This is a genomic window from Escherichia marmotae, assembly GCF_002900365.1.
Classification (GTDB): Bacteria; Pseudomonadota; Gammaproteobacteria; order Enterobacterales; family Enterobacteriaceae; genus Escherichia; species Escherichia marmotae.
Genome location: NZ_CP025979.1, coordinates 686,488 through 742,740, shown reverse-complemented (window position 1 = coordinate 742,740; position 56,253 = coordinate 686,488). Strand labels below are relative to the sequence as shown.

The following is a 56,253-nucleotide window of genomic DNA, read 5'->3' as shown; positions in this document are numbered from 1 at the left end:
GTCAAAACCATTATTGCGACGCCTGCCGTTTAGCAGGCATTTTTTATTTTATCACCAGACGACCGGGAGTCTTTATGTCATCTGAAAAACTGTATTCCCCACTGAAAGTGGGCGCAATCACGGCGGCAAACCGTATCTTTATGGCTCCTCTGACGCGCCTGCGTAGCATTGAACCGGGTGATATCCCTACTCCGTTGATGGCGGAATATTATCGCCAACGCGCCAGTGCAGGTTTGATCATTAGCGAAGCCACCCAGGTTTCCGCCCAGGCAAAAGGGTATGCGGGCGCGCCAGGCATTCATAGTCCGGAGCAAATCGCCGCGTGGAAAAAAATTACCGCCGGTGTTCATGCTGAAAATGGTCATATCGCCGTGCAACTTTGGCACACGGGGCGCATTTCTCACGCCAGCCTGCAACCTGGTGGCCAGGCACCGGTAGCGCCTTCTGCACTTAGTGCGGGTACACGAACTTCTCTGCGCGATGAAAATGGTCAGGCGATCCGCGTCGAAACCACCATGCCGCGTGCGCTGGAGCTGGAAGAAATCCCGGGTATTGTCAACGATTTCCGCCAGGCTATCGCCAACGCCCGTGAAGCCGGTTTTGATCTGGTGGAACTCCACTCCGCTCACGGTTATTTACTGCATCAGTTCCTCTCTCCATCCTCCAACCATCGTACCGATCAGTACGGCGGCAGCGTGGAAAATCGCGCTCGTCTGGTGCTGGAAGTTGTTGATGCCGGGATTAAAGAATGGGGTGCCGATCGCATTGGTATTCGCGTTTCGCCAATTGGTACTTTCCAGAACACCGATAACGGCCCGAATGAAGAAGCCGATGCGCTGTATCTGATTGAACAACTGGGTAAACGCGGCATTGCTTATCTGCATATGTCCGAACCAGACTGGGCAGGCGGCAAACCATATACCGAGGCGTTCCGCGAAAAAGTACGCGCCCGTTTCCACGGCCCGATTATCGGGGCTGGTGCATATACGGTAGAAAAAGCAGAAACGCTGATCGGCAAAGGGTTAATTGATGCGGTGGCGTTTGGTCGTGACTGGATTGCAAACCCGGATCTGGTCGCTCGATTGCAGCGCAAAGCTGAGCTTAACCCACAGCGTGCCGAAAGTTTTTACGGCGGCGGTGCGGAAGGTTATACCGACTACCCTACGCTGTAATCCAACATTGCGAGCGGCGCAAAACCGCCGCTATACTAAAACAACATTTTGAATCTGTTAGCCATTTTGAGGATATAAAGATGCGTCTTCTTCACACCATGCTGCGCGTTGGCGATCTGCAACGCTCCATCGATTTTTATACCAACGTGCTGGGCATGAAACTGCTGCGTACCAGCGAAAATCCGGAATACAAATACTCGCTGGCGTTTGTTGGCTACGGCCCGGAAACAGAAGAAGCGGTAATTGAACTGACCTATAACTGGGGCGTGGATAAATACGAACTTGGCACCGCTTATGGTCACATCGCCCTTAGCGTCGATAACGCCGCAGAAGCTTGCGAAAAAATCCGTCAGAACGGCGGTAACGTTACCCGTGAAGCGGGTCCGGTAAAAGGCGGTACTACGGTTATCGCTTTTGTGGAAGATCCAGACGGTTACAAAATTGAATTGATTGAAGAGAAAGACGCCGGTCGCGGTCTGGGCAACTAATCTCCTGCCGGGCGTGAACTCATCGCGCCCGCATCTTTACTGCATCAGCGGGTAATATTTGTCATAATGCACGCTGCAATTTTTCCGTATTAAGAGAATCAGATGTCCGATAACGCTCAACTTACCGGTCTGTGCGACCGTTTTCGTGGTTTTTATCCTGTTGTGATCGATGTCGAAACCGCCGGATTTAACGCCAAAACCGATGCACTGCTTGAGATCGCCGCCATCACCCTGAAAATGGATGAACAAGGCTGGCTGATGCCGGACACCACATTACATTTTCACGTCGAGCCGTTTGTCGGCGCTAATTTGCAACCAGAAGCCCTCGCCTTCAATGGTATTGACCCGAACGATCCCGATCGCGGTGCAGTCAGCGAATATGAGGCGTTGCATGAGATTTTCAAAGTTGTCCGTAAAGGCATTAAAGCGAGCGGCTGTAACCGCGCCATTATGGTGGCGCACAATGCCAATTTCGACCACAGTTTTATGATGGCTGCCGCAGAACGCGCCTCACTGAAACGTAACCCGTTCCACCCTTTTGTCACTTTCGACACCGCGGCACTGGCCGGGCTGGCTCTCGGACAAACCGTATTATCAAAAGCCTGCCAGACCGCTGGCATGGATTTTGACAGCACCCAGGCGCATTCCGCGCTGTACGACACTGAACGCACCGCCGTGCTGTTTTGTGAAATCGTCAACCGCTGGAAACGACTGGGCGGCTGGCCGCTCCCTGCCGCTGAAGAGGTGTAATCGAATCGATGCCTGATGACATGTAATGACTCAGGCATCTATAGTGAGGCTATTCCACGAATCATGCATGATATTCACGGGGAATAGCGTTAATTGTTGTTCCGGGAAGTCGCCACCTGGTTCTCGAACGCTGTCACGATGAAATTGGCGACTGGCGTATTATTTTACACTCCCCTTATGGGCGACGAGTGCATGAACCGTGGGCGGGGGCGCTGGTAGTCATTGCTGGCGGAAAATTGTTGCTCTACCTGGCACAAGGCGGCAAGAAGATGCTGGTATGGCAAGAAAAAGATGAACTGCTCCCCCCAGAAGTATTCCACGCACTGGCAACCGCACTACGCCGCGAACCACGGCTACGCTTTACATTGACAGAAGTGAATGATCAACCGGAACGGCAAACGCCGATGTTTACGCTGCTGCGTGAGGCGGAATTTTCCAGTTCGCCACAAGGGCTGGATTGGGGATAAAAAACACTGACGGATGCCCGTTAGCCTCCGTCAGTATTGCGGGACGGATTATTCCGCGTCCGGCTCTTCAGACTTGTATTTAGCGGCGGTTTCTTTGATTAGCTGCTGCAGTTCGCCACGCTGATACATTTCGATCACGATATCACAGCCACCTACCAGCTCGCCGTCCACCCACAACTGTGGGAAAGTCGGCCAGTTAGCGTATTTCGGCAGTTCCGCGCGAATGTCCGGATTCTGCAGGATATCAACGTAGGCAAAACGTTCGCCACATGCGGCAAGCGCCTGAACTGCCTGGGCAGAAAAACCGCAGCTTGGCAGTTTCGGTGAACCTTTCATGTACAGCAGGATCGGATTTTCAGCAATCTGGCGTTGGATTTTTTCGATAGTGGTGCTCATTGTCTTGCTTCCTCAAACTTCTTTACGGCAGTAATCTGACATTGTAGCGGGTCAGTGCGGCAACGGAAAATAACATTTTCATCACGCTTTTGCTATTTTATCCCTTTGCTCTATTTGTTGCATTTCAAATATTCGTTTCTTCGCTGTTGCGCTGCAAACTGGCGTATTTATGACCATTTCCAGCTTTCACTGCTGCATTTTTTTACGCTCACCGACGAAATATATTTTTTAACAATAAAAGCTATTAACTTTCTCTTCTTCTATGCATTAGAATCATCAAGTTTTGTAAATCAGACGCAGGCATGATAGACCTGCCTTAACAGAGGGACGCTCAGTGGCGCGGATAAACCGTATTTCGATCACGCTCTGTGCTTTACTTTTTACCACCCTGCCTTTAACGCCTATGGCCCATGCTTCAAAGCAAGCCAGGGAGAGTTCTGCTACTACTCACATCACCAAAAAAGCAGATAAAAAGAAAAGCACGGCAACCACCAAAAAGACCAATAAAGCCAGCCAGAAAACAGCGAAAAAAGCCGCCAGTAAAAGTACCACTAAAAGTAGAACTGCTTCTTCCGTAAAAAAATCCTCCATTACCGCTTCTAAAAACGCCAAAAACCGCAGCAAACAAGTTGTGAATAAAACAGCGGCAGCCAGCTTTACGGAAAAGTGCACTAAACGTAAGGGTTATAAAACACATTGCGTGAAAGTTAAAAATGCCGCACCAGGAACCCTCGCTGACGCACATAAAGCCAAAGTACAGAAAGCCACTACCGTGGCAATGAATAAACTGATGCAACAAATTGGCAAGCCATATCGCTGGGGCGGCAGCTCACCGCGTACCGGTTTCGATTGTAGCGGGCTGGTTTATTACGCCTATAAAGATCTGGTGAAGATCCGTATTCCACGTACAGCTAACGAAATGTATCACCTGCGTGACGCCGCACCGATCGATCGCAGTGAATTGAAAAATGGCGACCTGGTCTTCTTCCGCACTCAGGGTCGCGGAACCGCCGATCACGTTGGCGTGTATGTTGGCAACGGCAAATTTATTCAGTCTCCGCGCAGTGGACAGGAAATTAAAATCACTTCTTTAAGCGAAGATTACTGGCAGCGCCACTATGTAGGTGCTCGTCGGGTAATGACCCCAAAAACACTTCGCTAAAACTTTACCCTGTTGTTACAGCAACAGGGTAAGTTCATCTTTTGTCTCACCTTTTATTTTGCTACCCTATCCTCACGCACAATAAGGCTATTGTACGTATGCCAATTAATAATAAAGGAGAGTAGCAATGTCATTTGAATTACCTGCACTACCATATGCTAAAGATGCTCTGGCACCGCACATTTCTGCGGAAACTATCGAGTATCACTACGGCAAACATCATCAAACTTATGTCACTAACCTGAACAACCTGATCAAAGGTACTGCGTTTGAAGGTAAATCACTGGAAGAGATTATTCGTAGCTCTGAAGGTGGCGTATTCAACAACGCTGCTCAGGTCTGGAACCATACTTTCTACTGGAACTGCCTGGCACCGAACGCCGGTGGCGAACCGACTGGTGAACTGGCTGACGCTATCGCCGCTTCTTTTGGTAGCTTTGCCGATTTTAAAGCGCAGTTTACTGATGCTGCGATCAAAAACTTTGGTTCTGGCTGGACCTGGCTGGTGAAAAACAGCGATGGCAAACTGGCTATCGTTTCTACTTCTAATGCCGGTACTCCGCTGACCACCGATGCGACCCCGCTGCTGACCGTTGATGTCTGGGAACACGCTTACTACATCGACTATCGCAATGCGCGTCCTGGCTACCTGGAACACTTCTGGGCGCTGGTGAACTGGGAGTTCGTGGCGAAAAATCTCGCTGCATAATAACTGATGGCAAATGCAACATTGCCTGATGCGTTACGCTTATCAGACCTACGCGGATGAGGCGTTAACACCACATCTGGCAAGATAAATCGCACTTTGCCTGCAAACTGTAACGCAGAAGGTTATCCTTCTGCGTTTTTGTTTTATTAGCTGTTGGCAACGCAAACTGCTTCAGGTTGTTTTCTGGCTGACATAAACACCAACAATAATGCCAGTCCCGCGACAATCGCCCCCATCACCGGCACAAAACTGTACCCCAGACCACCGGAAATCACCGCACCACCAGCAGCCGCTCCCAATGCATTTCCAAGGTTAAAGGCACCAATATTCACCGATGATGACAGACCCGGTGCTTCGCTGGCGACTCGCATCACTCGCATCTGCAAGGGCGGTACGACCGCAAAGGTTGCCGCGCCCCACACTACCATGCTGATTGCCGCACCGAACTCATTACGGGCCAGGAACGGGATTGCCAGCATAATCACCATCAGCAGCAACAAAAATCCCTTCAGCGTGCCGTTGACCGAACGATCTGCCAGTTTACCGCCGAGATAGTTACCGATAGAGAATCCGACACCAATCAGCACCAGCATGGCTGTAACAAACACCGGCGTCGCGTGGGTGATACTTTGCAGCACCGGAGAAATATAAGTGTAGAGCGTAAACATTGCGCCAGCCCCCAACACCGTCGTCAGTAAAGCCGATAACACCTGCGGACGCAGCAGCACCGCCAGCTCTTTTTTCACTTCTGGTCGCGCCCCTGCGCCACCTTTCGGTAAAGAGAAGTACAGGCTAATCATCGAAATCACGCCCAACCCCGCCGTTGCCAGGAACGACATTCGCCAGCCAATAGTTTCACCCAACCAGGTCGCCGCCGGAACACCGCCGATATTCGCCAAAGTTAAGCCCATAAACATGGTCGCAACTGCGCTGGCCTGTTTATGTTTTGGCACAACGCTTGCGGCCACAACTGACCCCAGGCCAAAAAATGCACCGTGATTCAGACTGGTCAAAATACGTGAAAGCAGCAGTGTCATGTAATCCGGGGCAATGGCAGAAAGTACATTACCAAGGGTAAAAATCGCCATCAGGAAAATCAGCGCGCTGCGGCGGGCACGATGAGAAAGTAATAATGTCATCAGCGGCGCGCCAACCATCACACCAACCGCATAGGCACTGATTAACATTCCGGCAGCAGGGATCGAGACATCCACACCGCGCGCAATGACGGGCAACAGGCCCATTGGCGAGAACTCCGTTGTCCCGATACCAAACGCGCCAATCGCCAGCGCCAGCAACGGATAGTTAATTTTCATGCCTAATCTCCACCTCTTCGCGTCATCACGCGATGTTCATCAAAGTGGCGAAAGCATGACATCAATCACAAAAGAATGAAAATAACAAAAAGAGAAAACACTTTTGCCATTTTGCTAACAAAGAGGAGAGAGATGCGAGGGAGAACGCGCTCCCTCGAGGGGAAATCAGTGCAGCGCGGCAGTCAAACCCACTGCCACGATCAAACCAAGAACGATAATGGTTGTTACCAATGAAAATTTAAGGTCGATGCTCATCAAGTTTTCTCCTTTTTTATTACCACACAAAAAATGATATTACTCATTTTTACACAGTGTGATGAAAAAATCTCCCGGCATTTATAATGATAAGTGTTTTTACTACTTCCCCTTTTCATCAAGATCGGCCAAAATTCCACGCTTACACTATTTGCGTACTGGCCATTGACCCCTTCCTGACGCTCCGTGTCATTTTTCCGGCGTACCGCAACACTTTCGTTGTGCGTAAGGTGTGTAAAGGCAAACGTTTACCTTGCGATTTTGCAGGAGCTGAAGTTAGGGTCTGGAGTGAAATGGAATGGCAACAATAAAAGATGTAGCGAAACGAGCAAACGTTTCCACTACAACTGTGTCACACGTTATAAACAAAACGCGTTTTGTCGCGGAAGAGACTCGTAACGCTGTGTGGGCAGCGATTAAAGAATTACACTACTCTCCTAGCGCGGTGGCGCGTAGCCTGAAGGTTAACCACACCAAGTCTATCGGTTTGCTGGCGACCAGCAGCGAAGCGGCCTATTTTGCCGAGATCATTGAAGCGGTAGAAAAAAATTGCTTCCAGAAAGGCTACACACTGATTCTGGGCAATGCGTGGAACAATCTTGAGAAACAGCGGGCCTATCTGTCGATGATGGCGCAAAAACGCGTCGATGGCCTGCTGGTCATGTGTTCTGAGTATCCGGAACCATTGCTGGCGATGCTGGAAGAGTATCGCCATATCCCGATGGTGGTGATGGACTGGGGCGAAGCAAAAGCGGACTTTACCGATGCAGTTATCGATAACGCTTTTGAAGGCGGCTACATGGCCGGGCGCTATCTGATTGAACGCGGTCATCGCGAAATTGGCGTTATTCCTGGTCCGCTGGAGCGCAACACCGGCGCTGGCCGTCTGGCGGGTTTTATGAAAGCGATGGAAGAAGCCATGATCAAGGTGCCGGAAAACTGGATTGTGCAGGGTGACTTTGAGCCTGAATCGGGTTATCGCGCCATGCAGCAAATCCTGTCGCAACCGCACCGCCCTACTGCTGTCTTCTGTGGCGGCGATATCATGGCTATGGGCGCACTTTGCGCCGCTGATGAAATGGGTCTGCGCGTACCGCAAGATATTTCGCTGATCGGTTATGATAACGTGCGCAACGCCCGTTATTTTACTCCGGCGCTGACGACTATCCATCAGCCAAAAGATTCGCTGGGCGAAACGGCGTTCAACATGCTGTTGGATCGTATCGTCAACAAACGCGAAGAACCGCAGTCAATTGAAGTTCATCCGCGGCTTATTGAACGCCGCTCCGTGGCTGACGGTCCGTTCCGCGACTATCGTCGTTAATCATCCGTTGCGGGAGTCTCTTCCGGCTCCCGCAGCCATTCCTTATTCAGCGTCTCGCTATCACCGAGATACTCCAGCAGCCAGGTTAACGCAGGCGACATATCATTCTGCTGCCAGGTCAGACAACATGCCGAATCAGGGAATGGATTTTCCAGTTCTAATGCTACCCACTTCCCCTCGTTCAGCCACGGTTTAGCGAAATGGGTCGGCACCATGCCAATGCATAACCCGGCCGAGATACAGGTTGCCGATGATTCCCAGTCCGGGACAACCAGGCGCTTTTGGTTATCGAGCAGCCAGGTAATACGTTTGGGCAGCGTCCGTGACGTGTCTTCGCGCACCAGTGACGGCCAGTTGCGCAACGTATCATCGCTGAACGGCCCATTCATCGACGCAAGCGGATGGTGGCGGGCAACAACACAACTCCAGCTCAACATTCCCATATCACGGAAGGCGTAACGCCCACCTACCGGAATCGCCCGTGTCGCACCAATCGCCAGTTCCACACGTCCGTCGGAAAGCGCATCCCAGACACCGTTAAACACCTCCTGAAAAACCAGAAGTTCGACGTCATCAAAATGGCGATAGAAATCAACAATCATCTGCCGCGTGCGTTCTGGCCTGACAATATTATCTACCGCGATGGCTAACTGACCGCGCCAACCGTTCGCTATCTGCTGACATTGCTGGCGAGTGATCTGCATTTTTTTGACAACAGAACGCCCTTCTTTGAGAAACCACGCCCCGGCAGCGGTCAGTTCCACGTCACGATGACGCCTTTCAAAAAGCGGCACTGCCAGCCACTCTTCCAACTGACGAACGGTATAGCTGACCGCAGAAGGAACGCGATGCAACTCCTGGGCCGCGGCGCTAAAACTACCATTACGCGCCACCGCATCAACCACTTCGAGAGAATACTCAGACCACATAGTTTGCCTGCAAAATTTTTGAAACCAGTCATCAAATATTACCGTTTCACAACACGAATTTCACTCCCTACACTTTGCGACGGTGTTTAATTGAGAGATTTAGAGAATATACATGCAACCTGGGAAAAGATTTTTAGTCTGGCTGGCGGGTTTGAGCGTACTCGGTTTTCTGGCAACCGATATGTATCTGCCTGCTTTCGCCGCCATTCAGGCCGATCTGCAAACGCCTGCGTCTGCTGTCAGTGCCAGCCTTAGTCTGTTCCTTGCCGGTTTTGCCGCAGCCCAGCTCTTGTGGGGGCCGCTCTCCGACCGATATGGTCGTAAACCGGTGTTATTGATCGGCCTGACAATTTTTGCTCTGGGTAGTCTGGGGATGTTATGGGTGGAAAACGCCGTCACTCTGCTGGTATTGCGGTTCGTGCAAGCTGTGGGGGTCTGCGCCGCGGCAGTTATCTGGCAGGCGTTGGTGACGGACTACTACCCTTCACAAAAAGTGAATCGTATTTTCGCCACTATCATGCCGTTAGTGGGGCTGTCTCCGGCGCTTGCTCCTCTTTTAGGTAGCTGGCTGCTGGTCCATTTTTCCTGGCAGGCGATTTTCGCCACCCTGTTTGCCATTACCGTAGTACTGATTCTGCCCATTTTCTGGCTTAAACCCACGACTAAAACACGTAATGATAGCCAGGATGGTCTGACCTTTACCGATCTGCTGCGTTCAAAAATCTATCGCGGAAACGTACTGATTTATGCTGCCTGTTCAGCCAGTTTCTTTGCCTGGCTGACCGGTTCTCCGTTCATCCTTAGCGAAATGGGTTACAGCCCGGCCGTCATTGGTTTAAGTTATGTCCCGCAAACTATTGCGTTTCTGATTGGTGGTTATGGCTGTCGCGCCGCGTTGCAGAAATGGCAAGGTAAGCAGTTGTTGCCGTGGCTACTGATGCTGTTTGCTATCAGCGTCGTGGCAACCTGGGCGGCAGGATTCATTAGCCATGTTTCACTGGTCGAAATTCTGGTCCCATTCTGTGTGATGGCGATTGCCAACGGCGCAATCTACCCGATTGTTGTCGCACAGGCGTTGCGGCCCTTCCCACATGCAACCGGACGCGCCGCAGCCTTGCAGAACACTCTGCAACTGGGACTGTGCTTCCTCGCAAGCCTGGTGGTTTCCTGGCTTATCAGCGTTAGCACACCTCTGTTCACCACCACTAGCGTGATGTTATCAACTGTGGTGCTGGCCGCTCTGGGTTACATGATGCAACGTTGTAAAGAACGAGACTGCCAGAATCAAAGCAATGCCGAAGTCGCTCATAGTGAATCGCATTGATATATATCGATATCTTTATACTTAGGCCGCTAACAAAATTTTGTTGTATGATTGAAATTAGCGGCCTATACTAATTTTCAGTTGTTAAGATTACGATAAATATTATGTTTCTACGGGGACAGGAGTGTTCCCGGTTTACTATGGATGGTCATTTCGGCAAGGGTTCCTCCTTTCCCTCTGTTCTACGTCGGATTATAGACTCGCGGTTTTTTCTGCGAGATTTCTCACAAAGCCCAAAAAGCGTCTACGCTGTTTTAAGGTTCTGATCACCGACCAGTGATGGAGAAACTATGAGTTCATCGTGTATAGAAGAAGTCAGTGTACCGGATGACAACTGGTATCGTATCGCCAACGAATTACTTAGCCGTGCTGGCATTGCTATTAATGGCCCTGCTCCGGCAGATATTCGTGTTAAAAACCCCGATTTTTTTAAACGCGTCCTGCAAGAAGGATCGTTAGGGTTAGGCGAAAGTTATATGGATGGTTGGTGGGAATGTGACCGACTGGATATGTTTTTTAGCAAGGTCTTGCGCGCAGGTCTCGAAAACCAACTCCCCCATCATTTCAAAGACACACTGCGCATTGCTGGTGCACGCCTTTTCAATCTACAAAGTAAAAAACGTGCCTGGATAGTTGGCAAAGAGCATTACGATCTCGGTAATGACTTGTTTAGCCGCATGCTTGATCCCTTCATGCAATACTCCTGCGCTTACTGGAAAGATGCCGATAATCTGGAATCAGCCCAGCAAGCGAAGCTCAAAATGATCTGTGAAAAATTGCAGTTAAAACCGGGTATGCGCGTACTGGATATTGGCTGTGGTTGGGGCGGTCTGGCACATTACATGGCGTCTAATTATGACGTAAGTGTGGTGGGTGTCACGATTTCTGCCGAACAGCAAAAAATGGCTCAGGAGCGCTGCGCAGGTCTGGATGTCACCATCTTGCTGCAAGATTACCGGGACCTGAACGACCAGTTTGACCGTATTGTTTCGGTTGGAATGTTCGAACATGTCGGGCCGAAAAATTACGATACCTATTTCGAAGTGGTGGATCGTAATCTGAAACCGGAAGGTATTTTCCTGTTGCATACTATCGGCTCGAAAAAAACCGACCTGAATGTTGACCCGTGGATAAATAAATATATTTTTCCGAACGGTTGTCTGCCCTCTGTTCGGCAAATTGCTCGCTCCAGCGAACCACATTTCGTGATGGAAGACTGGCATAACTTTGGTGCCGATTACGACACCACGTTAATGGCCTGGTATGAGCGATTCCTCGCCGCATGGCCAGAAATTGCTGATAACTACAGTGAGCGCTTTAAACGGATGTTTACCTATTATCTGAATGCTTGCGCTGGTGCTTTCCGCGCCCGCGATATTCAGCTCTGGCAAGTGGTGTTCTCACGTGGGATCGAAAGCGGTCTTCGGGTTGCACGCTAAATGTCATTCTATCGCCCCCGTTTTGGGGGCGATGTCATTTCAAATCAGGCTTCAGTATCTTATTGATTCAAGGCCTGCTCACGCATTGCCAGCACACGTTCTACTGTATCTACCACTGCCTGAGTTTGTGGATCGATTTCGATATTGACACGCGCGCCGAGTTTTTTCTTACCGAGGGTGGTACGTTCCAGCGTTTCCGGAATTAAATGCACACAGAAACGGGTCGACGTTACTTCGCCTACGGTCAGGCTAATACCGTCGATTCCGATAAATCCTTTATACAGGATATATTTCATCAACTGACTATCCTGCACTTTAAACCAGATCTGGCGATTATTTTCAGAGGTTAATATTTTCGCGACTTCGGCGGTGGTCATAATATGACCCGACATTAAATGCCCACCAATTTCATCACTGAATTTCGCCGCACGTTCTACATTTACCCAATCCCCAACCTGTAAATCGCCAAGATTGGTAATGCGTAACGTCTCTTTCATCAGGTCAAAACTGATATGGTTACCGTTGATTTCCGTCACGGTCAGGCAACAACCGTTGTGTGCTACAGACGCACCGGTCTCCAGACCATCAAGCATGTAGTCAGGTAACTCAACCACATGAGTACGAAAATTTGGTTTCTCGTCAATCGACACCAGTTTTGCAGTGCCCTGCACTATCCCCGTAAACATACTTACAACTCCTGAAATCAGTTAAGGCATTCTGTTCAGCACAATAGCAGGTGGGAAACACCCTTGCCAGTAAAGGGGGCTGAATGGTTATTTTTTCACTGGAGAATTAATAAATCCTCGCTACAATAGACTGAATTTCCCCTGCTTCTTCTTTTTGCTGCCCATTCAGGCGGCTTTTTAGTCTCTCATATAACAACAATATAAAAGGTGTTCACGTGCAGAAGTATATCAGTGAAGCGCGTCTGTTATTAGCATTAGCAATCCCGGTGATTCTCGCGCAAATCGCCCAAACCGCAATGGGTTTTGTCGATACCGTGATGGCGGGCGGCTATAGTGCCACCGACATGGCGGCGGTGGCTATCGGTACGTCAATCTGGCTTCCGGCCATCCTCTTTGGCCACGGACTGCTACTGGCATTAACGCCGGTTATCGCGCAATTAAATGGTTCTGGTCGCCGTGAGCGCATTGCGCACCAGGTGCGACAAGGTTTCTGGCTTGCCGGTTTCGTTTCAGTGCTCATTATGGTGGTACTGTGGAATGCGGGTTATATCATCCGCTCCATGCAAAATATCGATCCGGCGCTCGCTGATAAAGCGGTAGGTTATCTGCGAGCACTGTTGTGGGGCGCACCGGGCTATCTATTCTTCCAGGTCGCACGTAACCAGTGTGAAGGTCTGGCAAAAACCAAACCTGGGATGGTGATGGGTTTTATTGGCCTGTTGGTGAACATTCCAGTGAACTATATCTTTATTTATGGTCATTTTGGGATGCCAGAACTCGGTGGCGTCGGCTGTGGTGTGGCGACTGCGGCTGTGTATTGGGTGATGTTCCTCGCTATGGTTTCTTATATTAAACGTGCCCGCTCCATGCGCGATATCCGCAACGAAAAAGGCACCGCTAAACCGGATCCAGCCGCCATGAAACGCCTGGTGCAACTTGGTCTTCCTATCGCGCTGGCGCTGTTCTTTGAAGTGACGCTGTTTGCTGTGGTGGCGCTGTTGGTATCCCCACTCGGTATTGTCGATGTGGCAGGCCACCAGATTGCACTGAACTTCAGTTCGTTGATGTTCGTTCTTCCAATGTCACTGGCTGCAGCGGTAACCATCCGCGTAGGTTATCGTCTGGGCCAGGGTTCGACGCTGGATGCACAAACAGCCGCACGGACAGGGCTTATGGTTGGCGTTTGTATGGCGACTCTGACCGCAATTTTCACGATTTCACTGCGGGAGCAAATCGCCCTGTTGTATAACGATAACCCAGAGGTTGTGACGCTGGCGGCTCACTTGATGTTACTGGCAGCGGTGTATCAGATTTCTGACTCCATACAGGTGATCGGCAGTGGGATTTTGCGTGGTTATAAAGATACGCGTTCCATTTTCTATATCACCTTTACGGCTTACTGGGTGCTGGGTTTGCCGAGCGGCTACATTCTGGCTCTGACCGATCTGGTGGTTGAACCAATGGGGCCAGCAGGCTTCTGGATCGGTTTTATTATCGGCCTGACTTCTGCTGCCATTATGATGATGCTGCGTATGCGTTTTCTGCAACGTTTACCGTCAGCCATTATTCTGCAACGAGCCGCTCGTTAATAAAGACAAGGCGCAACCTTCGCGGGTTGCGCCTTTGTTTTCATGCAGGCCGGAGCGTTGCGCCAATCCCGTCTTCGTCTGGCTGAAGTTTAAGCGCGCTACAGACAGGTTGCCGACTGGCATCCGTTATCTCAACGTGAATATCACCGCTAACTTCCCCTTTCACACTGATAGAGTCAGGCGAAATCTCTTTCGCACTGGTTTGCAGGCAGATCGTTCCTTCTCCGCGCAGGCTTTTCGCTTTCAGTTGTACATGCGTTGCTGCCGCCGTGATCAGCCACACTTTTCCACCGTCAAGCTTTAACTCTCCAATACGAAAAGTGACACCGTCACCTTTCACCGTGCTACCATCGAGGATTAACACGCCCCCCTGCTGTACCGTAACCGTTGACTGCTGTAAATCGGCACCATAACCAATAATCAAAGAGCTACTTTCTTGTACGGCGACGTTACCCATCAGTTCAACTGGCGCACAATCCTCTTCCACTACAAATTTATCGTCCGCGCTGGTGGGAGACATGACAATCATCGTGCCACCTTTCACCACCACATTTTCCACCGTCCCCGCATGAATTTCAGCCCGTCCTCCCGTATTCACCGCCAAATCTTTAGCCTTACCGGAACTGTAGAGCTGTAGACCGTCCGTCCCCAGGCGATAAACGGCGCTATTCTCAACCAGGGTGTGGATGTCTTCTCCACCAAGATTATTCATGGCACCGCCCACAAGTGTCGTATCGCTGGCTTTCCCCGCCAGCATAAAGACACCGCCCTGGTTAATCATACTGTTGGAAGCTTCTCCACCTGGGTAAACCAACAATTCACCGCCTTCATCCACTATTGCAGATGAAGTTGTTCCGTTAACCAACAAACCACCAGCCTGATCGAGAATGATTTTTTCTGCCCGATGACCTTCCAGTACGCGCAAGTTACCGCCGTTCTCCAGCAACAAACCGCAGGCATAGCCCTGATCAACGCTAAATTCACCTTCAGGATGGCGGCCATTAACAGTGGCGAGCGTTGAAAGGCTAATTGCTCCACCGTCGGACTGAACAATATCTGTGGCAATGGCCCCGTCACTGACTGATAACGTGCCATTGTTGCCGTACTGTGCCCCCCTGGCGATCCCGCCTGCTTCCACTTTCAGCCAGCCCGCACCAGTCACTATGGTGTTTTCTGCCCTTCCGCCAGCCTCAATAATCAACTCACCGTCCGTAAGTTGAGTCGCACCGACGACCTCGCCTGTCTTAACAATTTGCACGTTCCCGTCGCTCATCAAATTTTTTTCATCAGATCCCATGATTTATTCCTTTGCTGCATCTGTGTGCCCTTATCACCACCTAAGTGTAAAGGCTACGAAGGATTTATCCACGCCAGAATTGATATGGAGGCAAACGGCACGGTTTACATCCTGATGCGCGAGGCCATTGACTGTGTCAGATGTAAATATGACTCTGAACAAAAACCGCCCTTTAAAATCAACAAAATATAGACAATTTGCTTAAAAGCTCTGCAAACGGTCGAAATGGTGCAGAAAATTACGTTTTACCTCTTGCCACCTTTCCACTCTGCCGCTAATATTCGTCCCCGTTGTCACCTACAACGTTGCGTTCATAGCTCAGTTGGTTAGAGCACCACCTTGACATGGTGGGGGTCGTTGGTTCGAGTCCAATTGAACGCACCATCCTGCGTCCGTAGCTCAGTTGGTTAGAGCACCACCTTGACATGGTGGGGGTCGGTGGTTCGAGTCCACTCGGACGCACCAGATTTTCTTAGTCTGGTCTCCTCATTTTTATTCCCTTATTTATTCTCTGTATCCAATACGTTAAAAGATTTACACTATTTTCGTATGTGTTATCAGAAGGAGAATAACGATGGCGACTTTGTTACAGCTTCACTTTTCATTTAATGGTCCCTTTGGCAATGAAATGGCCGAACAGCTTAAACCGCTTGCCGAGTCGATTAATCAGGAACCCGGTTTTCTGTGGAAGGTGTGGACGGAAAGTGAAAAGAACCACGAAGCCGGTGGCATCTATCTCTTTGCTGATGAAAAAAGCGCTCTTGCCTATCTGGACAAACATACAGCTCGCCTGAAAAATCTCGGTGTCGATGAAGTTATTGCCAAAGTTTTCGATGTCAATGAGCCACTGAGTCACATCAATCAGGCAAAACTCGCCTGACAGATCTTAATGAAGGGCGGTTAGCGCCCTTTTCATCCCTGTCTGAAATTTCTCATTTTATATAGATTTCAACCAAACTTATCTGATAACGCTAAATTCGAAAGAATGCACACAGGTAAGTAACAATGAAAAAAATCGCCATTGTGGGTGCCGGACCAACAGGGATTTATACTTTCTTCTCACTTTTACAACAACAAACGCCGCTTTCTATTTCCATCTTCGAGCAGGCCGACGAAGCCGGTGTCGGTATGCCGTACAGCGATGAAGAAAATTCTAAAATTATGCTGGCAAATATTGCCAGTATTGAAATACCACCGATTTATTGTACTTATCTGGAATGGTTACAAAGGCAAGAGGCCAGTCACCTGCAACGTTACGGCGTTAAAAAAGATACCTTGCACGATCGCCAGTTTTTACCGCGTATTCTGCTGGGTGAGTATTTTCGCAATTGCTTTTTACAATTAGTTGAACAAGCCCGACAGTTGAATTTTGAGATAAACGTGTATGAATCATGTCAGGTGACCGATCTGCAGGTCACAGACTCCGGTGTCATTCTTGCCACAAATCAGGAGCTACTCACAGAGACGTTTGATTTAGCGCTGATAGCTACCGGTCACGTCTGGCCTGATGAAGAAGAAGTCACCCGAACGTATTTCCCCACCCCGTGGTCAGGATTACTGGAAGCGAAAATTGATGCCTGTAACGTCGGCATTATAGGCACATCCTTGAGCGGACTGGATGCAGCAATGGCGGTTACCATTCAGCACGGTTCGTTTATTGAAGAAGATAATCAACACGTTCGCTTTCAACGCGATAGTAACAGTGAAAATCTGCATATTACGTTGATGTCCCGTACAGGTATTTTGCCGGAAGCCGATTTCTATTGCCCTATCCCCTACAAACCATTACACATCGTCACAGAACAGGCTTTAAATAGAGAAATAGAAAAAGGTGCAGACGGTCTGTTGGATCGAGTATTCAAATTGATACAACAAGAAATTAGTTCTGCCGATCCTGACTGGAGTCAACGTATAGCGTTAGAGAGCCTCAATGTAGATACCTTTGCTCAAGCCTGGTTTGCCGAGCGTAAACAACATGATCCTTTCGGCTGGGCGGAAGAGAACTTAGCCGAAGTCGAGCAAAATAAACGGGAAAAACATACTGTCCCCTGGCGTTATGCCATTCTGCGTTTGCATGAAGCCGTACAGGAAATTGTGCCGCATCTGAATGAACACGACCATAAACGATTCAGTAAAGGACTTGCCAGAGTCTTTATCGATAATTATGCGGCAATCCCTTCAGAATCTATTCGTCGCCTGCTGGCCTTGCGCGAGGCGGGGATCATTCATATTCTCGCCCTTGGTGAGGACTACGAGATGGAAACCAACGAAACGCACACCGTTCTGAAAACAGCAGACAACAGCTACTCGTTTGATGTTTTTATTGATGCCCGGGGTCAACGTCCACTCAAAATACAAGATATTCCTTTCCCTGGGCTGCGCGAACAGTTGCAGAAAACAGGCGAGGAAATCCCTGATGTTGGTGAAGATTATTCGTTACAGCAGCCTGAAGAATTACGGGGGCGCGTGGCATTCGGCGCGTTACCCTGGCTGATGCACGACCAGCCTTTCGTTCAGGGGCTTACGGCTTGTGCAGAAATTGGCAAGGCTATGGCACAGGCCATCGCAAAGCCTGCTTCCCGTTCACGCCGGCGTCTTACGTTTGATTAAAGGTAAAGTTATCAGCACTCAACAAACTGATGTTGCTCATTGAGACGATAGCGAACTCCGGCACAAATATTATTTTCGCCTTCAACGGCGACGGCAAAGCGCACTCTTTCGCCGTCATGATATGCCAGCACGGCGCTGCAACCTGGACCGAGAATATTAGCCATGATTTTTCCTTTGCAAGACTCACACAGTAATATCTTTCCACTCGGTTATTTTTTACTTTTGGTATTTACGGTGGCCATCATCCACGGACATGCCGTAGTACAGGCACTACAGCCAATACGCTATAAATTAAAATACATATCGAAATTATGATAATTCCCTTTTATACCTTTCTTAAAACAAATCCTCATAGAGCAATAAAATAATAGAGGATGAAGTATTGCACTCCATCCCCGAACAATTATTTCACCAGTGCGTTAATAACTGTTTCCATCGCTTGCTTTTCCAATTCGCTACGCTGAATACGTTTATTTGCTAATGCTGTACGCAACACACCAGCGATGACTATGTGCTTTGGCTCCTGACCCAAATCGCGCATCTCCAGAACCACCTTCCCTACCACTCTGCACATTTCGCGGTACAGCTCGTCATCTTTTGTCCGGTTGCCCATTATTCATACCCATTTATCATGCCAGTCATCAGCATATATCAATCTCATCAATTAAACAAAAAACAAACAAAATCAAACAAATAACCCGATAAATTATTTTAATTGTATCAGTTGAATGGTATGACTTTGCGCCAGCAGACCTTCTCTCTCCAGCTATCGTTTTCACGTTGCGCAAACAGTGATGTTTTTGCGTAATCTCTTTCTGAGGACGTTAAATCTTTGATAACAATTTATTGTGAATATGGATGATTGTTTTTTGAAACGCTGTTTTTGTTTTCCTTTTGGATTAAATTCAGCGTATAATGCGCGCCAATTGACTCTTGAATGGTTTCAGCACTTTGGACTGTAGAACTCAACGACTCAAAAACAGGCACTCACGTTGGGCTGAGACACAAGCACACATTCCTCTGCACGCTTTTTCGATGTCACCTATCCTTAGAGCGAGGCATCATCACTTTCGTAATACCGGATTCGCTTTCCTGCAGTGCGCCCAGAAAGCAAGTTTCTCCTATCCTTCTCAACTTAAAGACTAAGACTGTCATGAAAAAGACCAAAATTGTTTGCACCATCGGACCAAAAACCGAATCTGAAGAGATGTTAGCTAAAATGCTGGACGCAGGCATGAACGTCATGCGTCTGAACTTCTCTCATGGTGACTATGCAGAACACGGTCAGCGCATTCAGAATCTGCGCAACGTGATGAGCAAAACCGGCAAAACTGCCGCTATCCTGCTCGATACCAAAGGTCCGGAAATCCGCACCATGAAACTGGAAGGCGGTAATGACGTTTCTCTGAAAGCAGGCCAGACCTTTACTTTCACCACTGACAAATCTGTTATCGGCAACAGCGAAATGGTTGCGGTAACTTATGAAGGTTTCACTACCGACCTGTCCGTCGGCAACACCGTGCTGGTTGACGATGGTCTGATCGGTATGGAAGTTACCGCTATCGAAGGTAACAAAGTTATCTGTAAAGTACTGAACAACGGTGACCTGGGCGAAAACAAAGGTGTGAACCTGCCGGGCGTTTCTATTGCCCTGCCGGCACTGGCTGAAAAAGACAAACAGGATCTGATCTTCGGTTGCGAACAAGGTGTAGACTTTGTTGCAGCTTCCTTTATCCGTAAGCGTTCTGACGTTATCGAAATCCGTGAACATCTGAAAGCGCACGGTGGCGAAAACATCCAAATCATCTCCAAAATCGAAAACCAGGAAGGCCTCAACAACTTCGACGAAATTCTCGAAGCCTCTGACGGCATCATGGTTGCACGTGGTGACCTGGGCGTAGAAATCCCGGTTGAAGAAGTTATCTTCGCCCAGAAGATGATGATCGAAAAATGTATCCGTGCACGTAAAGTCGTTATTACTGCGACCCAGATGCTGGATTCTATGATCAAAAACCCGCGTCCTACCCGTGCAGAAGCCGGTGACGTCGCGAACGCCATCCTTGACGGTACTGACGCAGTCATGCTGTCTGGTGAATCCGCAAAAGGTAAATACCCGCTGGAAGCTGTTTCTATCATGGCAACCATTTGCGAACGTACTGACCGCGTGATGAACAGCCGTCTCGAGTTCAACAACGATAACCGTAAACTACGCATTACCGAAGCAGTTTGCCGTGGCGCGGTTGAAACGGCTGAAAAACTGGATGCTCCGCTGATCGTCGTCGCAACCCAGGGCGGTAAATCTGCTCGTGCAGTGCGTAAATACTTCCCGGATGCAACTATCCTGGCCCTGACCACTAATGAAAAAACTGCACATCAATTAGTGTTGAGCAAAGGCGTTGTACCGCAACTGGTTAAAGAAATCACCTCTACTGATGATTTCTATCGTCTGGGTAAAGAACTGGCTCTGCAGAGCGGTCTGGCGCACAAAGGCGACGTTGTAGTAATGGTTTCTGGCGCACTTGTCCCGAGCGGCACTACCAACACTGCATCTGTTCACGTCCTGTAATATTGCTTTTGTGAATTAATTTGTATATCGAAGCGCCCTGATGGGCGCTTTTTTTATTTAATCGATAATCAGAAACAATAAAAAATCAAATCGGATTTCACTATATAATCTCACTTTATCTAAGATGAATTCGATGGAAGCATCCTGTTTTCTCTCAATTTTTTTATCTAAAACCCAGCGTTCGATGCTTCTTTGAGCGAACGATCAAAAATAAGTGCCTTCCCATCAAAAAAATATTCTCAACATAAAAAAGTTTGTGTAATACTTGTAACGCTACATGGAGATTAACTCAATCTAGAGGGTATTAATAATGAAAGCTACTAAACTGGTACTGGGCGCGGTAATCCTGGGTTCTACTCTGCTGGCAGGTTGCTCCAGCAACGCTAAAATCGATCAGCTGTCTTCTGACGTTCAGACTCTGAACGCTAAAGTTGACCAGCTGAGCAACGACGTGAACGCAATGCGTTCCGACGTTCAGGCTGCTAAAGATGACGCAGCTCGTGCTAACCAGCGTCTGGACAACATGGCTACTAAATACCGCAAGTAATAGTACCTGTGAAGTGAAAAATGGCGCACATTGTGCGCCATTTTTTTTTGCCTGCTAATGACTGCTATTGCGTCGCGCGTAACATATTTCCCTGCTCAGGCTCGCCATTCTGCGCTGACTCAACTGCAGACGCATTGCTGGCTGCGGGCGTCGCTCCGTTGCTCACCGCAACCGGATACCCTGCCCGACGATATAATGCTTTATCAACTAGCGTCTGATCTACCGCCTTATTATCTTTGAATTGTGTAAAACCAACGGGCAGTTTATACGGCATCGTCTGAACGTTCTGCTGTTCCTCTGCCGATAGCGGTCGATGCACTTCCACATAACGCATTCCGTTCGGTTCTACGGAGTATTTCACCGGCTCATTGATCACTTTAACCGGCGTTCCCGTTCTCACGCTGGAGAACAACGCTTTAATATCCGGCGCATTCATACGAATACAGCCCGAACTGACGCGCAAACCAACGCTGTCCGGCGCGCTGGTGCCATGAATGAGATACTCGCCATTACCATGCGCCAGGCGCAGTGCGTAGCGTCCTAGTGGGTTATTTGGCCCGGCGGGTACAACTGGCGGTAATTTGATGCCTCGCTCCAGTGAGCGTTGACGAATACCTGCAGTTGGCGTCCAGGTAGGATTCGGGATTTTTTGCCCTACCCGTGTTTCCATCACCGGCGTTTCCAGTCCCTGCAAACCAATTCCTATCGGGTAGACCTGTACGATATTCTCTCCCGGCGGATAATAATAAAGTCGCAGCTCAGCAAGGTTAACAATAATTCCCTGACGCGGCGCATCAGGTAATAACAATTGCGAAGGGATGGTTATCATCGTGCCAGGTTTTGGTACTGGTGCAATGGTGTTATTGGCTTCAAGGATCAACATTGCCGCAGTATCAAAACGTCGTGCGATAGCCTGAAGGTTTTTATCCCCCTCTTGAACCGTATAGGTTTGATTCTGCCCAACCAGTCGGCTTCCGGTTGGTGGAAGCGGATAATCTACCGCCCAGGCCGCGTGGATTGCGCTAAAAGCACCGATAAGAGTCAGTGTAAGCAGAGACGCGCGTTTCATTGTAAACCTCCTGTATTTGCCGGAGACTCACGCTGAGACGTCGGATGGTGCTTTTGCTTACCTGAAGCCAAAACACTCCTGTGCTGGCCAGAGTAAACATCGACCATCCGGCAATGTGAGTCATCCGGATGAAAGCTGTTCTTTTAGTTTAGCTAAGTGCAGCGGCTTTGGCGCGAATTGCACGAATCATCGCTTCCAGACCTTGTGAGCGAGACGGGGTGAGATGTTGGGTGAGCGCCATTTTTTCAAACCACGGACGCACGTCAAAATTAATAATATCCTGCGGCGTCATCTGGTCGTAGAGAATAAAGACGACCGCGATAAGCCCTTTCACAATGGCGGCATCGCTGTCGCCCTGTAATTCAATAATTCCCTGCGCATTCTGGCGCATCACAATCCACACCTGACTCTGGCAGCCCTGAATGCTATTTTGCGGGCTTCTGTCTTCGTCACGTAATTCAGGCAGACGCTGGCCCAGCTCAATAATGTAGAGGTATTTTTCTTCCCAGTTGGTGCAACGTAAAAAATTACGCAGCAATTTTTCTTTATCTGGCAACACAGCCATAGAGCCTCCCTGTTATCCCAGCAGACGGTGAATACGTTGTAATCCTGTTACCAGACGATCCACTTCTTCATGGGTGTTATACATAGCCAACGATGCCCGACACATAGCGGGCACGTTGTAATACGCCATTAATGGCATCGCGCAGTGATGACCGGTACGCACAGCAATGCCATAGTTATCAAGAAAACTGCCGACGTCATAGGCATGATGTTTACCGAGATTAAAGGCAATAACGCCAAGTCTGTTCTGTGGGCCATAGAGAGTAAGATCCGGCACTGCTGCCAGTTGTGACAGCGCGTAATGCATCAGATTCTGTTCATACTCAGCAATGTGCTTAAGCCCCAGCGCCGAAACATATTCCAGCGCCGCGCCAAGTCCAATAATGCCGCCGGTATTGGGCGTACCTGCTTCAAACCGCCACGGCGCTTTGGCCCAGGTGGTGCCTTCGCTAAGACTAACGGTGGCGATCATTGATCCGCCCCCTTCCCACGGCGGCATCTCCTGCAACAAGGCTTCTTTAACATAAAGAATGCCAATCCCGGTGGGACCGTACAGTTTATGCCCGGAGAAAACGTAGAAATCGCAATCCAGCGCCTGCATATCCACCGGATGATGCATCACTGCCTGAGCGCCATCCACCAGCACTTTTGCGCCATGCTGATGCGCAAGAGCAATCATTTCCGGTAGCGGATTTTCCGTCCCCAGCACATTAGACACGTGAGTAATCGCCAGCAGGCGGGTTTTCTCATCGAACAGATTAGGCAGCGTCTCCAGTTGCAGCGTACCATCGGGGTTGAGGGGGATCACCCGCAACTCTGCACCAACGCGCGCACAAAGCATTTGCCAGGGAACGATGTTAGCGTGGTGCTCCATCTGACTGATAATGATGTTATCGCCCGCCCGCACGTTGCTGTTGCCCCAGCTATTGGCCACCAGATTGATGCCTTCCGTTGTACCGCGAACGAACACCAGTTCTTCCGCCGAGCGGGCATTGATAAACAGCGACGCCCGCTTGCGCACGTTCTCCATTTTCTCGGTCGCCTGGGCGCTCAACGTATGAATACCGCGATGCACCGCCGCATAGCCGTGACGATAGAACCCGGCTTCAGCGTCAATCACCTGGCTCGGTTTCTGCGCGCTGGCGGCGCTGTCGAGATAAGCCAGCGGCAGACCGTTCACCTCACGCGAAAGTACCGGAAAGTCGGCCCGCACTTTGTCGACGGAAAAAGTCATCTTGCACCTCCCGGCAGCCGTTGACCGATACGGGCCAGCACCTGCTGTTTAAGCCCCTCATCACGCAATGCTTCTGTCAGTTCAGCAGCAAAGGCGTAGATAATCATCTGCAGGGCATCCTGCTGATTGATCCCGCGCGAACGCAGATAGAACATCTGTTCGTCATTGATGCGCCCGACCGTTGCGCCGTGGCTACATTTCACATCATCAGCATAGATTTCCAGTTGCGGTTTGGTATCCACTTCCGCCAGCTTGCCCATCAACAGATTATTGTTGGTCATCTGGCCGTCAGTTTTAATGGCGTGCTGCGCGACGTTAATCAAACCATTAAATACCGCGCGCCCTTTGTCGCTGACGATGGTTTTGTGCACCTGACGGCTGTTACAAAACCCTTTATTATGTTCAAGCCAGGTGCGGGTATCACATACCTCGTTTTTCACCGGCATCGCCAGGCTATTAATACGTAACGTGCTGTTTTCGCCATTGAGTTGCGTACTGGTGTTATGGCGTAAAACAGCACCACCAAGCAGGAAGCTGTGGCTAAATACGGAGGCATCGCCCGCCAGCAGCAAATCGTTATGTGCAAAGTGGTGGCTTACAGGATTTTCAAACGCGAGCTTGATATGCTGCAAGTGGGCGTTCGCGGCAACGTTGATAGTGAACCGCGCTCCGGTAAAATGACGAGCGTCATTCAGGCTGACAAAATGTTCAATCACCGTGGCTTCGGCACCTTCCGCCAGATCCAGATGATGCCGATAGTGGGCGGTGTTCACTTCTTCACCTGCCACGCCCTGGGTAATATGCATTAACAGCAATGGCTTCGCGGGCCGTTGACCGCGCTTCACGGCAATATGTGTCACGCTTTGTGCCAGGCTTTCCGTCAGATGCAGAAACACTTCCGGCTGTATGGCATCAGGCAGTCCCTGACGTTCGTCGTTAATACTCACCTCATAGCCGCTGCCTTCGGTCGTATCGCTAAGTGATGGCACGTAGCGTCCATCGACAAACACCAGCCGCACGGCGTCTAAAGTGAGTGCTAAAGCATCTCGCTGTTGCGGGGATATCTCACCCGCAATGCTGACAAACTGGCTATTGGTCAGCCCTTCCAGTGGCGTATATTTCCAGTGCTCATGTTTACGTGTCGGCAGTCCGGTACGCAGCAGTTGTTGTAAATGCTGCTGTGCTTGCGGGGAGCGTTTCGCCCTTCCGACCTCAAACAAGTGATGCCACTGTTGCAGCATGTTACTGCTGTTCGCTAAGCCAGCCATAACCCTGCTCCTCCAGTTGTTTGACCAACGTGAAATCACCGGATTTCACAATTCGCCCCTGATACAAAACATGGACATAATCAGGTTTGATGTAATCAAGAATGCGCTGGTAATGCGTAACGATGATGAACGAGCGTTTGCCATCACGCAGCGAGTTCACACCATCAGCAACCACTTTTAATGCGTCAATATCCAGCCCGGAGTCCGACTCATCAAGAATACACAGTTCCGGCTCCAGCACGGCCATTTGCAAAATATCGTTGCGCTTTTTCTCGCCCCCGGAAAACCCAACGTTAACCGAACGGGTTAATAAATCTTCCGGCATTTTCAGCAGGGCGATTTTCTCTTCCATCAAATCCTGAAAATCGAAGCGGTCGAGTGTTTCCTGGCCGCGATAGCTGCGCACCGCATTGAGCGCCGTTTGCAGGAAAAACTGGTTACTGACGCCAGGGATTTCCACCGGATACTGGAAGGCCATAAAGATACCTTCACCTGCACGATCTTCCGGCGACAACTCAAGCAAATCTTTGCCTTTAAACTCAACCGTCCCCCCCGTCACTTCATAATCTTCGCGCCCGGCAAGCGTTGCCGATAAGGTACTTTTCCCCGAACCGTTTGGCCCCATAATGGCGTGAACTTCACCTGGACGAACGTCGAGGCTTAATCCGCGCAGGATAGCTTTATCTTCCACGCTGACGTGTAAATCTTTAATACTTAACATATTTATTCCTTATCCGACGCTATGTTCAAGACTGATGGCGAGGAGTTTTTGTGCTTCAACGGCAAATTCCAGCGGCAGTTCAGAGAACACATCTTTGCAGAAACCGTTAACAATCATCGAGATGGCGTCCTCTTCACTGATCCCGCGTTGCAGGCAATAAAACAACTGATCTTCGCCAATGCGCGACGTAGTCGCCTCGTGCTCCAGTTGCGCGCTGTTATTGCGACACTCGACATACGGGAAAGTATGCGCCCCGCAGTTAGCGCCAATCAGCATTGAGTCGCACTGAGTGAAATTGCGCGCATTGGTTGCCGTTGGCATGATTTTCACCAGGCCGCGATAACTGTTCTGGCTGTGCCCTGCGGAGATCCCTTTCGAGATAATGGTCGATTTGGTGTTCTTACCGATGTGGATCATCTTGGTGCCGGTATCAGCCTGCTGATGGCCACTGGTCAGCGCCACCGAGTAGAACTCACCGATTGAGTTATCGCCGCGCAGAATGCAGCTTGGGTATTTCCAGGTAATCGCTGAACCGGTTTCCGATTGCGTCCACGACATTTTACTGTTTTCTCCTTCACACAAGGCGCGCTTGGTGACGAAGTTGAGAATACCGCCAGTATTGTTATCGCCTGGGAACCAGTTTTGCACCGTGGAATATTTCACCTCGGCGTTTTTATGGATGATGACTTCCACCACCGCCGCGTGTAGCTGATAGCTATCTCGCACTGGTGCGGAGCAGCCTTCGATGTAGCTGACATAACTGTCTTCGTCGGCTATCAGAATAGTGCGCTCAAACTGCCCGGTTTTTTCTGCGTTAATACGGAAATAGGTCGAAAGTTCCATTGGGCAGCGCACACCTTTAGGTACATAAATAAACGTACCGTCGGAAGCTACTGCCGCATTGAGTGCGGCAAAGAAATTGTCATTACCTGGCACCACAGTGCCGAGATATTTCCTCACCAGTTCCGGGTGTTCATGAATCGCTTCGCCAAAGGAGCAGAAGATGATCCCTTGCTCTGCCAGTTTTTCACGGTAGGTGGTGGCAACCGAAACAGAATCGAAAATGGCATCCACCGCCACCTCTTTGCCTTCACGCACCGGTACGCCCAACTGCTCAAATGCCGCTTCCACCTCTTTACTTAAAAAAGCGTTCGCACCCGTTTGTTGCACGGCACCAGGTTCCGACGCACAAGTATCATCACAGTTACCGCACGATGGTGCCGAGTAATAGCTGTAATCCTGATAATTCAGCTTGTCATAGTGGCCTTTCAGCCAGTGCGGTTCTTCCATCTCCAGCCATGCGCGGTAGGCATTGAGCCGAAATTCCAGCATCCATTCTGGCTCATTACGCTTAGCCGAAATTGCGCGCACCACTTCTTCGTTTATGCCCTTAGCCAGCTCATCAGTGGCTAACTGGGTGAAGAATCCTTCTTTATAATTCAGTGGGCCGCCGGTCCAGGTTTTGACATCGTCAGTTGCTTCAGTATTACGAGACATAGTACCGCCTATACCCCAAAGCTTTCGCCACAGCCACATTCATTCTGGGCTTTCGGGTTGTGAAATTTGAATATCTGATTAAGTCCTTCGTGAACGAAATCGACTTCCGTGCCATCAATAAACGGCATCGCTTGCAGCGGGACGAACAACTTCGCGCCGTCGTGTTCAAACAGCAGATCGTCTTTGTCCGGCTCGCTGACGCTGTCGAGTACATAGCCAAAGCCCGCACAGCCCGTTTGTTTAACACCTAATCGCACGCCGACCATGCCCGACTGCTTCGCCACCAACTCACGGATGTGTGCTGCCGCTGCCGGTGTTAGCGTTAAGCCTTGCCAGGCGAAATCCTCTGGATTAAACGTTCCTGAATGCATGTCCATCGATTTACCTCACTTAAATCGCTTACCGCGGATAACAGCATGTTAGTGATAATGATTATCAGTTCAACCCAGCAAACGCAGGGGCTTTCCCGTAAAACATGCTTTTTGCCTGCATTTAATAAGCATAGACCCTGATTTGTGGGTTAACAGGTACGCTAAGAATTAGGTATCTCATTGTTAGATAATGATTATTATAGAAATAGAGTTAAGGCGGTGATGGAAAAGGAAAAGTTGTATCGAAAATGCCTATTTAAGGGATAGGTAAAAAAGTAGCGAGTTCAGAAATAAGAAAACCCTTAAGTCTGTTCGACACAGACTTAAGGGTTTCTACCCCATCCGGCGCTTATCTCCGGCACTCACAGTGGCTTAGCTCTTGAAGGGGCGATAAGAATAATCTCATAAGACCAGGCCGCCGTTTTAACACAAACTGCGATTTGTATTCTTTTTAAGCGAGATCAAGCGGGTAAAATAAGCAGCATTAAGGAAGCCGTCGAGCCTGGACGGAGGTTAATCCAGGTCGATTTGGCGAGCTTTCGGCATTACACCACAATCAATGCACGCCCAGACGCCAGGCGAAGTAGATTTCTTCTTTTAATTCAGCAGAAGAGAGTGTGAGCAGGTCAGCGAATTCAAGTTCTAATTGTTTCAGTCGTTTGAGATATTGGGCAGGAGAAAGATTGCTCTGGTCACGGCGTAAAAATTCCATAGCCAGTTGGGTGGGATCAAGTTGAGTAGACATAGCATCCTCGTTTGTAGACAAGACCTGCACAGTATACCACCGTTTACTGCGCAGATAATAACCAAAAACAATATGCGTCACATTTTTCTGGTGACAACGTCACAAAATGGCGGTCGTCAATCGTGACGAACAGCACAAACGCTCTTTCTCATCGAAGATTTCAATCTGCCAGACCTGGTGCCTTGAACCGAGATGCAGCGGTTTGCAAACGCCGCGAACCCGCCCTTCTCGCGCCGACCGGACATGGTTGGCATTGATTTCCAGACCAACGACTTTTTGCTCGCCTTCGGTACATAAATAACCGGCAACGGAACCGATACTCTCAGCCAGAACCACAGACGCCCCGCCATGCAGCAACCCAAAAGGCTGCTTCGTCCGCTGATCTACTGGCATTGTCGCTTCCAGCGTGTCATCACCAATATGTTCAAAGCGAATATCCAGTAACCCCACCATGTTTCCTTCACCCATGACATTCAGCGCCTCAAGGGTGATTTTACGTTTCCATATCATTTAATAATCTCCAGTAATGCCTGCACAGGATGGCGTACCCCCGTGCCTTCAACCCGTTTTACCTGGCTTCGGCAGGAATATCCGGTTGCCAGGCAGCGATTACGCGGCAGTCGCTGCATCGCCTGATGCCAGGATAACTCATAGATCCCGAGCGAATTTTTATGATTTTTCGCTTCATGTCCGTAAGTCCCCGCCATGCCGCAGCAACCCACACTGACATTTTCCAGCTTCGCGCCAAAACGGGCAAATATCGTGGCCCACTGCGCTGGCGCACCCGGCAAGGCGGTGACTTCGGTACAGTGGCCAAAGAAATACCACGGCTCGCCACTAACCGCTGCCACCAGCTGTGGCTGAAGTGCGTTTGCCAGCCATTCATTTGCCAGTAAGACCTGAAAATCACCGCGCTCCTCGCCCAGCGTCAGCTTATATTCGTCGCGATAACAAAGCACCAGAGCTGGATCGACGCCCACCATTGGCATTCCCAGCTTCGCCATGCGGTTGAGGAAGTCCGCCGTCTTTTTCGCTGTCTTTGCAAAACGATTGAGAAAGCCTTTGATATGCTGCGCTTTACCATTTGGTGAGAACGGCAGTAACACGGGCTGGAAACCTAATTTCTCGACCAGACGGACAAAATCCGCTACCACCTGTGCATCGTAATAACTGGTGAAAGGGTCTTGCACCACCAGCACCGTGCGTGCTTTCTGCTCAGCATTAAGCACTTCAAGCTGTTCCAGCGTCATGTTTGCCGAGCGATGCCCCACCATTTGTTGTTGCAACGACGGCACCGAAAGCAGCGGCAAGTCGACCATGCCGATATGTTTTTTCGACAGTTTGCGCACCAGCGGTTGGTTAATGAAGAAGTTAAACGTCTTCGGCGCTCGCGCCATCAGCGGCGCATAACTCTCGACCGTCGCCACCAGATGGTCACGCAGCGGGCGTAAATAACGGGTGTGATAAAGTTGCAGGAAACGAGAGCGGAACTCCGGCACATCAATTTTGATAGGGCACTGGGTTGAACAGGCTTTACAGGCCAGGCAGCCAGACATCGCCTCTTTGACTTCGTGGGAGAAGTCATACTCACCTTTATTGGCATGCCAGCTATTACGAGTGCGGGCAATCAACGTACGCAAACTGGCTCGCGTTTCAGGCAGTTCTTGTTCCAGTTTTAATGGGTCAACACCACGGTCAGCCAGCAAACGCAACCATTCGCGCACCAGCGTCGCGCGCCCTTTCGGTGAATGGATACGATTCTGGGTTATCTTCATCGACGGGCACATTGGGCTACGAGCATCAAAGTTGAAGCATAAACCGTTGCCGTTACATTCCATTGCCCCGCGCCACTGCTGACGAACTGCGATAGGGATCTGCCGGTCAAACGTACCGCGTTTCACCGCGTCTACTTTCATCATCGGCGCGTCGATACCTTCTGGCGGACAAATTTTCCCCGGATTAAGCCGATTATGCGGATCAAACGCCGCTTTAACTTTGCGCAGTTCAGCGAAAAGTTCCTCACCGAAAAACGCCGGGCTGTATTCGGCACGAAAACCTTTACCGTGCTCCCCCCACAACAAACCACCGTATTTCGCGGTAAGCGCCACCACGTCATCAGAGATTTGTTTCATCAAAATCTCTTGTTGCGGATCGCACATATCCAGCGCCGGACGGACGTGCAAGACCCCCGCATCGACGTGGCCAAACATGCCATAGCTTAAACCGTGACTGTCGAGCAGTGCGCGAAATTCAGCAATATAATCCGCCAGATGTTCCGGCGGTACGCAGGTATCTTCGGCAAATGGGATCGGTTTGGCTGCCCCTTTAGCATTGCCAAGCAGGCCAACAGCTTTTTTACGCATCGCATAAATGCGCTCGACTCCAGCCAGCTCACGACACACCTGCCAGCCGATCACGCCCGCTTGCTGGCTGGCGATCAGCTCATCCAGCCGCGCACAGAGTGCGTCTACCCGCTCGTCGATCAACGCCTCATCGTCCCCGGCAAATTCAACAATGTTCAGCCCGAGCATCTCTTTGTCGGGCACATCGGTAATCAGTTCGCTAACGGAATGCCAGACGATATCTTCCCGCGCCAGATTCAGCACTTTAGAGTCCACCGTCTCTACTGAAAGCGCGCGCGCCTCAACCATAAACGGCGCATTACGCAGCGCGGAGTCAAAAGAGTCATATTTGACATTCACCAGACGGCGCACTTTAGGCAAACGAGTAATATCCAGTCGCGCTTCGGTAATAAAGGCCAGCGTCCCTTCTGAACCCGTCAGAATACGAGTCAGGTCGAACTCGGTCATCTCATCGTTAAAGACATGGCGCAGATCGTAACCGGTAAGAAAACGGTTAAGTTTGGGGAACTTGTCGATAATTAACTGCCGCTGCTGGCGGCAGCGTTGATAAACCGTTTTATAGATACGCCCGATAGCGGTGTTGGTTTTACCCAGCGTTTCAGCCAGTTCTACGGGTAAAGGTTGCGTATCGAGAATATCGCCCCCCAACAACACCGCCCGCACGCCCAGCACGTGATCTGACGTTTTGCCATAGACCAGCGATCCCTGACCGGAAGCATCGGTATTAATCATCCCGCCAAGCGTTGCCCGGTTGCTGGTCGAAAGTTCCGGTGCAAAGAAATATCCGAACGGTTTCAGATACTGGTTAAGTTGATCTTTAATCACCCCAGCTTCAACGCGCACCCAGCCCTCTTCAGGATTAATTTCGATGATGCGGTTCATATGGCGAGACATATCAACAATAATCCCCTGGTTGAGCGCCTGACCGTTAGTGCCGGTGCCACCGCCGCGTGGGGTGAAGATCAGCGATGAATAGCGTTCCTGCGCAGCCAGACGGGCGATTAACGCCACATCTGCGGTTGAACGTGGAAATACCACCGCATCGGGGAGAAGTTGGTAAATGCTGTTGTCGGTCGACATTGTCAGACGATCGGCATAACTTGTCGCCGTATCGCCAGTAAAACCCTGTTGCTCCAGCTCTTGCAAAAAATTAAGCACCAGTTGAACGACGCCGGGTGCCTGGGAAATCTGTGGAATCATTATATTGACCCTTTCCTGCGGTCTGTGATGAGAGATTAATCGTTTGCGTGTTATGTCACTTGTTGTACCACATTTTTTTCTTACACACCCATCAGAATTAAGGGCAGAATCGGCCTGTTAAAAACCGCTGAAATTGCTCATCATTATGCAGGTGAGTTTCGCGTGTTCACGTCGCGTCGACGATTTGACGCACAAAAAAGGTGAAAAGTAGTTATGGTAAATGTTCGTCAGCCCAGGGATGTCGCACAAATTCTGCTTTCAGTGCTGTTTTTAGCCATCATGATTGTGGCATGTCTGTGGATTGTTCAACCCTTTATTCTCGGCTTTGCATGGGCCGGTACGGTGGTTATCGCCACCTGGCCGGTATTGTTACGTTTGCAAAAAATCATGTTTGGCCGCCGCTCTCTCGCCGTTCTGGTAATGACGCTGTTGTTGGTGATGGTGTTTATCATCCCTATTGCCTTACTGGTTAACAGTATTGTCGATGGCAGCGGTCCGGTAATTAAAGCCATTTCCAGCGGTGACATGACGTTACCCGATTTAGCGTGGCTTAATACCATTCCGGTGATTGGCGCGAAGCTGTATGCAGGCTGGCACAATTTGCTGGATATGGGGGGGACGGCGATCATGGCGAAAGTCCGTCCTTATATTGGCACCACCACCACCTGGTTCGTCGGACAAGCGGCACATATTGGTCGCTTTATGGTGCATTGTGCGCTGATGCTGTTATTCAGCGCCCTGTTGTACTGGCGCGGTGAACAGGTAGCGCAAGGTATTCGCCATTTTGCGACTCGTCTGGCAGGCGCTCGCGGTGATGCCGCTGTACTGCTGGCGGCGCAGGCTATCCGCGCAGTAGCGCTGGGCGTTGTGGTGACTGCGTTAGTACAAGCCGTTCTTGGTGGGATCGGTCTGGCCGTTTCCGGCGTTCCTTACGCCACGCTGCTGACGGTATTAATGATCCTCTCCTGCCTTGTCCAGCTTGGTCCGTTGCCGGTGTTGATTCCGGCGATCATCTGGCTTTACTGGACCGGCGATACCACCTGGGGCACGGTATTGTTAGTGTGGAGTGGCGTGGTCGGCACACTGGATAACGTTATTCGCCCGATGTTAATTCGCATGGGGGCAGATTTACCGCTCATCCTCATCCTCTCCGGGGTCATCGGTGGTTTGATTGCCTTCGGTATGATCGGCTTGTTTATTGGTCCGGTACTTCTGGCTGTTTCCTGGCGTCTGTTTGCCGCGTGGGTGGAAGAAGTCCCGCCGCCGACTGACCAGCCGGAGGAAATTATCGAAGAACTGGGCGAAATTGAAAAAACGAATAAGTAAATCTCTCATCAGGCGGCTTTGCCGCCTGATTGTTAATCAGGGCTAATTAATATTTCCTTTTTTTCATTCACCCTCTTGCTTACTGCCATTCAGCAACGCTTACCTGTCGCAAATCCTTTACAGTTTTTAAACTAATGAGACGAATCTGATCGACGCAAAAAGTCCGTATGCCTACTATTAGCTCACGGTTATAAATCAACATATTGATTTATAAGCATGGAATCCCCTGAGTGAAAAACGAATTGCTGTGTGTAGTCTTTGCCCATCTCCCATGATGGGCTTTTTTTTAACACTTTTTCGCCCCAACAACTCGCCTCTCGATATCTCCAGGAATATTGCACAAGATACTGTGATTCTCTTCAAGCCGTTAGCTGGCTGATAGTGTTATTTATATTTTATCCTTTTATTCATGCAGCCATTACACAATGAACGCTTATGAACTCCAGGCACTACGCCATATTTTTGCCATGACTATTGATGAATGCGCGACCTGGATTGCCCTGACGGGTGACAGTGAAAGCTGGAAACAGTGGGAAGACGGCAAACGTGCCATTCCTGATCGCGTTGTTGAACAACTGCTGGCTATGCGTCAGCAAAGAAAAAAACATCTTCACGCTATCATAAAGAAAATAAATAACCGCATCGGCAATAATACCATGCGTTCCTTCCCTGACTTAACTGCGTTTCAACGTGTCTACCCTGATGGCAATTTTATTGACTGGAAGATTTATCAATCGGTAGCCGCTGAATTATATGCGCACGATCTTGAGCGTCTTTGTTGATATTTTAACGGGAATCAATAGCCATTATTACAAGAATAATGACCGGATATTGACGCAACATCGCCACACTTTTTAAAGCAAAATTGCTAAGTGGAACTTATGAAAATGCTGTTTTTGTTTGGTATTCCTGCCTGCCCGAATTTAACCCTCGCTTACTGTCTGGCAGTGTGCGTCGGTATCGCCAACTCAGCACTGGATACTGGTGGCTACCCCGCGCTGATGGAATGTTTCCCGAAAGCCTCCGGTTCAGCGGTAATTCTGGTTAAAGCGATGATCTCATTCGGGCAAATGTTCTATCCAATGCTGGTAAGTTATATGCTGCTGAATAACATCTGGTACGGCTATGGGTTAATTATCCCAGGCATATTATTTGTACTTATTACATTGATGCTATTGAAAAGCAAATTCCCCAGCCAACGGGTTGATGCTGGCGTTGCCGGAGAATTATCGCAAATGAACAGCAAACCGTTAGTCTGGCTGGAAGGTGTTTCATCGGTAGTGTTCGGTGTCGCGGCATTCTCGACCTTTTATGTGATAGTGGTGTGGATGCCCAAATATGCGATGGCATTTGCCGGTATGTCGGAGGCCGAGGCTTTAAAAACCGTATGGATTCGCTGGTCTGTGTCTTTATCTTTGCTGCACTACTGAAAAAATGGTACGCCCCATCTGGGCTAATGTTTTTAACTCTGCGCTGGCAACGATCACTGCCGCCATTATCTATCTCTACCCTTCTCCGCTGGTGTGTAATGCCGGAGCCTTTGTTATCGGTTTCTCTGCTGCTGGCGGTATTTTACAGCTCGGTGTTTCGGTCATGTCAGAGTTCTTCCCAAAAAGCAAAGCCAAAGTCACCAGTATTTATATGATGATGGGGGGATTGGCTAACTTTGTTATTCCACTGATTACCGGTTATCTGTCGAATATCGGCCTGCAATATATCATCGTTCTCGATTTCACTTTTGCTCTGCTGGCTCTGGTGTTAATTATGGATGTTACGGCTAAATATGAATTAATTGGGCTGATGGCTTATCCTATCCGCCATAGCTTATCGCCTGAAATGCAGAATAAAGCCTTAGAAAAAGCGGGATTGCCATTTACCTATATGGCCTTTGAGGTGGATAACGACAGCTTTGCCGGTGCAATTGAAGGATTAAAAGCCTTGAAAATGCGCGGAACCGGTGTGTCGATGCCAAACAAACAACTGGCGTGTGAATATGTTGATGAATTAACGCCAGCGGCAAAACTGGTGGGGACGATCAATACCATCGTCAATGATGACGGCTACCTGCGCGGCTATAACACTGACGGCACTGGTCATATTCGCGCTATTAAAGAGAGCGGTTTTGATATCAAAGGCAAAACTATGGTGCTTTTAGGTGCCGGTGGCGCATCAACGGCAATTGGCGCTCAGGGTGCAATTGAAGGTTTAAAAGAAATTAAACTCTTTAACCGTCGGGATGAGTTTTTCGATAAAGCCCTCGCCTTCGCGCAACGGGTTAATGAAAACACCGATTGTGTCGTAACCGTCACCGATCTTGCCGACCAGCAAGCCTTTGCTGAAGCGCTGGCTTCTGCCGACATTTTAACCAACGACACAAAAGTAGGTATGAAACCCCTTAAGAATGAGTCTTTAGTTAATGATATCAGTTTGTTACATCCAGGACTTCTGGTCACTGAATGCGTGTATAACCCGCATATGACGAAGTTATTACAGCAGGCGCAACAAGCAGGTTGCAAAACGATTGATGGATACGGCATGTTGTTGTGGCAAGGGGCTGAACAGTTCACGTTATGGACTGGCAAAGATTTCCCTCTGGAATACGTTAAACAGGTCATGGGGTTCGACGCCTGACAGGCTGACCGCGTGCAGAAAGGGTAAAAAATGAAAACCGTAACCGTAAAAGATCTCGTCATTGGCACGGGCGCACCAAAAATCATAGTCTCGCTGATGGCGAAAGATATCGCCAGCGTGAAATCTGAAGCTCTCATCTATCGTGAAGCGGACTTTGATATTCTGGAATGGCGCGTGGATCACTTTGCCGACCTCTCCTGTGTAGAGTCGGTCATGGCAGCGGCAAAAGCTATCCGTGAGATAATGCCGGAAAAACCACTGCTGTTTACCTTCCGCAGCGCCAAAGAAGGCGGTGAGCAGGCACTTTCGACAGAAGCGTATATTGCGCTCAATCGCGCAGCCATCGACAGTGGTCTGGTCGATATGATCGATCTGGAGTTATTTACCGGCGATGATCAGGTTAAAGAAACCATCGCCTACGCTCACGCGCATGATGTGAAGGTTGTCATGTCCAATCATGATTTCCATAAAACGCCAGAGGCCAAAGAAATCATCGCCCGTCTGCGCAAAATGCAGTCCTTCGACGCCGATATTCCCAAAATTGCACTGATGCCACAAAGCACCAGCGATGTGCTGACATTACTTGCCGCGACCCTGGAGATGCAGGAACAGTATGCCGATCGTCCAATCATTACGATGTCGATGGCAAAAACTGGCGTAATTTCTCGTCTGGCCGGTGAAGTATTTGGTTCGGCGGCAACCTTTGGCGCAGTAAAAAAAGCCTCTGCGCCGGGGCAAATATCGGTGAATGATTTACGCACAGTATTAACTATTTTGCATCAGGCATAATAAATAACGCTCCGGCGGGAACTGCCTTACCCGCCGAAATAAAAGTAAGTATTTTAAGAGTATTTAATAAAAATATTCCGTGAATATCTGCGCGCTATTTTTCTGGCTGACGCAGGGAAATTCACACCTGAATCAGAAAAAAAATAATGAAACCTGTAAAACCATCTCGTATTAATGGACGAGTGCCGATCCTGTCGGCACAGGAAGCAGTAAATTATATCCCCGACGAAGCAAGACTTTGTATATTAGGCGCTGGCGGCGATATTCTGGAGGCCACCATATTAATTACCGTTCTTGCTGATAAATATAAGCAGACCCAGACACCGCGTAATTTATCAATTATTAGCCCTACAGGGCTTGGCGATCGCGGTATTAGTCCGCTGGCGCAAGAAGGTCTTGTGAAATGGGCATTATGCGGACACTGGGGACAATCGCCGCATATTTCTGACCTTGCAGAACAAAATAAAATTGTTGCCTATAACTATCCACAAGGTGTGCTCACCCAAACATTGCGCGCCGCCGCTGCCCACCAGCCGGGGATTATTAGCGATATTGGTATCGGCACATTTGTCGACCCTCGCCAACAAGGCGGAAAACTTAATGAAGTGACCAACGAAGACCTGATTAAAATGGTCGAGTTTGATAATAAAGAATATCTCTATTACAAAGCGATTGCGCCGAATATCGCCTTTATTCGCGCCACCACCTGCGACAGCGAAGGCTATGCCACCTTTGAAGATGAAGTGATGTATCTCGACGCATTGGTTATTACCCAGGCGGTGCACAATAACGGCGGTATCGTGATGATGCAGGTGCAGAAGATGGTTAAGAAAGCCACGCTGCATCCCAAATCTGTCCGTATTCCGGGCTATCTGGTGGATATCGTTGTTGTCGATCCCGATCAAACTCAGCTTTATGGCGGCGCACCGGTTAATCGCTTTATTTCTGGTGACTTCACGCTTGATGACAGCACCAAACTTAGCCTGCCCCTTAACCAACGTAAACCATCCGGTAAAATACAAAAGTTTTTGTTAAGGAAAGATATTATTCAGCGATTAACCCAGCGTTATTGCGAAATCATGGAATAAGTTTCGTATGCGGAAATAGCGTAAGCCCGGCGACAGGACGCCGCCGGGTATTTATTTTACTTTTTCAGTTCAGCCAGACTTAACCATGTTTGCACCACGGTATCCGGGTTCAGGGACAAGCTATCGATCCCTTCCTCCATCAACCATGCTGCAAAGTCCTCGTGGTCAGACGGGCCCTGACCGCAAATCCCGACATATTTGCCCTGTTTCTTCGCGGCACGGATCGCCATTGATAACAGTGCTTTCACGGCGTCATTGCGCTCATCGAACAGTTCAGAAACTACGCCGGAGTCACGATCCAGACCGAGCGCCAACTGTGTCATATCGTTTGAGCCGATAGAAAAACCATCGAAATATTCGAGGAACTGTTCAGCGAGCAAGGCGTTGGACGGAATTTCACACATCATGATGATCTTCAGCCCGTTCTCACCACGTTTCAGCCCCTGACGCGCCAGTTCTTCAACCACCGCTTTCGCCTGCTCAACGGTACGCACGAACGGGATCATGATCTCAACGTTGGTTAACCCCATGTCGTTGCGCACACGTTTCACCGCTTCACACTCCAGCGCGAAGCAGTCGCGGAAACTTTCGGAAACGTAGCGCCCCGCGCCACGGAAGCCAAGCATCGGGTTCTCTTCATGCGGCTCGTAACGCTCGCCGCCCACCAGGTTGGCGTATTCGTTAGATTTAAAGTCCGAGAGACGAACAATGACGCGCTTCGGATAAAACGCAGCGCCCAGCGTCGCGATCCCTTCGGTCAGACGACCAACATAAAATTCACGCGGGGAATCAAAACCTTTCATCATCTCGCGGATTTCGTTTTGCAACTGCGGTTCCTGGTCGTCAAACTCGAGCAGTGCGCGCGGGTGAACGCCAATCATGCGGTTGATGATAAATTCCAGACGCGCCAGACCCACGCCTTCGTTTGGCAGGCAGGCGAAGTCAAACGCACGATCCGGGTTACCGACGTTCATCATCACTTTCAGCGGCAGATCCGGCATGGTTTCCACGCTGGAGCTTTTCACGCTGAATTCCAGCAGTTCGGCATACACGTAACCGGTGTCACCTTCGGCACAGGAAACGGTAACCTTCTCACCGTCTTTCATCCGTTCGGTTGCATCACCACAGCCGACTACCGCCGGAATACCCAGTTCACGAGCGATGATCGCCGCGTGACAGGTACGCCCACCACGGTTAGTGACGATGGCCGACGCTTTCTTCATGATCGGTTCCCAGTCCGGGTCGGTCATGTCGGTGACCAGCACATCACCTGGTTCGATGCGGTTCATTTCGCTGATGTCATGAATGACTTTCACCGGGCCTGCGCCAATGCGATGACCGATAGCACGGCCTTCTGCGATAATCTTGCCCTGTGAATGCAGGGTATAACGTTCCGTGACCTGGCCGCGTGAACGCACGGTTTCTGGACGCGCCTGCACAATGAACAATTTGCCGGTGTGACCATCTTTTGCCCACTCAATGTCCATCGGGCGACCGTAGTGTTTCTCAATTTGTACGGCCTGTTTTGCCAGTTCCTGCACTTCTTCGTTGGTCAGCGAGAAGATGTCACGCTGTTCCTGTGGCACATATTCAATTTTAACCTGTTTGCCATGTTCCTGAGTCGGCGCGTAGACCATGCGGATTTTTTTCGACCCCATCGTGCGGCGCACGATAGCCGGACGATTCGCCGCCAGCGTTGGTTTATGCACGTAAAATTCATCCGGGTTAACCGCGCCCTGCACCACCATTTCACCGAGGCCCCATGCGGAAGTGATAAACACCACCTGGTCGAAACCGGATTCGGTATCAATGGAGAACATCACGCCAGAGGATGCGAGGTCGGAACGCACCATCCGCTGAACACCGGCGGAGAGTGCCACGCCACGGTGATCGTACCCCTGGTGAACGCGATAAGAGATAGCGCGATCATTAAACAGGGACGCAAAGACATGTTTCACAGCTACGAGGACGGCGTCAAACCCCTGAACGTTAAGGAAAGTTTCCTGCTGACCGGCAAAGGAGGCATCCGGCATGTCTTCTGCGGTGGCGGAGGAACGCACTGCAAAAGAGGCGTTTTCGTCATCGGCAGAAAGCTGGGCATAGGCTTCGCGGATGGCATTTTCCAGCTCAGGCTGGAAGGGAGTGTCGATAATCCACTGGCGGATTTGCGCGCCCGCTTTCGCAAGCTGGGTAACATCGTCAATATCCGTTTTATCCAGCAGTTCATAAATGCGCTGGTTTACGCCGCTTTGATCCAGAAACTGGTTAAACGCATCGGCGGTTGTGGCAAAACCATTCGGAACGGAAACACCCATTCCGGAAAGGTTAGTAATCATTTCACCCAGGGAGGCATTTTTGCCCCCAACCCTGTCTACATCATTCATGCCGAGTTGGTTATACCAAAGCACCAGCGGTGACGAGCCATTGTTGGACATCGAACAATCCTTTTGTGATAAATGAACGGTTTGAGAAACACATTTCTGCGCATTTATCTTTGCATATTTAACCGGATGAAAAAAACGGTGAATCGTTCAAGCAAATATATTTTTTTGCTTTTTAAGACTGCTCCCAGCGTTGCGCAAATCCACTATCTTCGATAATTCCCACATAAACCATCGGTATAAACGAAACCATAAAAATGAAATGCTATTTTCATAAAAAATAAAATTGAAGGTTCATTTTATAAACCAGTCATAACGTTCTACGCTTCTGTGCATTTTTAATTTATGCTTTCATAGAATTATGTCTGCATCTCGGGAAGAACAAAATGGATAATGCTGTTGATCGCCACGTTTTTTATATTTCTGATGGTACGGCAATTACTGCGGAGGTATTAGGTCACGCAGTCATGTCGCAATTTCCCGTTACTATCAGCAGCATTACGCTGCCGTTTGTCGAAAATGAGAGCCGTGCACGGGCGGTGAAAGATCAGATCGACGCGATTTACCAGCAGACGGGCGTGCGCCCGCTGGTCTTTTACTCCATTGTGTTACCGGAGATTCGCAACATCATTTTGCAAAGCGAAGGGTTTTGTCAGGATATTGTTCAGGCGCTGGTTGCTCCGCTACAACAAGAGATGAAGCTGGACCCGACACCAATTGCTCACCGTACCCACGGCCTGAACCCTAATAATCTTAATAAATATGATGCGCGCATTGCGGCGATTGATTACACCCTCGCCCATGATGACGGCATTTCGTTGCGCAATCTGGATCAGGCGCAAGTGATCCTGCTCGGCGTCTCTCGCTGTGGTAAAACACCTACCAGCCTTTACCTCGCGATGCAGTTTGGCATTCGCGCAGCAAACTACCCCTTTATTGCCGATGATATGGACAACCTGGTCCTGCCTGCGTCGCTCAAACCACTTCAGCATAAGTTGTTCGGCCTGACTATTGACCCGGAGCGGCTGGCAGCCATTCGCGAAGAACGTAGAGAGAACAGCCGCTATGCCTCGTTGCGTCAGTGCCGGATGGAAGTCGCAGAAGTGGAAGCGTTGTACCGTAAAAATCAGATCCCGTGGATCAACAGTACCAATTATTCGGTAGAAGAGATTGCCACCAAAATCCTTGATATCATGGGACTTAGTCGGAGGATGTACTAGAAAACTAGTATAGAAGTTCGTTTTTTTGTTACTATGCCGTCAATTGCGCGAGGTGTTGCCTGCCTCGCACTTGAAATCAGCAGGGATTGGTTTATCGTGATGCGCATCACTTCCTGGCAACCCTGCCGTTGAAGCAACAAATTTCTGAGACTTGTAATGAACAGAACTGACGAACTCCGTACTGCGCGTATCGAGAGTCTGGTAACGCCCGCTGAACTCGCGCTGCGGTATCCCGTAACGCCTGGCGTTGCCAGCCATGTAATTGATTCCCGGCGCAGAATTGAAAAAATATTGAATGGTGAAGACAAGCGACTGTTGGTCGTTATTGGTCCCTGTTCGATCCACGATCTTACCGCTGCAATGGAGTATGCCACCCGTCTGCAGGCGCTGCGTAATCAGTACCAGTCACGGCTGGAAATCGTAATGCGCACTTATTTTGAAAAACCGCGCACCGTTGTCGGCTGGAAAGGATTAATTTCCGACCCGGATTTAAACGGCAGCTATCGCGTAAATCACGGCCTCGAACTGGCGCGCAAGTTACTGTTGCAGGTGAATGAACTGGGTGTGCCCACTGCCACTGAGTTTCTCGATATGGTGACCGGTCAGTTTATTGCCGATCTGATTAGCTGGGGGGCGATTGGCGCACGCACAACCGAAAGCCAGATCCACCGTGAAATGGCTTCAGCTCTCTCCTGCCCGGTAGGTTTTAAAAATGGCACTGATGGCAACACGCGGATTGCCGTAGATGCAATCCGTGCTGCCCGCGCCAGCCATATGTTCCTCTCGCCAGACAAAAACGGCCAGATGACCATTTACCAGACCAGCGGCAACCCGTATGGCCACATTATTATGCGTGGCGGCAAAAAACCGAATTACCATGCCGATGATATCGCCGCCGCCTGCGATACATTGCACGAGTTTGATTTACCAGAACATCTGGTGGTGGATTTCAGCCACGGCAATTGCCAGAAGCAGCATCGTCGCCAGTTAGAAGTCTGTGAAGATATTTGTCAGCAAATCCGCAATGGCTCTACGGCGATTGCCGGCATTATGGCGGAAAGTTTCCTGCGCGAAGGTACGCAAAAAATTGTCAACGGTCAGCCGCTCACCTATGGCCAATCCATTACCGACCCGTGTTTAGGCTGGGAAGATACCGAACACCTGATCGAAAAACTCGCCTCTGCGGTAGATACCCGCTTCTGAATGCGTGCCCATTCCGTCGGGAATGGGCATTTCTGCTCAACCTGTTGTCTTCACAACGAATTATTACTTGCCCTGACGCAATATTATATTGATAATAAGAATCATTGTTATATCAATTATTATTAATTTTTATGAGCTATACGGATAGCAGCAGACTCACGCCTAAAACGGATGCAAATCAGAAGGCTCCTTCCCCACAGCCCATTCGGCGGATTGCCAGCCAGACACTGCTAGGTCCGGATGGCAAGCTCATCATTGATCATGACGGACAAGAATATCTGCTACGTAAAACACAGGCAGGCAAACTGTTGCTGACCAAGTAGCGTTTAACTTGAACAACTGACTTCCAGCCGTTTGCCCCAGTCCGGTGGACGGCTGACATAATCATCATCTCTGTCGCTGAAAGGATTTCGCAACGCCTCATGCAGGCGATGTAACTCCGTCATATCGCCTTGTTCTGCCGCCTCGATGGCCCGTTGTGCCAGCCAGTTACGCAACACCAGCGCCGGATTGACGCTCTGCATAAGTTGCTGACGTTCGCTGTCGGTGACTTCATCTTGCTGCAAACGCGCCCGATAACGCGCAAACCAGTTATCAAACGCCGCACGATCAATAAATTCATCACGCAGTGGTGATGCCGCGCTGTGCTGCCCGGTCAGACTCAACATGCGGAATGTGCGGGTATAATCGCTGCGCTCTCGCGCCATCAGGCTGAATAATTCACTCAGCAAAACGTTATCCTCTTTTTGTTCCGTCATGAAGCCCAGTTTTCGGCGCATCCGTTGCCCATATTGGCTCAACAAAACCTGCTGATAGCTGTCCAGTGCCTCATTCAACGCATCCACAGAAATAAATGGCGATAATGTCTGTGCCAGACGCTGTAAATTCCACAACGCGACGGCAGGTTGATTATCAAAACTGTAACGCCCTTGATGATCCGAGTGATTACAGATAAAGCCCGGTTCGTAATCATCAAGAAAACCAAACGGTCCGTAATCGAGCGTCAATCCGAGAATTGACATATTGTCAGTGTTCATCACGCCATGTGCAAAGCCGACTGTCTGCCAGTTAGCAATTAACGACGCGGTACGTGCGACAACATCGGTAAACCAGAGACGGTATTTGTTCTCATCATCCTGAAGGTGCGGCCAGTAATGACGAATGGCAAAATCAGCCAACTGGCGAACTTTTTCCGGCTCGCGGCGATAATAAAAGTGCTCGAAGTGGCCAAATCGTAAGTGACTGCGCGCCACACGCATCAGCATCGCGCCCAATTCCACCGTTTCCCGATAAACCGGCGTATCGCTGGTGACAATACTTAAAGCGCGCGTCGTTGGAATGCCCAGGTAATGCATCGCCTCGCTGGCGAGGCTTTCGCGAATCGTAGAGCGTAATACCGCCCGTCCATCGCCCATTCGCGAATAAGGCGTCAGCCCCGCACCTTTCAAATGCCAGTCCATTGTGGTGCCATCGGCAAGCTGTTGCTCACCAAGTAGAATGCCGCGCCCGTCACCCAACTGGCCCGCCCAGACGCCAAACTGATGACCACTGTAGACCTGCGCCAGTGGTGACATGCCCGGTAGTAATGTTTCTCCTCCCCAGACGCCCGCGCCACTTTCAAACAGCGACGATGGAATACCCAGCGTATTAGCCAGTTCGGCGTTATACCAGATCAGCCGGGCATTATTTAAAGGCGTGGGGGAAAGTGATGTATAAGTTGCAGGTAATTCATCACGCCAGCGAGTAATAAAAGACAGGGTCATAGATCCTCCTGTCTGATAGTGTAGACGGTAACCCTCGTCTTAAACACCAGCAAACAAAGGGGTTATCGCTGAACCAGGGTTGTTACCTTGCTTACGGGAACGGCTGGCCATAAGCTTCCTTGTAGGGCATGGAAACCATACGGCGTTATTTTCGCCAACATTCCTGAGGTATCAATACCCGCCGCAATGATATAGTTGCAACAGGGTGATATTTGCGCATGAATAGCACGAATAAATGGCGCGAAGGATGTATTAGCTATTTGTTGCTGAACAAAGCCTTTATCCAACATAACTCGGGTGAAAAGACCATCAAATATCGCTTTCATGGTACTGTTTCCCGCACCTAAATTTCCCAATACCAATGGAAAAATTTGCGATAAGTGCAAAAGGTTGTAATTATCTTTCCCCTCATTAAGCTGTGGATAATTTTCATTAATCCGCAATTCAACAAAGGGGATTTTTAATAGTTGGGCTGCGTAATTATTATCAATTAATAATAACCTTGCCACTTGCGGTGTCAAATTAACCCATGCAAAGAGTTTGTGTCGAATAAAAAAATGTTGGCATGATTTAAGTAATTCCAACTGCTCGACAAATAACTGCCAATGCTGCTCCTCGGAAAGTTGCGCCATAACCCGCGTCGTCGGGATGCGAACCGTACCGTCTTCACTGGAGAAATGGGTTATTAATTCAATCCCAACAAGATTTTGCTGACTATCTCTTATCGGCAGAAAATAGCAATCAGAATGATAAACATTCTCCAGTAGAACCTTCATGGTAACCACCCTTCTCCAGGAATGTTTTTGCAATTCCGGCTAAAAAAGATGAGACCATAAGGCATAAAAAATACAGATCGGATAACTTTCATTTTTTCCTTGTTAACCACTTTTTCAGGGGTCCCTTTTAAGATTATCCTAATTATAAACGAATATTCCATTTACGGAATTTTTGTCTGAAAAATACTACTTTATTCAGAAGTAAAAGGACGGCGATGTATCATCACCGTCCTTTTTGACATACTAGATCCGTCTTGCTTGCCAGAAATTTTTCTGCCAGTAGACATTATCAAGGGAAGAGCGCATCACCCCTTTGCTGGTAGAAGCATGAATAAATTGGTTGTTGGTATCATAAATACCCACATGTAAACCATTTTGCCCGGAGCCAGTTTTGAAAAAAACCAGATCGCCTGGCAGCAACTCTTCTTTATCAATTTGAGTACCGATAGAGGCCTGCTGCTTTGTTTCACGCGGCAACTGCAAATCGAAACGATCGCGCATCGTTACGACCACAAAGCCTGAGCAGTCCACCCCACGACGACTCATGCCGCCATAACGATAAGGTGTGCCATGCCAGCTTTGTAGTTGATCGTTCAAACCGGCAATGACGGTAATAGAGTCAGAAAGTCTGGCATTTGGCGGCGGCGCTTTGTGATGGCTACACCCAACCAGAAACAGTGCTGTGATTAAAATAAGGCAGAAACGCATTCCGTACGAATCCTCTGTTTTTTATTCTTGCATTAATTTAGCGTCGAAATTACCCGATTTTCAAGATGCTATTGCTATCAGGCAGTCGAAATCAGCATTCTGTGTCCTTCAATGTCCAGACGGCGGAAATTCATCCCGTAAGCCTGGGCCAGGTTCGGCGGCGTCAAAACTTCATCCCGGCGTCCACTGGCTAACAGTTTCCCTTGTTTAAGTAACCAGGCCCGATGCGCGTGACGCAATGTGTGATTGAGATCGTGACTGCTCATCACTATCGCCAGTCCTTGCTGGCACAGCGCGCTCAGAATTTTGTCTAACGCACTTTGCTGGGCAACATCAAGGCTGTTCATGGGTTCATCGAGAAGCAGCAATTGACCATCAGGATTGGCTTGCGGCGTGATTTGCAGTACCACCGCAGCAAGACGCACTCGTTGCCATTCACCGCCGGAAAGTTGATTAGTGTTACGTCCGAGCTTGTCATCAAGGGCCAGCGCCCCGGCAACATCATTTAGCAGGTCAGTACGCGTTTTATCATGCTGATGCATGGTCAGGTAATGCCATACCGGCATAGCAAATGGCGGCGTTTGTTGCTGCGAAAGGTAAGCACGATGCAGCGCGAGCTTCGCCGCGGACCATGCTTCCAGTGGCTGGCCAGCAAACTGAATGTTTCCCATACCGCTGGTCATTCCGGCCATCCGCGCCAGCAACGTACTCTTGCCTGCGCCGTTCGGCCCCACCAGATGCAGGATCTCCCCTGCCCGGACTTCGCCAGAAAGCGGCCCCAGGCGGGTTGATTCCGCAACATCCTGTAACTGCATCACAATAGACATTATTTCGCCAACGCCAGTTTAATGCTTTCCATCACAATAGGATCTTCCGGCGTCATATCCGGGGAAAAACGCTGGATAACCTTACCATCCCTGCCCACTAAGAATTTTTCAAAATTCCATAAAATATCATCAGGATACAGTGGTGCCCGACCCTTACTGGCCAGGCGCGCATAGAATCCGCTTTCTTCCGGCGCAACGGCGGTCGGCGCTGCGGCGCTGCCCGGCTCTTGCTCAAGAAACTGGTTGCACGGAAATCCCAATACTATAAAACCACGATCGGCCCAAGCTTTCTGAATGTTCTCTAACTGTTCATATTGCGGCGTTAAGCCACACTTTGAGGCGACATTGACAATCAGTAGCACATTACCGGCATATTTCTCCAGCGTGGTCACTTCACCGTCAATCGTCTTCACTACGGTGGTCAGTATGGAATCTTGCATCGTGTCTCCTGGATGAGGTCAGTAAAAATCTTAGCTTTTAATCATAGACCGTCTTTTGCGGCTAACGCCCTGCTTTTAACAATAACCAGATAAACACCGGCGCTCCCAGGATTGCGGTGACCACACCAATGGGCAACTCGGCGGAAACCAGCGCCAGGCGAGCGACAATATCAGCGAGAAGCAATGCGGTAGCTCCCGCCAACGCACAGCCGGGAAGCAATACACGATGATCGGTTAACCCGCACAGCCGCAGAATATGCGGGATCACCAACCCAATAAATCCGATAGCACCAGCAAGCGCCACACTGACGCCGACCATCCAGCCGGTCGCGGCCACCAGCACATTGCGCCAGAACCACAGAGGCAAACCTAACTGTCGCGCCGGGATCTCACCAAGCGCTAACATATTCATCGGTCTGGACTGGCAGCAGACCCACAGCAGTACGGGAATCAACGCCAGCATCAACCAACTTTGCCGCCACTCAACGCCGCCAAAGCCGCCCATCATCCAATACATCAACTGCCGTAAATCAACAGAAGTGGAAAAGTAGATGGCCCACGTCATTAATGCACTACAGATAATCCCTAATGCAACCCCCGCCAGCAATAATCGGCTGGTCGAAAGATGACGACGAGCAAAACGTAAGAGAATTAAAGTGATAATGAGCGCACCAGCAATTGCACAAAGTCCCAGCGCCCACTCAGGTAATTGCCCTTGCCCCAGCAATACAGCAGCAATAAGCCCCACACCTGCACCGTTAGAGACGCCGAGTAGCCCGGGTTCTGCCAATGGGTTTTCAAATAACGCCTGCATCACTGCACCGGACAATGCCAGCGCCGCTCCAACCAATAGCACAGCCAGCGTGCGCGGAAGACGTATTTGCCAGATAAAAAGCTCGCCTCGGGGGGTAAACCAGTCATCTGGCGAGATCCATTGCTCACCAGCACAAAGGCTTAAAAGAAGCGCCAGCAGCATTAATGCTGACAAGGTAAATAACCAGCGTACATTTTGTCGCTGTTGTTGGCGGGCAAGTGTCAGCATGATATCCGTTCAGCTTCAGAATAATGCTGTTGATTTTACGGTGACTCAGCGGGAGTGAAAAGAAAAAAGGCCGCAGAGCGGCCTTTTTAGTTAGATCAGATTACTCGTCTTTGGGCGAAGCGTTTTCGACCCGGCTTTTTAACTTCTGCCCTGGTCTGAAGGTCACCACGCGCCGTGCTGTAATGGGAATATCTTCGCCCGTTTTCGGGTTACGTCCCGGACGTTGATTCTTATCACGCAGATCGAAGTTACCAAAGCCAGAGAGTTTTACCTGCTCGCCGTTTTCCAGAGCGCGACGGATCTCTTCGAAAAACAGTTCAACCAGTTCTTTGGCATCCCGCTTGCTAAGCCCAAGCTTATCAAACAGATATTCTGACATTTCAGCTTTTGTAAGCGCCATAGGTTCAATCCCTCAATGATGCCTGGAATCGCTCTTTTAATGCCTCTACACATTTGGCGACGGTAGCGGCAATCTCCTCTTCTTCGAGTGTACGGCTGGTATCTTGCAGGATCAGGCTTATGGCGAGGCTCTTATACCCCTCCGCAACACCCTTACCGCGGTACACGTCAAATAAGTTTACGCCAACTACCTGATTTACGCCAACTTTCTTACATTCGGATAAAATATCCGCAGCGGGAACGTTTTCTGCGACCACAACCGCGATGTCGCGACGGTTCGCCGGGAAGCGAGAAATCTCGCGCGCTTGAGGCACCACGCGGTCTGCGAGCTTGCGCCACTCCAGTTCGAACACCAGAGTGCGACCGTTGAGATCCAGTTTACGTTCCAGTTCAGGATGAACAACCCCAACAAAACCAATGCGTTCACCTTTCAGATAAATCGCTGCGGATTGTCCAGGATGCAGCGCCGGATTCGCTTCTGCACGGAACTCAACCTCATTCAGTTTACCAGTCAGGTCGAGAACGGATTCCAGATCACCTTTCAAATCATAGAAATCAACGGTCTCTTTTGCCAGGTTCCAGTGCTCTTCATAACGGTTACCGCAAATAACACCAGCTAACATCAGATCCTGACGAATGCCCAATGGTGCCTGGGTGTCCGGAACAAAACGCAGGCCACTTTCGAAAATACGCACACGGTTTTGCTGACGGTTCTGGTTGTACACTACCGTTGCCAGCAGGCCAGTCCACAAAGAAAGGCGCATTGCTGACATTTCAACCGAGATCGGACTTGGCAGCAGTAACGCTTCTGCACCCGGGTGGATCATCTGCTGAACTTTCGGATCCACGAAGCTGTAGGTGATCACTTCCTGATAGCCTTTGTCGTTGAGAAGCGTTTTCACACGTTTGAGCGACAGGTCAGCTTCGCGGTGAGTGCCCATAATCAGGCTCGCCTGCACCGGCTCGTCCGGAATGTTGTTGTAGCCATAAACACGAGCGACTTCTTCGACCAGATCCTCTTCAATCTCCATGTCGAAACGCCAGCTCGGCGCAACTGCCTGCCACTCGTCCTTACCTTCGGTCACTTTGCAGCCGAGGCGACGCAGAATGTCGGTAACCTGCTCATCGGCAATATGATGGCCGATCAGGCGATCCAGTTTGCTGCGACGTAAAGTGATAGTCGCACGCTTCGGCAGCGTTGCTTCGTTGGTGATATCGATAACCGGACCTGCTTTACCGCCGCAAATGTCAATCAGCAGACGAGTCGCACGTTCCATTGCTTTATGCTGCAGTGCCGGATCAACACCACGCTCGTAACGGTGAGACGCATCGGTATGCAGGCCATGACGACGAGCACGACCGGTGATAGACAGCGGGCTGAAGAAAGCGCATTCCAGCAAAACGTTTTGCGTTTCTTCATTTACGCCAGAATGTTCGCCGCCGAAGATGCCACCCATTGCCAGTGCCTTGTTGTGGTCAGCAATAACCAGAGTGTCAGCATTCAGCTTCGCTTCAGTGCCATCGAGCAACACCAGCGTTTCACCCTCTTTCGCCATCCTCACCACAATACCGCCTTCAATGCGATCTTTATCGAAAGCGTGCATCGGTTGACCCAGTTCAAGGAGCACGTAGTTGGTCACGTCAACGACCGCATCGATAGAACGAATGCCGCAGCGACGCAGTTTTTCTTTCATCCACAGCGGAGTTGGGGCTTTAACGTTAATGCCTTTTACGACGCGACCAAGATAACGCGGGCAGGCTTCAGGCGCTTCTACTGCAATCGGCAACGTATCGTCAATGGTTGCACCAACCGGAATGATTTCCGGTTCAACCAGCGGCAACTGGTTCAGCACAGCAACGTCGCGCGCAACACCAATGATGCCTAAGCAGTCGGCACGGTTTGGCGTAACGCTGATTTCGATAGTGTTATCATCGAGTTTCAGGTATTCACGAATGTCAGTACCAATCGGCGCATCCGCTGGCAGTTCAATAATGCCGTTATGATCGTCAGAAATGCCCAGCTCGGAGAAAGAGCACAGCATCCCTTCAGACGGTTCGCCACGCAGTTTCGCCGCTTTAATTTTAAAATCACCCGGCAGAACAGCACCAATGGTCGCTACCGCCACACGCAGGCCCTGACGGCAGTTTGGTGCGCCACAGACAATATCCAGCAGGCGATCACCACCAACGTTGACTTTCGTCACTCGCAGTTTGTCAGCGTTTGGATGCTGTGCGCACTCAACTACTTCACCAACAACCACGCCATGGAAGCTACCGGCAACCGGTTCTACACCGTCAACTTCCAGACCCGCCATAGTGATTTGATTCGCCAGCGCATCGCTATCAATCGCTGGGTTCACCCATTCGCGTAACCACAGTTCACTGAATTTCATAATCTATTCCTGCCTTATTTAAACTGTTTGAGGAAACGCAGATCGTTTTCGAAGAATGAACGCAGGTCGGTGACGCCGTAACGCAACATAGTCAGGCGCTCCATCCCCATCCCAAAGGCAAAACCGGAGTAAACTTCCGGGTCGATACCGACGTTACGCAGCACATTTGGATGCACCATGCCGCAACCCAGCACTTCCAACCATTTGCCGTTTTTACCCATAACGTCCACTTCTGCAGACGGTTCGGTGAACGGGAAGTAGGAAGGACGGAAGCGGATCTGCAAATCTTCTTCAAAGAAGTTACGCAGGAAGTCGTGCAGTGTGCCTTTCAGGTTGGTAAAGCTGATGTTGGTGTCAACAATCAGGCCTTCCATCTGATGGAACATCGGTGTGTGAGTCTGGTCGTAGTCGTTACGATAAACACGGCCAGGTGCGATGATACGAATCGGTGGCTGCTGGGCTTTCATGGTGCGGATCTGTACGCCAGACGTCTGGGTACGCAGCAGGCGAGTAGCATCAAACCAGAAAGTGTCGTGGTCAGCGCGCGCCGGGTGGTGACCTGGAATGTTCAGAGCATCAAAGTTATGATAATCGTCTTCGATTTCCGGCCCGGTAGCCACGGTAAAGCCAAGCTCACCGAAGAAACTTTCGATACGGTCGATAGTACGGGTCACCGGATGCAGACCGCCGTTTTCAATACGACGCCCCGGCAAGGAGACATCAATAGTTTCTGCTGCCAGACGCGCATTCAACGCCGCGCTTTCCAGCGCGGCTTTACGCGCATTCAGCGCCTGCTGCACCTGCTCTTTTGCTTCGTTGATAACCGCACCGGCTGCCGGACGCTCTTCTGGCGGCAGCTCACGCAGGGTCGTCATCTGAAGGGTCAAGTGCCCTTTTTTACCCAAATATTCGACGCGCACATTGTCTAACGCGGCAACATCTGACGCCTGGCTAATGGCCGCCTTCGCACTGGCAACCAGTTCTGCGAGATGTGACATGGTTTTCCTCATTGTGTCGGTGGTGACACTGGTTCGTTGGACTTAGAGCCTATCCCATCAGGCTATTTTACTTGCCATTTTGTCCCGGACAGTGCTCGAAATCCTCACGTACTTAAGTACGCTCCGGTTTCTCCGCGCTGGCCGTGTCCAAACTGACTGCGACAATTACGCCTGATGAGACAGGCTTTTTATTTTTCAGAACGCGCATACAAAAAAAGCCTCCACTGGGAGGCTTTCAGGCGCTGTTTTCCGTTTCTCTTCTCACGCGCTAGCCTCCTGGAGTCAGGTGCTAAAGTAAAAAAAGAAGCGGAAAATAGCAGCATTCATTGCTTGCGTTACCTTTTGGAACTTTTCAAAAGACCTTTATTGAAAAGGCTACGACGATAAAAGTCAATGTTCTGATAGTGTTGAAACGAAAAGAGGGAGACAAGCTCCCTCTTTCAACTGGCTTATGCCAGAGCTGCTTTCGCTTTTTCAACCAGAGCGGTGAACGCTACTTTGTCGAATACTGCGATGTCAGCCAGGATCTTACGGTCGATTTCAACAGAGGCTTTTTTCAGGCCATTGATGAATTTGCTGTAAGAAATACCGTTCTGACGTGCTGCTGCGTTGATACGCGCAATCCACAGTTGACGGAACTGACGCTTACGTTGACGACGGTCACGGTAAGCATACTGACCAGCCTTGATAACAGCCTGGAAGGCAACGCGGTATACGCGAGAACGCGCACCGTAGTAGCCTTTAGCTTGTTTCAAAATTTTCTTGTGACGTGCGCGTGCAATAACACCACGTTTTACGCGAGCCATATGTGCTCTCCTGTATCTATTCTAATTAAAAAGTTAAAAAACGTTAACGGCTTATGCGTACGGCAGGCACGCGATTACCAAGCCCAGATCGCCTTTAGAAACCATGGCTTTCGGACGCAGGTGACGTTTACGTTTGGTCGCTTTTTTGGTCAGAATGTGACGCAGGTTAGCGTGCTTGTGCTTAAAACCACCTTTACCGGTTTTTTTGAAGCGCTTAGCAGCACCGCGTACGGTCTTAATTTTTGGCATTTTAATAACTTCCACTTCGCATTGTTGATAAACAGAAACAAAGGCGAATCACCCTGTGAGCCGAGGCCCACAGGAATGATTACTTGATGGCCTTACTGTTTCTTCTTAGGAGCGAGCACCATGATCATCTGGCGGCCTTCGATCTTCGTTGGGAAGGATTCGACCACTGCCAGTTCTTGCAAATCGTCTTTCACGCGATTAAGCACTTCCATACCGATTTGCTGGTGCGCCATCTCACGACCGCGGAAACGCAGTGTGATTTTGGCTTTATCACCCTCTTCCAGAAAGCGAATCAGGCTGCGGAGTTTTACCTGATAGTCGCCTTCATCTGTACCAGGACGGAATTTAATTTCCTTAACCTGGATAACTTTTTGCTTTTTCTTCTGTTCCTTAGAAGACTTGCTCTTTTCATAGAGGAATTTGCCGTAATCCATGATACGACAAACCGGCGGCTCGGCGTTAGGGCTGATCTCGACTAAGTCTACTCCGGCTTCTTCAGCTTTCTCCAGAGCTTCTCTCAGACTCACAATACCAAGCTGCTCGCCTTCCAGACCTGTTAAGCGAACTTCCTGGGCGCGAATTTCGCCATTAATACGGTTAGGGCGCGCCGTTTGAACTCGTTTTCCGCCTTTAATACCTTATTCCTCCAATTGTTTAAGACTGCGGCTGCGAATCTCTTGTTGCAGCTTCTCGATCACTTCATTTACGTCCATGCTTCCCAGGTCTTTACCACGGCGGGTGCGAACGGCAACTTTGCCAGATTCCACCTCTTTATCACCACAGACCAACATATACGGGACGCGACGCAAAGTGTGCTCGCGGATTTTAAAGCCAATCTTCTCATTTCTCAAGTCTGCTTTAACACGAATGCCCGCATTTGATAGTTTTTGCGTCAATTCGTTAACGTATTCAGACTGCGAATCAGTAATGTTCATGATAACAACCTGAACCGGCGCAAGCCAGGTCGGGAAGAAACCAGCGAACTCTTCGGTCAGGATACCGATGAAACGTTCCATAGACCCCAGAATTGCGCGGTGAATCATTACCGGAACCTTACGCTCGTTGTCTTCGCCCACATAGGAGGCGCTCAGACGAGACGGCAAGGAGAAGTCCAGCTGTACCGTACCGCACTGCCATGCACGATCGAGGCAGTCATACAGGGTAAATTCAATTTTCGGACCGTAGAAAGCGCCTTCACCCAGTTGATATTCAAACGGGATGTTGTTTTCTTCCAGCGCAACTGCCAGGTCCGCCTCAGCACGATCCCACATTTCGTCGCTGCCAATACGTTTTTCAGGACGAGTGGAAAGTTTGACCACGATTTTCTCGAAGCCAAAAGTGCTGTACATATCATAGACTAAACGGATACATCCGTTAACTTCATCGCGAATTTGTTCTTCAGTACAGAAGATATGCGCGTCGTCCTGAGTGAAACCACGTACACGCATCAGTCCATGCAGAGAACCTGACGGCTCGTTACGGTGGCAGCTACCGAACTCGGCCATACGCAGCGGCAGATCGCGATACGACTTCAGCCCCTGGTTGAAAATTTGTACGTGACCCGGGCAGTTCATCGGCTTAATGCAGTATTCACGGTTCTCTGAAGACGTGGTGAACATCGCATCTTTGTAGTTTTCCCAGTGTCCGGTTTTTTCCCACAGGACGCGGTCCATCATGAACGGACCTTTTACTTCCTGATACTGGTACTCTTTCAGTTTAGAACGTACGAACACTTCCAGTTCACGGAAGATTGTCCAGCCGTCGTTGTGCCAGAACACCATACCCGGCGCTTCTTCCTGCATATGGTACAGGTCAAGCTGCTTACCGATTTTACGGTGGTCGCGTTTCGCGGCTTCTTCCAGGCGCTGCAGGTAAGCGTTGAGGGCTTTTTTGTCTGCCCACGCAGTACCGTAAATACGCTGCAACATTTTGTTGTTGCTATCGCCGCGCCAGTAAGCCCCTGCTGTTTTCATCAGTTTGAAGTGATGGCAGAAACGCATGTTCGGTACGTGCGGACCGCGGCACATATCGACATATTCTTCATGAAAATAGAGACCCGGCAGGTCATCATGGGCAATATTTTCGTCCAGGATGGAGACTTTATAGCTCTCGCCGCGTTTAACAAACGTTTCACGCGCTTCGTGCCAGCTAACTTTCTTCTTAATGACGTCGTAGTTTTTCTCAGCAAGCTCATGCATCCGCTTCTCGAGTGCTTCGACATCTTCCTGGGTTAACGTGCGGTCAAGATCAACGTCATAATAGAAACCGTTGTCAATAACCGGGCCGATTGCCATTTTGGTATGCGGCCAAAGTTGTTTAATTGCGTGCCCTAACAGGTGCGCGCAGGAGTGACGAATGATCTCCAGACCTTCTTCGTCTTTAGCGGTAATGATCGCCAGTTTAGCGTCGTTTTCAATCAAATCGCACGCATCTACCAGTTCGCCATTAACGCGCCCTGCGATACAGGCTTTCGCCAGACCTGGACCAATGTCCAGCGCAACATCCATGGGGCTTACAGCGTGGTCGTAATGGCGTTGGCTGCCATCAGGAAGAGTAATAACAGGCATGTTATATCCTTATTTGCAGTGGTGACCCACACGAAAGATCACATACAAAGATTCATATGAAATTTACCAAAAAGGTTTGGGTTGATTCCCGCTTCACTCTGCGAAATATGTCACAGCATACCGGTTGGTGATGCCAGACCTACACCCACTTTCTGATAATACCGCCTGGCAGTTTACACGGTATTTGTTGTCGGGCAAAGCGACAATCACCATGATCGATATGATATAAATCAACACAGGCAACACCTGCCCATTTTGTTACACTCGATTATCGACTACTCGAAATACGCAGGAAAATCGCATGCCGACAAAACGTTTTGACAAAAAACACTGGAAGATGGTGGTGGTACTACTGGCTATCTGTGGCGCGATGCTGTTACTGCGTTGGGCAGCAATGATTTGGGGCTGAATGGTAAGACTCTATCCGCTAACGTAAAAGCCAGACCGCACGTCGCAGTCCGGCAGTAATAGTTACATTTTATATCCCAGCGATAACGTTGTTCGGCGGTCAGTATGTTCTGGAGCCGATTCAGGCGGTTCAGAGTTCCACGTGACGTTGTAAGCCACTTTAAGACCGAAATGCTCATTG

Annotated in this window: 57 protein-coding genes, 2 tRNA genes, 1 other RNA gene, 5 pseudogenes and 1 other annotated feature (2 of these 66 cut by a window edge); of the genes and pseudogenes, 30 read left to right on the top strand and 35 right to left on the bottom strand. The window is 49.7% G+C overall.

Annotated elements, in window-relative coordinates:
* The 6 genes and pseudogenes from nemR to C1192_RS03980 all read left to right on the top strand — a co-directional run.
* Positions 1–33 carry the end of a DNA-binding transcriptional regulator NemR gene (gene nemR, locus C1192_RS04000; protein ID WP_001032896.1) on the top strand. Its footprint begins 567 nt before the window's first position, so 33 of the gene's 600 nt are visible here — the last part of the coding sequence; the start codon falls outside the window, past its left edge; its stop codon occupies positions 31–33.
* Positions 34–74: 41 nt separating this feature from the next.
* Positions 75–1,172, top strand: a complete 1,098-nt coding sequence (gene nemA, locus C1192_RS03995; protein ID WP_000093624.1) for an N-ethylmaleimide reductase — start codon at positions 75–77, stop codon at positions 1,170–1,172.
* An 80-nt stretch (positions 1,173–1,252) separates the two neighbouring features.
* Complete coding sequence (gloA, locus tag C1192_RS03990) at positions 1,253–1,660, top strand: lactoylglutathione lyase (protein WP_001237802.1); 408 nt, start codon at positions 1,253–1,255, stop codon at positions 1,658–1,660.
* Positions 1,661–1,762: 102 nt separating this feature from the next.
* Positions 1,763–2,410 (top strand): ribonuclease T, encoded by a 648-nt coding sequence (rnt, locus tag C1192_RS03985; protein WP_001282288.1) that lies wholly within the window; start codon positions 1,763–1,765, stop codon positions 2,408–2,410.
* Between the two features lie 83 nt (positions 2,411–2,493).
* Positions 2,494–2,574 (top strand): annotated as a pseudogene (locus C1192_RS26020) (hypothetical protein); the annotation flags it as partial.
* Positions 2,575–2,613: 39 nt separating this feature from the next.
* A pseudogene (locus tag C1192_RS03980) lies at positions 2,614–2,877 on the top strand (ATP-dependent helicase); the annotation flags it as partial.
* Between the two features lie 48 nt (positions 2,878–2,925).
* On the opposite strand, the gene grxD reads toward C1192_RS03980, so the two are convergent.
* Positions 2,926–3,273, bottom strand: coding sequence for a monothiol glutaredoxin 4 (grxD, locus tag C1192_RS03975; RefSeq protein WP_000108172.1), 348 nt, complete (start codon positions 3,271–3,273; stop codon positions 2,926–2,928).
* A gap of 334 nt (positions 3,274–3,607) precedes the next feature.
* On the opposite strand from grxD, the gene mepH reads away from it, so the two are divergent.
* Both mepH and sodB read left to right on the top strand, forming a co-directional pair.
* Complete coding sequence (gene mepH, locus C1192_RS03970) at positions 3,608–4,435, top strand: peptidoglycan DD-endopeptidase MepH (RefSeq protein ID WP_038354310.1); 828 nt, start codon at positions 3,608–3,610, stop codon at positions 4,433–4,435.
* Positions 4,436–4,562: 127 nt separating this feature from the next.
* Positions 4,563–5,144 (top strand): superoxide dismutase [Fe], encoded by a 582-nt coding sequence (gene sodB / locus C1192_RS03965; RefSeq protein ID WP_000007276.1) that lies wholly within the window; start codon positions 4,563–4,565, stop codon positions 5,142–5,144.
* Positions 5,145–5,290: 146 nt separating this feature from the next.
* Here sodB and C1192_RS03960 read toward each other — a convergent pair whose 3' ends face one another.
* Positions 5,291–6,460 (bottom strand): MFS transporter, encoded by a 1,170-nt coding sequence (locus C1192_RS03960; RefSeq protein ID WP_000701022.1) that lies wholly within the window; start codon positions 6,458–6,460, stop codon positions 5,291–5,293.
* A gap of 165 nt (positions 6,461–6,625) precedes the next feature.
* Complete coding sequence (gene cydH / locus C1192_RS03955) at positions 6,626–6,715, bottom strand: cytochrome bd-I accessory subunit CydH (RefSeq protein ID WP_052462981.1); 90 nt, start codon at positions 6,713–6,715, stop codon at positions 6,626–6,628.
* A gap of 298 nt (positions 6,716–7,013) precedes the next feature.
* Here cydH and purR point away from each other — a divergent pair, with 298 nt between their 5' ends.
* Positions 7,014–8,039, top strand: coding sequence for an HTH-type transcriptional repressor PurR (gene purR / locus C1192_RS03945; RefSeq protein WP_000190977.1), 1,026 nt, complete (start codon positions 7,014–7,016; stop codon positions 8,037–8,039).
* On the opposite strand, the gene punR is transcribed toward purR, so the two are convergent.
* Positions 8,036–8,968: a DNA-binding transcriptional activator PunR gene (gene punR / locus C1192_RS03940; protein WP_000269487.1), complete on the bottom strand. Its 933-nt coding sequence runs from the start codon at positions 8,966–8,968 to the stop codon at positions 8,036–8,038. The two genes, purR and punR, sit on opposite strands and share 4 nt — an antisense overlap.
* Before the next feature lie 112 nt (positions 8,969–9,080).
* Between punR and punC the strand changes: the two genes are divergently transcribed.
* Both punC and cfa read left to right on the top strand, forming a co-directional pair.
* Entirely contained in the window at positions 9,081–10,292 is a 1,212-nt protein-coding gene (punC, locus tag C1192_RS03935; protein ID WP_038354309.1) for a purine nucleoside transporter PunC, read from the top strand.
* A 290-nt stretch (positions 10,293–10,582) separates the two neighbouring features.
* The gene (gene cfa, locus C1192_RS03930) at positions 10,583–11,731 is read left to right on the top strand and encodes a cyclopropane fatty acyl phospholipid synthase (RefSeq protein WP_000098885.1); all 1,149 of its coding nucleotides are present in this window, start codon (positions 10,583–10,585) and stop codon (positions 11,729–11,731) included.
* A 59-nt stretch (positions 11,732–11,790) separates the two neighbouring features.
* Here the strand turns inward: cfa and C1192_RS03925 are convergent, their stop codons facing one another.
* Positions 11,791–12,417: a riboflavin synthase gene (locus C1192_RS03925; RefSeq protein ID WP_000493961.1), complete on the bottom strand. Its 627-nt coding sequence runs from the start codon at positions 12,415–12,417 to the stop codon at positions 11,791–11,793.
* A gap of 215 nt (positions 12,418–12,632) precedes the next feature.
* Between C1192_RS03925 and mdtK the strand changes: the two genes are divergently transcribed.
* Entirely contained in the window at positions 12,633–14,006 is a 1,374-nt protein-coding gene (mdtK, locus tag C1192_RS03920) for a multidrug efflux MATE transporter MdtK (RefSeq protein ID WP_001174974.1), read from the top strand.
* 40 nt (positions 14,007–14,046) lie between these two features.
* Here the strand turns inward: mdtK and C1192_RS03915 are convergent, their stop codons facing one another.
* Positions 14,047–15,303 carry an AIDA repeat-containing protein gene (locus C1192_RS03915; protein ID WP_016248672.1) on the bottom strand — a complete coding sequence of 419 codons (1,257 nt, stop codon included), beginning with the start codon at positions 15,301–15,303 and terminating at the stop codon, positions 14,047–14,049.
* Positions 15,304–15,610: 307 nt separating this feature from the next.
* Between C1192_RS03915 and C1192_RS03910 the strand changes: the two genes are divergently transcribed.
* From C1192_RS03910 to C1192_RS03895, 4 genes are all read left to right on the top strand, one after another.
* Positions 15,611–15,687 (top strand) — tRNA-Val (locus tag C1192_RS03910).
* 4 nt (positions 15,688–15,691) lie between these two features.
* A tRNA-Val gene (locus C1192_RS03905) sits at positions 15,692–15,768 on the top strand.
* A gap of 109 nt (positions 15,769–15,877) precedes the next feature.
* Complete coding sequence (locus tag C1192_RS03900; protein ID WP_001516325.1) at positions 15,878–16,183, top strand: monooxygenase; 306 nt, start codon at positions 15,878–15,880, stop codon at positions 16,181–16,183.
* A 125-nt stretch (positions 16,184–16,308) separates the two neighbouring features.
* Positions 16,309–17,913, top strand: coding sequence for an FAD-NAD(P)-binding protein (locus C1192_RS03895; protein WP_038354308.1), 1,605 nt, complete (start codon positions 16,309–16,311; stop codon positions 17,911–17,913).
* A gap of 11 nt (positions 17,914–17,924) precedes the next feature.
* Here C1192_RS03895 and C1192_RS25050 read toward each other — a convergent pair.
* From C1192_RS25050 to fumD, 3 genes and pseudogenes are all read right to left on the bottom strand, one after another.
* Positions 17,925–18,071 (bottom strand): annotated as a pseudogene (locus tag C1192_RS25050) (protein YdhT); the annotation flags it as partial.
* A gap of 54 nt (positions 18,072–18,125) precedes the next feature.
* A pseudogene (locus C1192_RS25600) lies at positions 18,126–18,194 on the bottom strand (ferredoxin-like protein); the annotation flags it as partial.
* A gap of 122 nt (positions 18,195–18,316) precedes the next feature.
* The gene (fumD, locus tag C1192_RS03885; RefSeq protein ID WP_000528337.1) at positions 18,317–18,526 is read right to left on the bottom strand and encodes a fumarate hydratase FumD; all 210 of its coding nucleotides are present in this window, start codon (positions 18,524–18,526) and stop codon (positions 18,317–18,319) included.
* Positions 18,527–18,864: 338 nt separating this feature from the next.
* Between fumD and ynhH the strand changes: the two genes are divergently transcribed.
* From ynhH to lpp, 3 genes are all read left to right on the top strand, one after another.
* Positions 18,865–19,059, top strand: a complete 195-nt coding sequence (ynhH, locus tag C1192_RS25595; RefSeq protein ID WP_256734191.1) for a protein YnhH — start codon at positions 18,865–18,867, stop codon at positions 19,057–19,059.
* Between the two features lie 7 nt (positions 19,060–19,066).
* Entirely contained in the window at positions 19,067–20,479 is a 1,413-nt protein-coding gene (pykF, locus tag C1192_RS03880; protein ID WP_000751442.1) for a pyruvate kinase PykF, read from the top strand.
* Positions 20,480–20,789: 310 nt separating this feature from the next.
* Positions 20,790–21,026, top strand: a complete 237-nt coding sequence (gene lpp / locus C1192_RS03875) for a murein lipoprotein Lpp (RefSeq protein WP_000648420.1) — start codon at positions 20,790–20,792, stop codon at positions 21,024–21,026.
* Positions 21,027–21,090: 64 nt separating this feature from the next.
* On the opposite strand, the gene ldtE is transcribed toward lpp, so the two are convergent.
* The 10 genes from ldtE to ydiJ all read right to left on the bottom strand — a co-directional run bounded on the left by ldtE (position 21,091) and on the right by ydiJ (position 32,058).
* Complete coding sequence (ldtE, locus tag C1192_RS03870; RefSeq protein ID WP_000817073.1) at positions 21,091–22,095, bottom strand: L,D-transpeptidase LdtE; 1,005 nt, start codon at positions 22,093–22,095, stop codon at positions 21,091–21,093.
* 148 nt (positions 22,096–22,243) lie between these two features.
* Entirely contained in the window at positions 22,244–22,660 is a 417-nt protein-coding gene (gene sufE / locus C1192_RS03860; RefSeq protein ID WP_001516323.1) for a cysteine desulfuration protein SufE, read from the bottom strand.
* Between the two features lie 12 nt (positions 22,661–22,672).
* A complete protein-coding gene (sufS, locus tag C1192_RS03855; protein WP_000144599.1) occupies positions 22,673–23,893 on the bottom strand; it encodes a cysteine desulfurase SufS in 1,221 nt (406 codons plus the stop codon).
* The gene (gene sufD / locus C1192_RS03850; protein WP_038354307.1) at positions 23,890–25,161 is read right to left on the bottom strand and encodes a Fe-S cluster assembly protein SufD; all 1,272 of its coding nucleotides are present in this window, start codon (positions 25,159–25,161) and stop codon (positions 23,890–23,892) included. Before sufD ends, sufS begins: the two co-directional genes overlap by 4 nt.
* Entirely contained in the window at positions 25,136–25,882 is a 747-nt protein-coding gene (gene sufC, locus C1192_RS03845; protein WP_000948879.1) for a Fe-S cluster assembly ATPase SufC, read from the bottom strand. The genes sufD and sufC overlap by 26 nt, the downstream gene beginning before the upstream one ends.
* A gap of 9 nt (positions 25,883–25,891) precedes the next feature.
* Positions 25,892–27,379 (bottom strand): Fe-S cluster assembly protein SufB, encoded by a 1,488-nt coding sequence (gene sufB / locus C1192_RS03840; RefSeq protein ID WP_001516322.1) that lies wholly within the window; start codon positions 27,377–27,379, stop codon positions 25,892–25,894.
* 8 nt (positions 27,380–27,387) lie between these two features.
* Positions 27,388–27,756, bottom strand: a complete 369-nt coding sequence (gene sufA, locus C1192_RS03835) for a Fe-S cluster assembly scaffold SufA (protein ID WP_000367150.1) — start codon at positions 27,754–27,756, stop codon at positions 27,388–27,390.
* 550 nt (positions 27,757–28,306) lie between these two features.
* Positions 28,307–28,495 (bottom strand): YdiH family protein, encoded by a 189-nt coding sequence (locus C1192_RS03830; protein WP_001516321.1) that lies wholly within the window; start codon positions 28,493–28,495, stop codon positions 28,307–28,309.
* Positions 28,496–28,594: 99 nt separating this feature from the next.
* Positions 28,595–29,005, bottom strand: coding sequence for a 1,4-dihydroxy-2-naphthoyl-CoA hydrolase (menI, locus tag C1192_RS03825; RefSeq protein ID WP_000637992.1), 411 nt, complete (start codon positions 29,003–29,005; stop codon positions 28,595–28,597).
* A complete protein-coding gene (gene ydiJ, locus C1192_RS03820) occupies positions 29,002–32,058 on the bottom strand; it encodes a D-2-hydroxyglutarate dehydrogenase YdiJ (protein WP_038354306.1) in 3,057 nt (1,018 codons plus the stop codon). Before ydiJ ends, menI begins: the two co-directional genes overlap by 4 nt.
* 213 nt (positions 32,059–32,271) lie before the next feature.
* Between ydiJ and ydiK the strand changes: the two genes are divergently transcribed.
* From ydiK to C1192_RS03785, 7 genes and pseudogenes are all read left to right on the top strand, one after another.
* The gene (gene ydiK, locus C1192_RS03815) at positions 32,272–33,384 is read left to right on the top strand and encodes an AI-2E family transporter YdiK (RefSeq protein ID WP_001516319.1); all 1,113 of its coding nucleotides are present in this window, start codon (positions 32,272–32,274) and stop codon (positions 33,382–33,384) included.
* A gap of 184 nt (positions 33,385–33,568) precedes the next feature.
* An RNA gene (gene rprA, locus C1192_RS03810) (antisense sRNA RprA) lies at positions 33,569–33,674 on the top strand.
* A 135-nt stretch (positions 33,675–33,809) separates the two neighbouring features.
* Positions 33,810–34,166: a YdiL family protein gene (locus C1192_RS03805; protein ID WP_000995294.1), complete on the top strand. Its 357-nt coding sequence runs from the start codon at positions 33,810–33,812 to the stop codon at positions 34,164–34,166.
* 96 nt (positions 34,167–34,262) lie between these two features.
* A pseudogene (locus tag C1192_RS03800) lies at positions 34,263–35,169 on the top strand (MFS transporter); the annotation flags it as partial.
* Entirely contained in the window at positions 35,149–36,015 is an 867-nt protein-coding gene (ydiB, locus tag C1192_RS03795; protein ID WP_038354336.1) for a quinate/shikimate dehydrogenase, read from the top strand. The pseudogene C1192_RS03800 and the gene ydiB, both read left to right, overlap by 21 nt.
* A gap of 30 nt (positions 36,016–36,045) precedes the next feature.
* On the top strand, positions 36,046–36,804 hold the full coding sequence (aroD, locus tag C1192_RS03790; protein ID WP_038354305.1) for a type I 3-dehydroquinate dehydratase: 759 nt from the start codon (positions 36,046–36,048) through the stop codon (positions 36,802–36,804).
* Between the two features lie 146 nt (positions 36,805–36,950).
* On the top strand, positions 36,951–37,892 hold the full coding sequence (locus C1192_RS03785) for a CoA-transferase (protein WP_077784507.1): 942 nt from the start codon (positions 36,951–36,953) through the stop codon (positions 37,890–37,892).
* 56 nt (positions 37,893–37,948) lie between these two features.
* On the opposite strand, the gene ppsA is transcribed toward C1192_RS03785, so the two are convergent.
* Positions 37,949–40,327: a phosphoenolpyruvate synthase gene (gene ppsA / locus C1192_RS03780; protein ID WP_038354304.1), complete on the bottom strand. Its 2,379-nt coding sequence runs from the start codon at positions 40,325–40,327 to the stop codon at positions 37,949–37,951.
* Positions 40,328–40,659: 332 nt separating this feature from the next.
* Here ppsA and ppsR point away from each other — a divergent pair, with 332 nt between their 5' ends.
* The 3 genes from ppsR to hemP all read left to right on the top strand — a co-directional run bounded on the left by ppsR (position 40,660) and on the right by hemP (position 43,019).
* On the top strand, positions 40,660–41,493 hold the full coding sequence (ppsR, locus tag C1192_RS03775) for a posphoenolpyruvate synthetase regulatory kinase/phosphorylase PpsR (protein ID WP_000368060.1): 834 nt from the start codon (positions 40,660–40,662) through the stop codon (positions 41,491–41,493).
* Positions 41,494–41,649: 156 nt separating this feature from the next.
* A complete protein-coding gene (aroH, locus tag C1192_RS03770; protein ID WP_038354303.1) occupies positions 41,650–42,696 on the top strand; it encodes a 3-deoxy-7-phosphoheptulonate synthase AroH in 1,047 nt (348 codons plus the stop codon).
* Positions 42,697–42,827: 131 nt separating this feature from the next.
* Positions 42,828–43,019: a hemin uptake protein HemP gene (gene hemP, locus C1192_RS03765; protein ID WP_001516313.1), complete on the top strand. Its 192-nt coding sequence runs from the start codon at positions 42,828–42,830 to the stop codon at positions 43,017–43,019.
* A 3-nt stretch (positions 43,020–43,022) separates the two neighbouring features.
* Here the strand turns inward: hemP and selO are convergent, their stop codons facing one another.
* The 14 genes from selO to thrS all read right to left on the bottom strand — a co-directional run bounded on the left by selO (position 43,023) and on the right by thrS (position 55,664).
* Positions 43,023–44,459 (bottom strand): protein adenylyltransferase SelO, encoded by a 1,437-nt coding sequence (gene selO / locus C1192_RS03760; protein ID WP_038354302.1) that lies wholly within the window; start codon positions 44,457–44,459, stop codon positions 43,023–43,025.
* Between the two features lie 62 nt (positions 44,460–44,521).
* Positions 44,522–45,235: an EAL domain-containing protein gene (locus C1192_RS03755; protein WP_000866247.1), complete on the bottom strand. Its 714-nt coding sequence runs from the start codon at positions 45,233–45,235 to the stop codon at positions 44,522–44,524.
* Positions 45,236–45,478: 243 nt separating this feature from the next.
* A complete protein-coding gene (locus tag C1192_RS03750; RefSeq protein ID WP_001209789.1) occupies positions 45,479–45,943 on the bottom strand; it encodes a C40 family peptidase in 465 nt (154 codons plus the stop codon).
* Positions 45,944–46,020: 77 nt separating this feature from the next.
* Positions 46,021–46,770 (bottom strand): vitamin B12 ABC transporter ATP-binding protein BtuD, encoded by a 750-nt coding sequence (gene btuD / locus C1192_RS03745; protein WP_000029478.1) that lies wholly within the window; start codon positions 46,768–46,770, stop codon positions 46,021–46,023.
* A complete protein-coding gene (locus tag C1192_RS03740) occupies positions 46,770–47,210 on the bottom strand; it encodes a thioredoxin domain-containing protein (protein WP_038354301.1) in 441 nt (146 codons plus the stop codon). Before C1192_RS03740 ends, btuD begins: the two co-directional genes overlap by 1 nt.
* Before the next feature lie 61 nt (positions 47,211–47,271).
* Complete coding sequence (gene btuC, locus C1192_RS03735) at positions 47,272–48,252, bottom strand: vitamin B12 ABC transporter permease BtuC (RefSeq protein WP_038354300.1); 981 nt, start codon at positions 48,250–48,252, stop codon at positions 47,272–47,274.
* A gap of 100 nt (positions 48,253–48,352) precedes the next feature.
* Positions 48,353–48,652, bottom strand: a complete 300-nt coding sequence (gene ihfA / locus C1192_RS03730; protein ID WP_001229265.1) for an integration host factor subunit alpha — start codon at positions 48,650–48,652, stop codon at positions 48,353–48,355.
* Between the two features lie 4 nt (positions 48,653–48,656).
* On the bottom strand, positions 48,657–51,044 hold the full coding sequence (gene pheT / locus C1192_RS03725; protein WP_038354299.1) for a phenylalanine--tRNA ligase subunit beta: 2,388 nt from the start codon (positions 51,042–51,044) through the stop codon (positions 48,657–48,659).
* Between the two features lie 14 nt (positions 51,045–51,058).
* A complete protein-coding gene (gene pheS, locus C1192_RS03720) occupies positions 51,059–52,042 on the bottom strand; it encodes a phenylalanine--tRNA ligase subunit alpha (protein WP_016261977.1) in 984 nt (327 codons plus the stop codon).
* A gap of 208 nt (positions 52,043–52,250) precedes the next feature.
* Positions 52,251–52,375, bottom strand: a sequence feature (Phe leader region).
* Positions 52,325–52,369, bottom strand: coding sequence for a pheST operon leader peptide PheM (pheM, locus tag C1192_RS03715; RefSeq protein ID WP_001386830.1), 45 nt, complete (start codon positions 52,367–52,369; stop codon positions 52,325–52,327). (Overlaps the previous feature by 45 nt.)
* Before the next feature lie 116 nt (positions 52,376–52,491).
* Positions 52,492–52,848 (bottom strand): 50S ribosomal protein L20, encoded by a 357-nt coding sequence (gene rplT / locus C1192_RS03710; protein WP_000124850.1) that lies wholly within the window; start codon positions 52,846–52,848, stop codon positions 52,492–52,494.
* A 51-nt stretch (positions 52,849–52,899) separates the two neighbouring features.
* The gene (gene rpmI / locus C1192_RS03705) at positions 52,900–53,097 is read right to left on the bottom strand and encodes a 50S ribosomal protein L35 (RefSeq protein WP_001124225.1); all 198 of its coding nucleotides are present in this window, start codon (positions 53,095–53,097) and stop codon (positions 52,900–52,902) included.
* 92 nt (positions 53,098–53,189) lie between these two features.
* Positions 53,190–53,732: a translation initiation factor IF-3 gene (gene infC, locus C1192_RS03700; protein WP_001700733.1), complete on the bottom strand. Its 543-nt coding sequence runs from the start codon at positions 53,730–53,732 to the stop codon at positions 53,190–53,192.
* Positions 53,733–53,735: 3 nt separating this feature from the next.
* Positions 53,736–55,664: a threonine--tRNA ligase gene (gene thrS, locus C1192_RS03695; protein ID WP_001144185.1), complete on the bottom strand. Its 1,929-nt coding sequence runs from the start codon at positions 55,662–55,664 to the stop codon at positions 53,736–53,738.
* A gap of 301 nt (positions 55,665–55,965) precedes the next feature.
* Here thrS and yniD point away from each other — a divergent pair, with 301 nt between their 5' ends.
* Positions 55,966–56,073 carry a small membrane protein YniD gene (gene yniD, locus C1192_RS03690; RefSeq protein WP_001142445.1) on the top strand — a complete coding sequence of 36 codons (108 nt, stop codon included), beginning with the start codon at positions 55,966–55,968 and terminating at the stop codon, positions 56,071–56,073.
* 62 nt (positions 56,074–56,135) lie between these two features.
* Here the strand turns inward: yniD and C1192_RS03685 are convergent, their stop codons facing one another.
* Positions 56,136–56,253: the 3' portion of a DUF481 domain-containing protein gene (locus C1192_RS03685; RefSeq protein ID WP_000771407.1), read on the bottom strand. The gene runs 641 nt beyond the window's last position; only the last 118 of its 759 coding nucleotides appear in the window; the start codon falls outside the window, past its right edge — the gene reads right to left on this strand; the stop codon is at positions 56,136–56,138.

Excerpts from the sequence above, each read along its gene's own strand:
- nemA (WP_000093624.1), top strand. The coding sequence starts at position 75 with ATGTCATCTGAAAAACTGTATTCCCCACTGAAAGTGGGCGCAATCACG.
- gloA (WP_001237802.1), top strand. The coding sequence starts at position 1,253 with ATGCGTCTTCTTCACACCATGCTGCGCGTTGGCGATCTGCAACGCTCC.
- rnt (WP_001282288.1), top strand. The coding sequence starts at position 1,763 with ATGTCCGATAACGCTCAACTTACCGGTCTGTGCGACCGTTTTCGTGGT.
- grxD (WP_000108172.1), bottom strand. The coding sequence starts at position 3,273 with ATGAGCACCACTATCGAAAAAATCCAACGCCAGATTGCTGAAAATCCG.
- sodB (WP_000007276.1), top strand. The coding sequence starts at position 4,563 with ATGTCATTTGAATTACCTGCACTACCATATGCTAAAGATGCTCTGGCA.
- C1192_RS03960 (WP_000701022.1), bottom strand. The coding sequence starts at position 6,460 with ATGAAAATTAACTATCCGTTGCTGGCGCTGGCGATTGGCGCGTTTGGT.
- cydH (WP_052462981.1), bottom strand. The coding sequence starts at position 6,715 with ATGAGCATCGACCTTAAATTTTCATTGGTAACAACCATTATCGTTCTT.
- purR (WP_000190977.1), top strand. The coding sequence starts at position 7,014 with ATGGCAACAATAAAAGATGTAGCGAAACGAGCAAACGTTTCCACTACA.
- punR (WP_000269487.1), bottom strand. The coding sequence starts at position 8,968 with ATGTGGTCTGAGTATTCTCTCGAAGTGGTTGATGCGGTGGCGCGTAAT.
- punC (WP_038354309.1), top strand. The coding sequence starts at position 9,081 with ATGCAACCTGGGAAAAGATTTTTAGTCTGGCTGGCGGGTTTGAGCGTA.
- cfa (WP_000098885.1), top strand. The coding sequence starts at position 10,583 with ATGAGTTCATCGTGTATAGAAGAAGTCAGTGTACCGGATGACAACTGG.
- C1192_RS03925 (WP_000493961.1), bottom strand. The coding sequence starts at position 12,417 with ATGTTTACGGGGATAGTGCAGGGCACTGCAAAACTGGTGTCGATTGAC.
- C1192_RS03915 (WP_016248672.1), bottom strand. The coding sequence starts at position 15,303 with ATGGGATCTGATGAAAAAAATTTGATGAGCGACGGGAACGTGCAAATT.
- C1192_RS03900 (WP_001516325.1), top strand. The coding sequence starts at position 15,878 with ATGGCGACTTTGTTACAGCTTCACTTTTCATTTAATGGTCCCTTTGGC.
- C1192_RS03895 (WP_038354308.1), top strand. The coding sequence starts at position 16,309 with ATGAAAAAAATCGCCATTGTGGGTGCCGGACCAACAGGGATTTATACT.
- fumD (WP_000528337.1), bottom strand. The coding sequence starts at position 18,526 with ATGGGCAACCGGACAAAAGATGACGAGCTGTACCGCGAAATGTGCAGA.
- pykF (WP_000751442.1), top strand. The coding sequence starts at position 19,067 with ATGAAAAAGACCAAAATTGTTTGCACCATCGGACCAAAAACCGAATCT.
- lpp (WP_000648420.1), top strand. The coding sequence starts at position 20,790 with ATGAAAGCTACTAAACTGGTACTGGGCGCGGTAATCCTGGGTTCTACT.
- ldtE (WP_000817073.1), bottom strand. The coding sequence starts at position 22,095 with ATGAAACGCGCGTCTCTGCTTACACTGACTCTTATCGGTGCTTTTAGC.
- sufE (WP_001516323.1), bottom strand. The coding sequence starts at position 22,660 with ATGGCTGTGTTGCCAGATAAAGAAAAATTGCTGCGTAATTTTTTACGT.
- sufS (WP_000144599.1), bottom strand. The coding sequence starts at position 23,893 with ATGACTTTTTCCGTCGACAAAGTGCGGGCCGACTTTCCGGTACTTTCG.
- sufD (WP_038354307.1), bottom strand. The coding sequence starts at position 25,161 with ATGGCTGGCTTAGCGAACAGCAGTAACATGCTGCAACAGTGGCATCAC.
- sufC (WP_000948879.1), bottom strand. The coding sequence starts at position 25,882 with ATGTTAAGTATTAAAGATTTACACGTCAGCGTGGAAGATAAAGCTATC.
- sufB (WP_001516322.1), bottom strand. The coding sequence starts at position 27,379 with ATGTCTCGTAATACTGAAGCAACTGACGATGTCAAAACCTGGACCGGC.
- sufA (WP_000367150.1), bottom strand. The coding sequence starts at position 27,756 with ATGGACATGCATTCAGGAACGTTTAATCCAGAGGATTTCGCCTGGCAA.
- C1192_RS03830 (WP_001516321.1), bottom strand. The coding sequence starts at position 28,495 with ATGTCTACTCAACTTGATCCCACCCAACTGGCTATGGAATTTTTACGC.
- menI (WP_000637992.1), bottom strand. The coding sequence starts at position 29,005 with ATGATATGGAAACGTAAAATCACCCTTGAGGCGCTGAATGTCATGGGT.
- ydiJ (WP_038354306.1), bottom strand. The coding sequence starts at position 32,058 with ATGATTCCACAGATTTCCCAGGCACCCGGCGTCGTTCAACTGGTGCTT.
- ydiK (WP_001516319.1), top strand. The coding sequence starts at position 32,272 with ATGGTAAATGTTCGTCAGCCCAGGGATGTCGCACAAATTCTGCTTTCA.
- C1192_RS03805 (WP_000995294.1), top strand. The coding sequence starts at position 33,810 with ATGAACGCTTATGAACTCCAGGCACTACGCCATATTTTTGCCATGACT.
- ydiB (WP_038354336.1), top strand. The coding sequence starts at position 35,149 with ATGGATGTTACGGCTAAATATGAATTAATTGGGCTGATGGCTTATCCT.
- aroD (WP_038354305.1), top strand. The coding sequence starts at position 36,046 with ATGAAAACCGTAACCGTAAAAGATCTCGTCATTGGCACGGGCGCACCA.
- C1192_RS03785 (WP_077784507.1), top strand. The coding sequence starts at position 36,951 with ATGAAACCTGTAAAACCATCTCGTATTAATGGACGAGTGCCGATCCTG.
- ppsA (WP_038354304.1), bottom strand. The coding sequence starts at position 40,327 with ATGTCCAACAATGGCTCGTCACCGCTGGTGCTTTGGTATAACCAACTC.
- ppsR (WP_000368060.1), top strand. The coding sequence starts at position 40,660 with ATGGATAATGCTGTTGATCGCCACGTTTTTTATATTTCTGATGGTACG.
- aroH (WP_038354303.1), top strand. The coding sequence starts at position 41,650 with ATGAACAGAACTGACGAACTCCGTACTGCGCGTATCGAGAGTCTGGTA.
- hemP (WP_001516313.1), top strand. The coding sequence starts at position 42,828 with ATGAGCTATACGGATAGCAGCAGACTCACGCCTAAAACGGATGCAAAT.
- selO (WP_038354302.1), bottom strand. The coding sequence starts at position 44,459 with ATGACCCTGTCTTTTATTACTCGCTGGCGTGATGAATTACCTGCAACT.
- C1192_RS03755 (WP_000866247.1), bottom strand. The coding sequence starts at position 45,235 with ATGAAGGTTCTACTGGAGAATGTTTATCATTCTGATTGCTATTTTCTG.
- C1192_RS03750 (WP_001209789.1), bottom strand. The coding sequence starts at position 45,943 with ATGCGTTTCTGCCTTATTTTAATCACAGCACTGTTTCTGGTTGGGTGT.
- btuD (WP_000029478.1), bottom strand. The coding sequence starts at position 46,770 with ATGTCTATTGTGATGCAGTTACAGGATGTTGCGGAATCAACCCGCCTG.
- C1192_RS03740 (WP_038354301.1), bottom strand. The coding sequence starts at position 47,210 with ATGCAAGATTCCATACTGACCACCGTAGTGAAGACGATTGACGGTGAA.
- btuC (WP_038354300.1), bottom strand. The coding sequence starts at position 48,252 with ATGCTGACACTTGCCCGCCAACAACAGCGACAAAATGTACGCTGGTTA.
- ihfA (WP_001229265.1), bottom strand. The coding sequence starts at position 48,652 with ATGGCGCTTACAAAAGCTGAAATGTCAGAATATCTGTTTGATAAGCTT.
- pheT (WP_038354299.1), bottom strand. The coding sequence starts at position 51,044 with ATGAAATTCAGTGAACTGTGGTTACGCGAATGGGTGAACCCAGCGATT.
- pheS (WP_016261977.1), bottom strand. The coding sequence starts at position 52,042 with ATGTCACATCTCGCAGAACTGGTTGCCAGTGCGAAGGCGGCCATTAGC.
- rplT (WP_000124850.1), bottom strand. The coding sequence starts at position 52,848 with ATGGCTCGCGTAAAACGTGGTGTTATTGCACGCGCACGTCACAAGAAA.
- rpmI (WP_001124225.1), bottom strand. The coding sequence starts at position 53,097 with ATGCCAAAAATTAAGACCGTACGCGGTGCTGCTAAGCGCTTCAAAAAA.
- thrS (WP_001144185.1), bottom strand. The coding sequence starts at position 55,664 with ATGCCTGTTATTACTCTTCCTGATGGCAGCCAACGCCATTACGACCAC.
- yniD (WP_001142445.1), top strand. The coding sequence starts at position 55,966 with ATGCCGACAAAACGTTTTGACAAAAAACACTGGAAGATGGTGGTGGTA.